The 57,671-nt window shown below is 67.1% G+C and carries 48 protein-coding genes, 1 tRNA gene and 1 rRNA gene; 42 read left to right on the top strand and 8 right to left on the bottom strand.

What is annotated here, in order from left to right; all coding sequences use genetic code 11:
- Positions 1 to 24: 24 nt before the first annotated feature.
- The 7 genes from AAFP30_RS26945 (at position 25) to AAFP30_RS26915 (ending at position 8,275) form a co-directional block, all read left to right on the top strand.
- Entirely contained in the window at positions 25 to 669 is a 645-nt protein-coding gene (locus AAFP30_RS26945) for a PadR family transcriptional regulator (RefSeq protein WP_419233132.1), read from the top strand.
- Positions 666 to 2,177 carry an MFS transporter gene (locus AAFP30_RS26940; RefSeq protein WP_419233131.1) on the top strand — a complete coding sequence of 504 codons (1,512 nt, stop codon included), beginning with the start codon at positions 666 to 668 and terminating at the stop codon, positions 2,175 to 2,177. Before AAFP30_RS26945 ends, AAFP30_RS26940 begins: the two co-directional genes overlap by 4 nt.
- Before the next feature lie 124 nt (positions 2,178 to 2,301).
- Positions 2,302 to 3,501, top strand: a complete 1,200-nt coding sequence (locus tag AAFP30_RS26935; RefSeq protein ID WP_419233130.1) for an exonuclease SbcCD subunit D — start codon at positions 2,302 to 2,304, stop codon at positions 3,499 to 3,501.
- Positions 3,498 to 6,464, top strand: a complete 2,967-nt coding sequence (locus tag AAFP30_RS26930; RefSeq protein ID WP_419233129.1) for an AAA family ATPase — start codon at positions 3,498 to 3,500, stop codon at positions 6,462 to 6,464. The genes AAFP30_RS26935 and AAFP30_RS26930 overlap by 4 nt, the downstream gene beginning before the upstream one ends.
- A gap of 56 nt (positions 6,465 to 6,520) precedes the next feature.
- Positions 6,521 to 6,593: transfer RNA gene (locus AAFP30_RS26925), tRNA-Arg, on the top strand.
- Between the two features lie 89 nt (positions 6,594 to 6,682).
- Positions 6,683 to 7,558, top strand: coding sequence for a class II glutamine amidotransferase (locus tag AAFP30_RS26920; RefSeq protein ID WP_419233128.1), 876 nt, complete (start codon positions 6,683 to 6,685; stop codon positions 7,556 to 7,558).
- 60 nt (positions 7,559 to 7,618) lie between these two features.
- Positions 7,619 to 8,275, top strand: a complete 657-nt coding sequence (locus AAFP30_RS26915; protein WP_419233127.1) for a hypothetical protein — start codon at positions 7,619 to 7,621, stop codon at positions 8,273 to 8,275.
- A gap of 16 nt (positions 8,276 to 8,291) precedes the next feature.
- Here the strand turns inward: AAFP30_RS26915 and AAFP30_RS26910 are convergent, their stop codons facing one another.
- The 3 genes from AAFP30_RS26910 to AAFP30_RS26900 form a co-directional block, all read right to left on the bottom strand.
- Positions 8,292 to 8,930: a hypothetical protein gene (locus AAFP30_RS26910; RefSeq protein ID WP_419233126.1), complete on the bottom strand. Its 639-nt coding sequence runs from the start codon at positions 8,928 to 8,930 to the stop codon at positions 8,292 to 8,294.
- Positions 8,931 to 9,049: 119 nt separating this feature from the next.
- Positions 9,050 to 9,862 carry a DUF305 domain-containing protein gene (locus AAFP30_RS26905; protein WP_419233125.1) on the bottom strand — a complete coding sequence of 271 codons (813 nt, stop codon included), beginning with the start codon at positions 9,860 to 9,862 and terminating at the stop codon, positions 9,050 to 9,052.
- 24 nt (positions 9,863 to 9,886) lie between these two features.
- Positions 9,887 to 10,741, bottom strand: coding sequence for a DUF3105 domain-containing protein (locus tag AAFP30_RS26900; RefSeq protein ID WP_419233124.1), 855 nt, complete (start codon positions 10,739 to 10,741; stop codon positions 9,887 to 9,889).
- Between the two features lie 149 nt (positions 10,742 to 10,890).
- Between AAFP30_RS26900 and argS the strand changes: the two genes are divergently transcribed.
- From argS to rho, 6 genes are all read left to right on the top strand, one after another.
- Entirely contained in the window at positions 10,891 to 12,543 is a 1,653-nt protein-coding gene (argS, locus tag AAFP30_RS26895; RefSeq protein ID WP_419233123.1) for an arginine--tRNA ligase, read from the top strand.
- Positions 12,540 to 13,961 carry a diaminopimelate decarboxylase gene (lysA, locus tag AAFP30_RS26890; RefSeq protein WP_419233122.1) on the top strand — a complete coding sequence of 474 codons (1,422 nt, stop codon included), beginning with the start codon at positions 12,540 to 12,542 and terminating at the stop codon, positions 13,959 to 13,961. Before argS ends, lysA begins: the two co-directional genes overlap by 4 nt.
- Positions 13,958 to 15,274 (top strand): homoserine dehydrogenase, encoded by a 1,317-nt coding sequence (locus AAFP30_RS26885; protein ID WP_419233121.1) that lies wholly within the window; start codon positions 13,958 to 13,960, stop codon positions 15,272 to 15,274. The genes lysA and AAFP30_RS26885 overlap by 4 nt, the downstream gene beginning before the upstream one ends.
- The gene (thrC, locus tag AAFP30_RS26880; protein ID WP_419233120.1) at positions 15,267 to 16,346 is read left to right on the top strand and encodes a threonine synthase; all 1,080 of its coding nucleotides are present in this window, start codon (positions 15,267 to 15,269) and stop codon (positions 16,344 to 16,346) included. Before AAFP30_RS26885 ends, thrC begins: the two co-directional genes overlap by 8 nt.
- Positions 16,347 to 16,370: 24 nt before the next feature.
- Positions 16,371 to 17,333 carry a homoserine kinase gene (gene thrB / locus AAFP30_RS26875; RefSeq protein ID WP_419233119.1) on the top strand — a complete coding sequence of 321 codons (963 nt, stop codon included), beginning with the start codon at positions 16,371 to 16,373 and terminating at the stop codon, positions 17,331 to 17,333.
- Positions 17,334 to 17,746: 413 nt separating this feature from the next.
- Complete coding sequence (gene rho / locus AAFP30_RS26870) at positions 17,747 to 19,744, top strand: transcription termination factor Rho (RefSeq protein WP_419233118.1); 1,998 nt, start codon at positions 17,747 to 17,749, stop codon at positions 19,742 to 19,744.
- A 73-nt stretch (positions 19,745 to 19,817) separates the two neighbouring features.
- On the opposite strand, the gene AAFP30_RS26865 is transcribed toward rho, so the two are convergent.
- Genes AAFP30_RS26865 through AAFP30_RS26855 form a run of 3 tightly spaced genes read right to left on the bottom strand, consistent with a single transcriptional unit; the run spans position 19,818 to position 28,260 of the window.
- Positions 19,818 to 20,843, bottom strand: coding sequence for a heme transporter (locus AAFP30_RS26865; RefSeq protein ID WP_419233117.1), 1,026 nt, complete (start codon positions 20,841 to 20,843; stop codon positions 19,818 to 19,820).
- 26 nt (positions 20,844 to 20,869) lie between these two features.
- The gene (locus tag AAFP30_RS26860) at positions 20,870 to 22,654 is read right to left on the bottom strand and encodes a sulfite reductase subunit alpha (protein WP_419233116.1); all 1,785 of its coding nucleotides are present in this window, start codon (positions 22,652 to 22,654) and stop codon (positions 20,870 to 20,872) included.
- A gap of 2 nt (positions 22,655 to 22,656) precedes the next feature.
- Complete coding sequence (locus AAFP30_RS26855) at positions 22,657 to 28,260, bottom strand: glutamate synthase-related protein (RefSeq protein WP_419233115.1); 5,604 nt, start codon at positions 28,258 to 28,260, stop codon at positions 22,657 to 22,659.
- 343 nt (positions 28,261 to 28,603) lie between these two features.
- Here AAFP30_RS26855 and rpmE point away from each other — a divergent pair, with 343 nt between their 5' ends.
- From rpmE to AAFP30_RS26775, 16 genes are all read left to right on the top strand, one after another.
- Positions 28,604 to 28,831: a 50S ribosomal protein L31 gene (rpmE, locus tag AAFP30_RS26850; protein WP_419233114.1), complete on the top strand. Its 228-nt coding sequence runs from the start codon at positions 28,604 to 28,606 to the stop codon at positions 28,829 to 28,831.
- Between the two features lie 148 nt (positions 28,832 to 28,979).
- Positions 28,980 to 30,056, top strand: a complete 1,077-nt coding sequence (prfA, locus tag AAFP30_RS26845; protein ID WP_419233113.1) for a peptide chain release factor 1 — start codon at positions 28,980 to 28,982, stop codon at positions 30,054 to 30,056.
- On the top strand, positions 30,053 to 30,943 hold the full coding sequence (prmC, locus tag AAFP30_RS26840; protein ID WP_419233112.1) for a peptide chain release factor N(5)-glutamine methyltransferase: 891 nt from the start codon (positions 30,053 to 30,055) through the stop codon (positions 30,941 to 30,943). Before prfA ends, prmC begins: the two co-directional genes overlap by 4 nt.
- Before the next feature lie 21 nt (positions 30,944 to 30,964).
- Positions 30,965 to 31,624: an L-threonylcarbamoyladenylate synthase gene (locus AAFP30_RS26835; RefSeq protein WP_419233111.1), complete on the top strand. Its 660-nt coding sequence runs from the start codon at positions 30,965 to 30,967 to the stop codon at positions 31,622 to 31,624.
- Complete coding sequence (gene glyA / locus AAFP30_RS26830) at positions 31,621 to 32,871, top strand: serine hydroxymethyltransferase (RefSeq protein ID WP_419233110.1); 1,251 nt, start codon at positions 31,621 to 31,623, stop codon at positions 32,869 to 32,871. The genes AAFP30_RS26835 and glyA overlap by 4 nt, the downstream gene beginning before the upstream one ends.
- Positions 32,872 to 32,880: 9 nt before the next feature.
- Positions 32,881 to 34,101: a glycosyltransferase family 4 protein gene (locus AAFP30_RS26825; RefSeq protein ID WP_419233109.1), complete on the top strand. Its 1,221-nt coding sequence runs from the start codon at positions 32,881 to 32,883 to the stop codon at positions 34,099 to 34,101.
- Between the two features lie 342 nt (positions 34,102 to 34,443).
- A complete protein-coding gene (locus AAFP30_RS26820; RefSeq protein ID WP_419233108.1) occupies positions 34,444 to 34,860 on the top strand; it encodes a hypothetical protein in 417 nt (138 codons plus the stop codon).
- Positions 34,857 to 35,642, top strand: coding sequence for a F0F1 ATP synthase subunit A (gene atpB / locus AAFP30_RS26815; RefSeq protein ID WP_419233107.1), 786 nt, complete (start codon positions 34,857 to 34,859; stop codon positions 35,640 to 35,642). The genes AAFP30_RS26820 and atpB overlap by 4 nt, the downstream gene beginning before the upstream one ends.
- A 112-nt stretch (positions 35,643 to 35,754) precedes the next feature.
- Positions 35,755 to 36,015 carry a F0F1 ATP synthase subunit C gene (locus AAFP30_RS26810; protein ID WP_187589202.1) on the top strand — a complete coding sequence of 87 codons (261 nt, stop codon included), beginning with the start codon at positions 35,755 to 35,757 and terminating at the stop codon, positions 36,013 to 36,015.
- Positions 36,016 to 36,061: 46 nt separating this feature from the next.
- Positions 36,062 to 36,526, top strand: a complete 465-nt coding sequence (locus AAFP30_RS26805; RefSeq protein ID WP_419233106.1) for a F0F1 ATP synthase subunit B — start codon at positions 36,062 to 36,064, stop codon at positions 36,524 to 36,526.
- A gap of 22 nt (positions 36,527 to 36,548) precedes the next feature.
- A complete protein-coding gene (locus tag AAFP30_RS26800; RefSeq protein WP_419233105.1) occupies positions 36,549 to 37,901 on the top strand; it encodes a F0F1 ATP synthase subunit B/delta in 1,353 nt (450 codons plus the stop codon).
- Positions 37,902 to 37,964: 63 nt separating this feature from the next.
- The gene (atpA, locus tag AAFP30_RS26795) at positions 37,965 to 39,593 is read left to right on the top strand and encodes a F0F1 ATP synthase subunit alpha (RefSeq protein ID WP_419233104.1); all 1,629 of its coding nucleotides are present in this window, start codon (positions 37,965 to 37,967) and stop codon (positions 39,591 to 39,593) included.
- 45 nt (positions 39,594 to 39,638) lie between these two features.
- The gene (locus AAFP30_RS26790) at positions 39,639 to 40,571 is read left to right on the top strand and encodes a F0F1 ATP synthase subunit gamma (protein ID WP_419233103.1); all 933 of its coding nucleotides are present in this window, start codon (positions 39,639 to 39,641) and stop codon (positions 40,569 to 40,571) included.
- 36 nt (positions 40,572 to 40,607) lie between these two features.
- Complete coding sequence (gene atpD, locus AAFP30_RS26785; protein WP_419233102.1) at positions 40,608 to 42,059, top strand: F0F1 ATP synthase subunit beta; 1,452 nt, start codon at positions 40,608 to 40,610, stop codon at positions 42,057 to 42,059.
- A gap of 10 nt (positions 42,060 to 42,069) precedes the next feature.
- Positions 42,070 to 42,450 (top strand): F0F1 ATP synthase subunit epsilon, encoded by a 381-nt coding sequence (locus AAFP30_RS26780; protein WP_419233101.1) that lies wholly within the window; start codon positions 42,070 to 42,072, stop codon positions 42,448 to 42,450.
- A 192-nt stretch (positions 42,451 to 42,642) separates the two neighbouring features.
- The gene (locus AAFP30_RS26775; RefSeq protein ID WP_419233100.1) at positions 42,643 to 43,086 is read left to right on the top strand and encodes a DUF2550 domain-containing protein; all 444 of its coding nucleotides are present in this window, start codon (positions 42,643 to 42,645) and stop codon (positions 43,084 to 43,086) included.
- A 13-nt stretch (positions 43,087 to 43,099) separates the two neighbouring features.
- Here the strand turns inward: AAFP30_RS26775 and AAFP30_RS26770 are convergent, their stop codons facing one another.
- On the bottom strand, positions 43,100 to 43,714 hold the full coding sequence (locus AAFP30_RS26770) for a cob(I)yrinic acid a,c-diamide adenosyltransferase (RefSeq protein WP_419233099.1): 615 nt from the start codon (positions 43,712 to 43,714) through the stop codon (positions 43,100 to 43,102).
- Between the two features lie 56 nt (positions 43,715 to 43,770).
- Between AAFP30_RS26770 and murA the strand changes: the two genes are divergently transcribed.
- From murA to AAFP30_RS26710, 12 genes are all read left to right on the top strand, one after another.
- Positions 43,771 to 45,027: a UDP-N-acetylglucosamine 1-carboxyvinyltransferase gene (gene murA / locus AAFP30_RS26765; RefSeq protein WP_419233098.1), complete on the top strand. Its 1,257-nt coding sequence runs from the start codon at positions 43,771 to 43,773 to the stop codon at positions 45,025 to 45,027.
- A gap of 2 nt (positions 45,028 to 45,029) precedes the next feature.
- Entirely contained in the window at positions 45,030 to 45,362 is a 333-nt protein-coding gene (locus tag AAFP30_RS26760; protein ID WP_419233097.1) for an ArsR/SmtB family transcription factor, read from the top strand.
- Positions 45,363 to 45,461: 99 nt separating this feature from the next.
- Entirely contained in the window at positions 45,462 to 46,181 is a 720-nt protein-coding gene (locus AAFP30_RS26755) for an energy-coupling factor ABC transporter permease (RefSeq protein ID WP_419233160.1), read from the top strand.
- Positions 46,178 to 46,573, top strand: coding sequence for a PDGLE domain-containing protein (locus AAFP30_RS26750; RefSeq protein ID WP_419233096.1), 396 nt, complete (start codon positions 46,178 to 46,180; stop codon positions 46,571 to 46,573). The genes AAFP30_RS26755 and AAFP30_RS26750 overlap by 4 nt, the downstream gene beginning before the upstream one ends.
- 3 nt (positions 46,574 to 46,576) lie before the next feature.
- Positions 46,577 to 47,353 carry a cobalt ECF transporter T component CbiQ gene (cbiQ, locus tag AAFP30_RS26745; RefSeq protein ID WP_419233095.1) on the top strand — a complete coding sequence of 259 codons (777 nt, stop codon included), beginning with the start codon at positions 46,577 to 46,579 and terminating at the stop codon, positions 47,351 to 47,353.
- A complete protein-coding gene (locus tag AAFP30_RS26740) occupies positions 47,350 to 48,129 on the top strand; it encodes an energy-coupling factor ABC transporter ATP-binding protein (protein WP_419233094.1) in 780 nt (259 codons plus the stop codon). Before cbiQ ends, AAFP30_RS26740 begins: the two co-directional genes overlap by 4 nt.
- A 174-nt stretch (positions 48,130 to 48,303) precedes the next feature.
- Positions 48,304 to 49,596, top strand: coding sequence for an NDMA-dependent methanol dehydrogenase (gene mdo / locus AAFP30_RS26735; protein ID WP_419233093.1), 1,293 nt, complete (start codon positions 48,304 to 48,306; stop codon positions 49,594 to 49,596).
- 224 nt (positions 49,597 to 49,820) lie between these two features.
- Entirely contained in the window at positions 49,821 to 51,077 is a 1,257-nt protein-coding gene (locus AAFP30_RS26730; RefSeq protein WP_419233092.1) for an AAA family ATPase, read from the top strand.
- A gap of 10 nt (positions 51,078 to 51,087) precedes the next feature.
- On the top strand, positions 51,088 to 52,611 hold the full coding sequence (locus AAFP30_RS26725; RefSeq protein WP_419233091.1) for a VWA domain-containing protein: 1,524 nt from the start codon (positions 51,088 to 51,090) through the stop codon (positions 52,609 to 52,611).
- A gap of 71 nt (positions 52,612 to 52,682) precedes the next feature.
- On the top strand, positions 52,683 to 53,867 hold the full coding sequence (locus AAFP30_RS26720; protein WP_419233090.1) for an iron-containing alcohol dehydrogenase: 1,185 nt from the start codon (positions 52,683 to 52,685) through the stop codon (positions 53,865 to 53,867).
- Positions 53,868 to 53,884: 17 nt separating this feature from the next.
- Entirely contained in the window at positions 53,885 to 55,306 is a 1,422-nt protein-coding gene (locus AAFP30_RS26715) for a MadS family sensor histidine kinase (protein WP_419233159.1), read from the top strand.
- Between the two features lies 1 nt (position 55,307).
- The gene (locus AAFP30_RS26710; RefSeq protein WP_419233089.1) at positions 55,308 to 55,961 is read left to right on the top strand and encodes a MadR family response regulator transcription factor; all 654 of its coding nucleotides are present in this window, start codon (positions 55,308 to 55,310) and stop codon (positions 55,959 to 55,961) included.
- A gap of 63 nt (positions 55,962 to 56,024) precedes the next feature.
- Here the strand turns inward: AAFP30_RS26710 and mftM are convergent, their stop codons facing one another.
- Positions 56,025 to 56,843: a mycofactocin oligosaccharide methyltransferase MftM gene (mftM, locus tag AAFP30_RS26705; RefSeq protein ID WP_419233088.1), complete on the bottom strand. Its 819-nt coding sequence runs from the start codon at positions 56,841 to 56,843 to the stop codon at positions 56,025 to 56,027.
- A 749-nt stretch (positions 56,844 to 57,592) separates the two neighbouring features.
- Here mftM and AAFP30_RS26700 point away from each other — a divergent pair.
- Positions 57,593 to 57,671 (top strand): 16S ribosomal RNA (locus tag AAFP30_RS26700); the annotation flags it as partial.

Genomic DNA, 57,671 nt, shown 5'->3' with positions numbered 1-57,671 from the left:
TGGACCGGACCATTGAAGGGTGTCATGGGAGCCAAGGACTGTGGATCATTGCCGCCGCTGGCGGTGCTGGTGCTCGGCCTCGTCGCGGAGCGGCCCATGCATCCCTACGAGATGTTCCAGACCACCGTTGAACGACGGGAGGACCGCCTGGCCAAGTTCCGGCCGGGCACGATGTACCACACCGTCGATCGGCTGGCGTCGCAAGGACTGATCGAGGTGTACGACGTGCAGCGCGAGGGTAATCGGCCCGAACGCACCGTCTACGCGATCACCGACGCGGGTCGCACAGCCCTCGGCGACAGTCTCGAACAGATCCTCGCCCGGCATCCGGTCGAGTATCCCGAGCTGTACCTGGCGCTGTCGGAAGCGCATGGCCTGCCACGTATGCGGGTGATCGACCTGCTCGGCGAGCGGCTTGATGCCATGCGGACCGATCTCGCCGAGATCGTCGAGGCCACCGATGCGGCCAGGGCACAGGGGCAGGCGGAGATGTTCTATCTGGACGCCGGCTGCCGAATCGCCACCATGCGCACGCAGATCGACTGGCTCGACGACCTCGTCGACCGACTCAAGAACTCCACCATCGACTGGCTCGACGATCCGGACTTCCACGCGAAGTACGCCACGAGCAACCCCGAAACCGCACTTCAGAAAGCACACGACCGATGACCACAGGCACATCTCCCGCCCAGGTGACCAAGAATCCCTGGGCCGCATTGCTGGCGCTCTGCGTCGGCTTCTTCATGATCTTGGTCGACATGACCATCGTGGCCGTGGCCCAGCCGCAGATCCAGGCCGCACTCCACACCGACGTCAACGGCATCGTCTGGGTCACCAGCGCGTATCTGCTGACTTATGCCGTACCACTGCTGATCACCGGCCGCCTCGGCGACAAGTTCGGTCCCAAGAAGGTCTACCAACTGGGGCTGATCGTCTTCACCATCGCCAGCGTGTGGTGCGGATTCTCGACCACCATCGGGATGCTGATCGCCGCGCGTGCCCTGCAGGGTGTCGGTGCCGCGCTGATCACCCCGCAGACGATGGCGCTGATCACGCGGATCTTCCCGCCGGAGAAGCGCGGCGCCGCGATGGGCGTGTGGGGCACCGTTGCCGGTGTCGCCACCCTCGTCGGCCCGCTGCTCGGCGGCATCCTGACCGACAGCTTCGGCTGGGAGTGGATCTTCTTCGTCAACCTGCCGGTCGGCATCGTCGGCCTTGTTCTTGCGCACATGCTCGTGCCCGACGTCGAGACCCACGATCACCAATTCGACTGGCTGGGTGTGGTGCTCTCGGCAGTTGGTCTGTCCGCGTTGGTCTTCGGTATCCAGGATGGCGAGAAGTACGACTGGAACGGCTGGATCTGGGCGTTGATCGGCGTCGGCCTGATCCTGCTCGGCCTGTTCATCTTCTGGCAGTCGCGGATCAAGCGCGAACCGCTGGTGCCGTTGTCGCTGTTCCGTGACCGCAACTTCTCCCTGTCCAACATCGGCATCGCCTCGATGGGCTTCGCGATGTCCGGGATCATGATTCCCGCGATGTTCTTCCTGCAGTTGGTCGGCGGCATGTCGCCCACGCGGTCGGCGCTGGTGATGGTGCCGATGGCGGTGTTGACCGGCATCCTGGCGCCCATCGTCGGTCGCGTCCTCGACAAGGTGCACCCGCGCCTGATCCTGGCGCCGTCGTTGCTGTTGATGGCCATTTCGGTGGCGTGGTTGGGCGTGATCGCGCAGCCGGAGACCCCGGTGTGGCAGTTGATCATCCCGATGTCGCTGATGGGTGTCGCCTCGGCCGGCATCTGGGCGCCGCTGGCCGCGACGGCCACCCGTAACCTCCCGTGGCAGCAGGCCGGCGCCGGCGCCGGTGTGTACAACACCACGAGAATGATCGGTTCGGTCCTCGGATCCGCGGCTGTCGGTGCGCTGATGCAGACGCGACTCGCCGCCGAGCTGCCGGGCATGGCTAGCCAGGAGCAGGGTAGCCACGTCGAGCAGTTGCCGGAGTTCGTCCGCGACGGCTTCGCCACCGCGATGGGGCAGACCTTGTTCCTGCCCGCCGTGGCGTTGCTGTTCGGCGTCGTCGCCACGCTGTTCCTGGTGAAGCCCGCACATCAGGCCGGGCCGGCGGCACCCGTGCCTGCCGCCGATGCCACCGCGGACGGCCAGGTGCACACCGTCTGACGGATTCTCACGACGCCTCACGACGCCCCACGACGCCGGTTTCCCCAGGGAGACCGGCGTCGTGGCATGCTCGACCGGCGTCGCCTCCCACAGTCTGTCGGACCCCCCTCGTACGGTGTTGTTCATGCGAATCCTGCACACCTCCGACTGGCACCTGGGACGAACGTTCCACGGTGTCGAGTTGCTCGCGGATCAAGCCCGGGCGTTGTCGGACTTGGCCGCGATCGTCGCCGACGAATCCGTCGACGTGGTCGTGGTGGCGGGCGACATCTACGACCGATCGGTCCCGCCGGCCGACGCCGTCGCGGTCTACGACCGTGGGCTCGCCGCGATCGCGGCCGCCGGCGCGCAGATCGTGCTCACCTCGGGTAACCACGACTCGCCGACGCGGCTCGGCGCGGGATCGGGTTTCGCCGCGGCCGGCGGGCTGCACCTGCGGACCTCGATCGCGGCCATCGACGCTCCGGTGCTGCTCTCCGACGAGCACGGCGAGGTCGCCATCTACGGTCTCCCGTATCTCGAACCCGACACGGCGCGAACCGAACTCGGCGTCGACGAGGCGCGCAGCCACGCCGCGGTCCTCACTGCGGCGATGAACCGGGTGCGGGCGGACGTCACCGACCGTGGCGTGCGGTCGGTGGTGGCCGCGCACGCCTTCGTCGTCGGAGCACTGGCTTCTGGGTCGGAACGGTCGATCACCGTCGGTGGCGTGGAAACCGTTGGCGCCGAGGTCTTCTCCGGAGTCGATTACGTCGCCCTCGGGCACTTGCACTCGCCGCAACAGCTCAGTGAGTCCGTGCGGTACAGCGGGTCATTACTGCCGTACTCGTTCGGTGAGCGCTCCGATCACAAGTCGGTGTGGATCGTCGACCTCGACGCCGACGGGCTCGCCGAGGTCCGGAAGCGGGAGCTGCCGCCGGTACGGGGATTGTCGTCGCTGCGCGGCACCCTCGACGATCTGCTCACCGACGACGTCCATCTCGCCGCCGAAGACCACTACGTGGAGGCGACACTCACCGATGCCGTCCGTCCGGTCGACGCCATGCGCCGTCTGCGGCAACGATTTCCACACGCGGTGCATGTGCAATGGGAACGGCCCGCGACGATCGGCGCGGTCGACTACCGTGCGCGGGTACACGGACGCCCCGACGATGAGATCGTCTGCGCCTTCATCTCTGACGTCCGGGACCGGCCGTCGTCGAGTGAGCGGTTGCTGGTCGATGCCGCACTGCGGGCGGTGGTCGGGGAACCCGAAGCCGATGGTGGTGCCGACACCGAACTGGCCCTCTTCGATATCCAGTCGATGGTTGCGGACTCGGCATGAGACTGCACCGCCTGCGGTTGACCGCATTCGGGCCGTTCCCCGACGACATCGAGATCGACTTCGATGCGTTGGCCGCCGACGGCCTGTTCCTGCTGCACGGCCAGACGGGCGCGGGAAAATCCACCGTGCTCGACGGAGTCGCGTTCGCCCTGTTCGGCCGGGTGCCCGGCGCGCGTGACATCAATCGTCGACTGCACTCCGATCATGCTCCCGCCGAGCGGGTTCCCGAGGTCGAACTCGAGGCGACCATCAACGGACGGCGTCTGCGGATCACCCGATCGCCGGACCACCAGCGGCCCAAGAAGCGCGGCGACGGGACCACCACCGTCAAGGCCCGCGGAACCCTTGTCTGGCTTGACAATTCTGGGCCCAACCTGGCCCGACTGCAAGAGATCGGTGGCGTCGTGACCGATCTCCTCGGGATGAGCGCCGAGCAGTTCTTCCAGGTGGTGCTGCTGCCTCAAGGCGAGTTCGCGAGGTTCCTGCGGGCCACGTCCGAAGACCGGGAACGATTGCTGGAGAGGCTGTTCGACACCCAGCGGTTCGGCGGCGTCGAGGACTGGTTCCGGGAGCGGGCGCGGACGAGCGCGAATGCGCTGACCACTCAGTCCGCCGTCGTCGACAACTTGATCGCGCAGATCAATCTTCTCGGTGGGGCGGCAACGGCCGATCCGGACCTCGACTGGGCACAGGACTGCCTCGACGAGGCACGCGCGACCGAGGCCCGGACCCGCGCCGAGTCGGCCGCCGCGGCGGCCGCGTTCGACGCCGCGCGAGCCGCCCACACAGAGGGGGAGAAGCACACCGCCCTGCGCCGTCGCGGGTGTGAGGCAGCCGAACGGCTCGAGCAACTGGCCGCCGGTGCAGCGGACCTCGAACGCGCGGCCACGGCGCTCGCCGGCGCACGCCGCGCGGCACCGATCGCCCCGCTCCTCGACGATCTCGACACCGCGACCGCCGACCTGCAGAAGGCTGAAAAGGTCTGCACCCGAGCTGAATCCACGCTGTCGGCCACCGACGACGGCGCGCGACTGGTGGCCGATGCCGACGACGACGCAGTGGATGCGGCCATTGCGGCCTGGACCGCCGAAGTCGGCCGACTCGGTCCGCTCGCCGAGCGGGTCACGAAGCGCGCGTCCATCGTCGGCGACCTCGAACGCATCAGTACGGAGATGACACGAGGGCAGCAACGGGTCGCGGTCCTCGAGAGCGAACTCGCGGATCTCCCGCAACGACGGACCGCGGCGACCACCGCGCTCACCCAGGCGCAGGCGGCACGAGCATCGTTGCCGCAGTTGGCAACCGAACGTCGGCGTCTGGAGAAGGTCAGCGCCGCGCTGACCTCGCGGACCGAGGTGATCGAGCAGTTGCGGGCGGCCGAGCAAGGACTGCTCGACGCCCGGTCGGCCGACGTCGCCGCACGTGAGACGCTCGTCGACCTCCGGGAACGTCGGCTCGCAGGCATGGCCGGTGAACTGGCCGGAGAACTGGCCGACGGCGTGCCGTGCACGGTGTGCGGTGCCGTGGAGCACCCTGCGCCGGCGGTGTCCGACATCGCTCGAGTGGGGGAGGCGCAGGAGTCCGCCGCGGCGAAGGCGGCGCAGAAGGCCGGCGAGCACCACTCTCGTGCGGCGGGCACAGTGGCGACGCTGACCGAGCGTCGGACCAATCTCGACGAGATCGTCGGCGACGCCACCGCAGATCAGATCGGTAACGAGTTCGTTTGTGTCACCGACGAATTGGCGCAGGCTACGCGTTCGGCGGAACGCATTCCCGAACTCGAGCAGGCGCTGGCGTCGATCGAGGAGCAGGCCGAGGCCTGGCGCGCTGAACGCGGTCGGATCGACGCCGATCAGAGCGGTTTCCGCGAGCGGCAGCAGACCCTCACCGAGACGCTCGCCGCGTTGGACGCCGACGTTAGCGAGGCCACCGGCGGGCGTATCGGAGTTCCCGAACGACGCGCCGAGCTCACCGAACTCTGTGCCCGGGCCGCGCGGATGCGCGAGGCGCGCACCGAGTTGGTGCGTGCTCGACGGCGACGCGACGATGCGACCGAGCGGCTGGCCGGCAGCTGCACCGACGCGGGATTCGACGACGTCGCTGCGGTCCGCGCGGCGATCGCGACGTCGAAGCGAATCGCCGAGTGGGAGAAGTTGATCGAGCAGGCCGCCACGGCCCGGGCGGCTGCCGAGTCGACCTTGGCCGCCGACGACGTGGCCGCCGTGATGCGTCTCGAACCGGTGAATATGACCGAACTGTCGGCCCACCTCGATGCCACCCGACGCGCCGGCGACCATGCCACCAAGGCGTATGCGGTCGCGGCAGATCACGCACGTGGCCTCGAGGAATGCGTGACCGGATTCTCGGCGGCCCTCGACGCGCTCGCACCGGTACAGGCCCGGCACGCCGAGATCAACGGATTGGCCGATCTGATGGCCGGTCGTGGGCAGAACTCACGTCGGATGTCGCTGCACTCCTACGTGCTGGCGGCCCGACTCGAAGAGGTTCTCGTCGCCGCGTCGGATCGGCTGCGCCAGATGTCCTCGGGGCGCTACGAGTTCGTCCATTCCGATGCCTCCGGACCCCGCGGGCGTCGCGGCGGATTGGAGATCGAGGTCCGCGACGAATACACCGGCGCCGTCCGCTCGACGACCACGCTCTCCGGCGGCGAAACCTTCTTCGCCTCTCTCGCTCTAGCGCTGGGTCTCTCGGACGTGGTGGCTGCCGAATCGGGCGGGCGTGTGCTCGACACCATGTTCATCGACGAGGGATTCGGCACCCTCGACCCCGAGGCGCTCGATCTGGTGATGGGCGTGCTCGACGAACTGCGCACGGGCGGACGGGTCGTCGGCGTGGTCAGCCACGTCGACGAACTCCGCGCCCGAATTCCGGCCCAACTGCAGGTTCAACGAGGCGAAAACGGATCGACGATTCGACTGTCGGTGCCGGTCGGCGCGCCGTGAGGTGCCCGATTGGGTTCGGGCGGCACCCGTACGCTACGCTGACTCTCGCCCGTTGAGCCCCCGTAGCTCAGGGGATAGAGCGTCTGCCTCCGGAGCAGAAGGCCGCAGGTTCGAATCCTGCCGGGGGCACTGTGACATTTGTTGCCGCACTCCGGGCGGTGTGCGGCTTTTCGCCGGATGCCGGGTGCGGACGGGAAATCTTCCAGTACGGTGATCCCATGTGCCGCTGGCTGGCCTACACCGGATCGCCAATCCTGCTCGAGGACTTGCTCACTCGACCGTCGCACTCCCTGGTCGATCAAAGCTTCGAAGCCCGACAGCTGTATCTGCCCGGCTCACCGCTGACGACGATGTTCCGTGACCATGCGTGGCCTACCAACGGCGACGGTTTCGGCATCGGCTGGTACGGCGAACGTGAGATCCCGGGCCAGTATCGAGAGGAACGTCCGGCCTGGAGCGACCACAACCTGCATCGCCTTGCAGAACAGATCCGCGCGCGGACATTCCTGGCGCATGTCCGCGCGGCCGCCATCGGCGGGACCGTCGATCGCGTGAACTGTCACCCGTTCGCGCACGGCCGCTGGTTGTTCCAGTACAACGGTGAGATCGGTGGGTTCACCACGCTGAAAAGAGATCTGACGTTTGACGTCGATCCCGAGCTCTATCCACACATCGCCGGTAACGCCGACACCGAACTGTTCTTCTTCCTGGCGCTGACCTACGGTCTCGACGCCGACCCGTTACCCGCGCTGGCGCGGACGGTCGCTCGTATCGAACGAGCGCGCGTCGAATACCAGGTGGAGGCGCCGTTTGTCGCGACGATGTGCGCCTCGGACGGCGATGCGATCTACGCCGTGCGGTACTCGAGCAATCGAGAATCGCGAACGCTCTACCACTCGCAAGGTCCGGCCGAGTTACACGCAGCGGACGGCGGGCGGATCACTCTGCCCGACGATGCACGACTCCTTGTTTCCGAGCCGCTGGAACTCGAGTACCGCCGGGAGCGGTGGGTTGAGGTGCCCGACTGGTCGAGTGTGACGATGCGGGCGGGCGAGGATCCTGTGGTCGCGGATTTCACGCCTGCTCCGGCGTGAATCAAGGACACGCACCCTCGATGCCGCGCGGACGCGGCGCCGACGTATGAGGATGAGGGCGTGAACGCAGACGCGGCAACCCTCGGCCGACCCCACCCGATCCTCTCGGCGACGCTGGAGAAGCAGTGCTGGGGCTTCATGATCGGTTCGGCACTCTTCGCCTTGGGCGCCGCACCCGGATTCGTCGACTGGGCCGGGGTCTCGGCCGCCAACGTCTGCTTCTTCATCGGAGCCTGGTTTTTCACCGCCGCAGGCACGATCCAGCTCGCCCTGAGTGGCAACGCCACCGTGGAGGTCGACGGCCGCCGACATTTCCGTACCGAATGGCTTTCGGCCGCAACCCAATCCGTCGGCACCCTGCTCTTCAACGTGAGTACGTCGGCGGCGCTGCACGCCGACACCATCACCGACGAACGGCGTCGCGTCTGGACTCCGGACGCAGCCGGGTCGGTGGCGTTCCTGGTGAGCGGCGTGCTCGCGGTAATGGTCCTCGCGACCGCGACACGATGGTGGTGGGCGCCGCGCCGTCGCGATTGGTGGGCCACCCAGATCAATCTGCTCGGCTGCATCGCCTTCGGGTTCTCGGCCGTCGGCGCGTTCGTGACCATCTCCGGCCAGACGGTGAACGAGGTCGTGGCGACCATCGGCACCTTCGTGGGTGCCATCTGTTTCTTGGTTGCCTCGGCGATCTCGCTGCCGCGGTGGGACCGCACCTGACGACAAACGGTCGGGGTCAGCCGAGGACCTCGTTCCGCTCCCGCGAGAGCAGGAAACCCGGCAGGTCGCCCGGCCAGCAGGCGACGCCGTCGGTCGACGACACGCACGTGGTGCCCCGGATCGTCACGGATTCGCCATACGCCAGGATCTGCGGATCCTGCGGGATGTAGACGCCCTGCGATGTGCAGCGGTGCACGATGCGGCCCCACTGCACGGTCACCAGGTACGTGTTGTTGGCGGTGTTGCGGCACACCGGGCCGTCCACCGGGGCAACGCTTTTCATCGTCTGACACCCGAAGGCGAGCATGTCGCCAGGGCCGTTGGCCGGCCGGAATCCGCAGTAGACGTTGCGCGATGGAGAGGCGAAGTAGTACTCGCCGGGCGCCTTCGTGAAGCGGGCCGGTGACACTGCGCTCGCCGAATCGGGTGCGGGCCGTTGGAGAGTCGTGGCGGGGGAGGTGCTGGGCAGTGGGGCTGGGGAGGTCTCCGTGTGCGACGACGGGACCGACGCCGTCGACTCGTCGGTCACGATCACCCGCTCGGTGACGGTGGCGGGCGCGGCGTGACGCGCCGGCGAATCGGTGCCACACGCGGAGAGCAACATGGCGGCGGCCGCGCCGAAGCATCCGGCAAGCGCAGGGGTACGACTGGTCACGATAAGTCTCCTCACGGATCGACCCCGACACCAGTGCTGTCGTCGTGAACGAGCCCGGGGTTAGCCGACACGGGCATCCGTCACCCAGCTGAATGACCCGCCCGGCGGAGCCAAACCCGTCAGTTCATCGGTAGTGGCTGCGCGCCGCGTGCCGCGAGCATCTGCGTGATGATCGCGATCTCCTTGTCCTGGGTCTGCTTCATCCCGGTCGCGAGATTGCGGACGTAATCCTCCGAGACGTTCGCCGGGTCCATGGCGTACTCCATCATCGGGATGCCGCCCTGGTGGTGGCGCAGCATGAGCTGCAGGAAGTACGTGTCGGCCGCTGCGCCGGACAGGCTGCGCAGTCGATTCATCTCCGAGGTCGTCGCCATCCCCGGCATCGGCGGCACCTCGCCATCGGCGGTGGCGGGGGTCGATGACGGCGCCATCGACATGCCCGGCATCGCGCTCATGTCGTGATCGGCATGGTCGTGGTCGTCGGTCGAGGCGCTGCCATGATCCGACGCATCGTGACCCATCCACTGCATCGGCGGGTTCGGGTTGATGAGCGGGTAGCCCCAGCGCGTCAGCCAGGACTGCATCTGCCCGATCTCGTTGCTCTGCGCGGTGAGGATGTCGAACGCCATGCTGCGCACCTGCGGGTCGGTGCCGCGGTCGAGTTCGATCCCGGCCATCTCCACACCCTGCTCGTGGTGGCGGATCATGTCCTGGGCGAAGCCGACGGCCACCGAATCGGCCGCCGGAACATCCTCCGCGGCGGCGGTGTCGTCGCTGTGCAGCATCGTCGCGATCAGCAACCCGAGCCCCACGCCGACCAGCAGCGCGATGATGGCACCCAACGCGGTGAGCAGCGTCCGCCGGGAGGTGTCCGGCGGTGTGGACACCTCCGTCGAGGGAGAAACGGCTGGCTCTTCCTGCGGCTCGGTCATGTCGTCCTATCCGGTCTGGGTGGGTTATCCGGTCGGGGCGGCCGGCATGGTCTCGTCGGTCGCGTCCTTGGCGCCCGACCCGTCCATCTTCACCGCGTCGGGTCCGGGTGGACCGACGTCCGCCTTGGGCGGGTTGTTCGGATCGAAGGCGCCCGGGATGGCAGCACATGCGGCCTGGGTCTCGGGGTAGGCGGCCTCGGACGGATTCTCCTTGTACACACCGGGAGTCGTGTTGCGGCGCAGTGCGGTGATGAACTGGTCGATCCGCGGGTCGTCGGCGGAGTCGAGCTTGAGTTGGTGACCCCAGCTCTGCAGGGAGATCGGATGATCGAGACCGGGGTACGGCGACAGGAACATGAATTGTTCGCCGGTCACCTTCTTCTTCAGCTTGTCCAGGTCGTCGTCGCTGATGGTGTCCGGGTTGTAGGTGATCCACACCGCGCCGTGTTCGAGCGCGTGCACCGCGTTCTCCGACCGCAGCGGATTCGGGTAGACGATCCCGGTGCAGGTCGCCCACACCTCGTCGTGCGGGCCGCCGAACGGCGGCGACTGGTCGTAGGCAACCCGTTGGTCGGCGCCGACGTGCTGCGCCGCCTTGTAATAGATCTTGGTGACCCCGGGGATCGTCGTCGACGGGTCCGGGTTCTGCGCGGACGGGACGAACTCGGAGACCGTCTGCGGCTTCAGACCCTCCGCTTCCCGCTGGTCGAGGAACCGTGGCAGCAGGTACCAGACAAGTGCGCCGATCAGCACCAGCACCAGGACAACAGCCCCGACGACGGTCCAGTCGATGTGCCGACCGGAAGCACTCGGCACCGACCCCGACCGGGTGGGACGCTTACCCGACTTGGGCACGTTGGCCCCGCCTTTGCCTGCCATGGCTCACTTTCGCTCGATTTCGTCCCCGGTCGATTCCCGCGGCGAAGCACAGTTTACTGATCGGTCATGACGTCTGAGACCGCGCTCGGCGGCGTCGAGGACGGAGGCGATTGTCCCCGGACCGGCTTCGGCCAATAGGATGGTGACCCGTGACTCCCGCCGACCTCGCCGCGCTGCTTGCTGCCGCGACGCTGACCGTTGTCCGCGAGCACGGGCTCGACGAATCCCTGGTGCCCGAGACCGTCGTCGTCGAGCGTCCGCGCCACGCCGACCACGGTGACTACGCCACCAACATCGCACTTCAACTGGGCAAAAAGCTCGGTGTCAACCCCCGCGAACTCGCCGGGTGGCTGGCGGAGGCCTTCGCCGCGCGCGACGGCATCGCCAAGGCCGAGATCGCCGGTCCCGGATTCGTGAACATCTGGCTGGCCGCCGCCGCGCAGAACTCGGTGGTGTCGACGGTGCTCGACGCCGCCACCGACTACGGTCGCGGCGACGACTTCGCCGGACGCAAGATCAACCTCGAGTTCGTCTCGGCCAACCCGACCGGACCGATCCATCTCGGCGGCACCCGCTGGGCCGCGGTCGGCGACGCGCTCGGCCGGGTGCTGGGCGCCCGGGGCGCCGCGGTCACCCGCGAGTACTACTTCAACGACCACGGCACCCAGATCGACCGGTTCGCCCGCTCGCTGGATGCCGCCGCGAACGGGCAGCCGACACCCGAAGACGGCTACGCCGGCGCCTACATCGATGACATCGCCGCCGCGGTGGTGGCCAAGGCCCCCGACGTGCTCGGCCAGCCCGACGCAGAGCGTCTGGAGACCTTCCGGTCGGTCGGCGTGGAGTTGATGTTCGACCACATCAAGACGAGCCTGCACGACTTCGGCACCGACTTCGACGTCTTCACCCACGAGAACTCCATGTTCACCTCGGGACTGGTCGACGAGTGCATCGCCGAACTCAAGGCCAACGGCAACCTGTACGAGAAGGACGGCGCCTGGTGGCTGCGGGCGACGAACTTCGGTGACGACAAGGACCGCGTCGTCATCAAGAGCGACGGCAACGCCGCCTACGTCGCCGGTGACATCGCCTACTACCGCGACAAGCGCAACCGCGGCTTCGACCTCTGCATCTACATGCTCGGTGCCGATCACCACGGCTACATCAAGCGGCTCAAGGCCTGTGCCGCCGCCCTCGGTGACGACCCGGAGACCGTGGAGGTCCTCATCGGGCAGATGGTGAATCTGGTGCGCGACGGCGTCCCGGTCCGGATGAGCAAGCGTGCCGGCACCGTGATCACCCTCGACGATCTCGTCGACGCGGTCGGCACCGATGCCGCCCGCTACGCGCTGATCCGGTCGTCGGTCGACGTCAACATGGACATCGATCTCGACCTGCTGCGTAAGCAGTCCAACGACAACCCGGTCTACTACGTCCAGTATGCGCACGCCCGGTTGTCGGCGTTGTCCCGCAACGCCGCCGACCTCGGGCTCGAGGCCTCCACCGACCACCTCGATCTGCTCGACGACCCCGCCGAGGGCGAATTGATCCGCACCATCGGTGATTTCGACGAGGTCGTGGAGACCGCGGCGGAACTGCGTGAGCCGCACCGGGTCTGCCGGTATCTGGAATCGCTGGCGGGGTCGTACCACCGCTTCTACGCGCGGTGCCGGGTGCTGCCGCAGGGCGACGAGGAGCCCGGCGACATCCACCGCGCCCGACTGGCGCTGTGCGCCGCGAGCCGCCAGGTCCTGGCCAACGGACTCGAACTGGTCGGCGTGTCGGCCCCGGAGCGGATGTGAACGCGCACCCCGCCGGGCCCCGGCACGCCGAGCAACTGGCCGCGCCGCACCTCGCGGAGCGACCCAATGACCCGGCAATCCTGGCGACCCTCCCGCAGAATGTCTGGCCGCGCAACGCTTCTCGTGACGAGACCGGCGAGGTGCGGCTGGCCGGCGCCCGTGTCACCGAACTCGCCGAGACCTACGGGACACCGCTGTTCGTGGTCGACGAGGCCGACTTCCGGTCCCGGTGCGCCGACATGCTGGCCGCGTTCGGTCCCTTCGGGCGGGTGCACTATGCGTCGAAGGCCTTCCTGTCCACCGAGATCGCCCGCTGGGTGGCGGCCGAGGGGCTCTCGCTGGACGTCTGCACCGGCGGCGAACTCGCGGTGGCGCTGCGCGCGGGCTTCCCGGCGGAACGAATCGCGTTACACGGCAACAACAAGAGCGTCGACGAGCTCGCCATGGCGCTGGACTCCGGTGTCGGCCACATCGTGCTCGACTCGATGATCGAGATCGACCGCCTCGATGCACTCGCCGGCGAGCGTGGCCTCGTCGCCGACGTGCTCGTCCGCGTCACCGTCGGCGTGGAGGCCCACACCCACGAGTTCATCGCCACCGCGCACGAGGACCAGAAGTTCGGTTTCGCGCTGTCCGGGGGCGTCGCGATGGATGCCGTCCGGCGGGTATTCGCCACCGACAACCTGCGACTCGTCGGACTGCACAGCCACATCGGCTCGCAGATCTTCGACATGGACGGCTTCGAACTCGCCGCCCACCGGGTGCTCGGACTGCTCAAGGACATCGTCGCCGAGTTCGGCGTGGACAAGACCTCCCAGCTGCACATCGTGGATCTCGGTGGGGGACTGGGTATCTCCTACATCCCCGACGACGATCCACTGCCCATCGACGATGTCGCGAAGACACTGGCCGGCATTCTGGAACGGGAATCGGCCGCGGTCGGGCTCCCGATGCCCGAACTCGCCGTCGAACCCGGACGCGCGATCGCCGGTCCGGGGACCGTCACCCTCTACCGGGTCGGGACCGTCAAGGACGTCACCATCGGCAAGAACCTGACCCGCCGCTATGTCTCCGTCGACGGCGGCATGAGCGACAACATCCGCACCGTGCTGTACCAGGCGGAATACGACGTCCGGCTCGTCTCGCGGGTCTCGGACGCACCCGCGGTGGTCAGCCGCGTCGTCGGAAAGCATTGCGAGAGCGGCGACATCGTCATCAAAGACTGCTGGTTGCCGTCGGATCTGGCGCCCGGCGACCTGATCGGGGTGGCCGCGACCGGCGCTTATTGCTACTCGATGTCCTCGCGCTACAACCTCGCGCAACGTCCCGCCGTGGTGGCCGTGGCGGATTCGACCCCGCGACTACTTCTTCGCCGCGAAACCGTCGACGACTTCCTCAGCTTGGAGGTAACCGAATGAACCAGAACCCCGACAACGGGCGCACCATAGGCGTGGCGGTGCTCGGCATGGGCAACGTGGGTACCGAAGTGGTGCGCATACTCGGCGAGAACGCCGACGACCTGCGCTCTCGGGTCGGCGCCCCCGTCGAGTTGCGCGGCGTCGCCGTACGCGATCTGTCCAAGGCGCGCAAGGTCTCTGAGGATCTGCTGACCGACGACCCGGCCGCACTGGTGGCCCGCGATGACGTCGACATCGTCGTCGAACTGATGGGTGGCATCGACCCGGCCCGCGAACTCATCCGCGCAGCGCTGCAGAGCGGCAAGTCCGTGGTGACCGCGAACAAGGCGCTGCTCGCCGAGTACACGGGTGAATTGGCCACCGCCGCAGCACAAGCCAAGGTCGACCTGTACTTCGAGGCGGCCGTTGCGGGCGCCATTCCGGTGGTGCGGCCGCTGATGCAGTCGCTGGCCGGTGACACCGTCGAGCGGGTCGCCGGCATCGTCAACGGCACCACCAACTTCATCCTCTCCGCGATGGACGAGACCGGCGCCGGATACGACGAAACCCTCGCCGAGGCAGGACGTCTCGGATACGCCGAAGCGGATCCGACCGCCGACGTCGAAGGCTATGACGCCGCCGCCAAGGCCGCGATCCTCGCGTCGATCGCCTTCCACACCCGCGTCACGGCGGCCGATGTGTACCGCGAGGGCATCTCGTCGGTGACCGCCGCCGACCTGGTCGCCGCGAAGAAATTCGACTGCACCATCAAACTGCTCTCCATCTGCGAGCGCATCCGCGACAGCGAAGGGCAGGAACGGGTTTCGGCCCGCGTCTATCCGGCGCTGGTGCCGCTGAATCATCCGCTGGCCACCGTCAACGGCGCCTTCAACGCCGTGGTCGTCGAGGCGGAAAACGCCGGCCGACTGATGTTCTACGGTCAGGGTGCCGGTGGCTCGCCCACGGCCTCGGCAGTATTGGGAGACATGGTGATGGCGGCCCGCAACAAGGTGCACGGTGGCCGCGGCCCGCTGGAATCGACGTATGCCGCGCTGCCGATCGCGACGATCGACGACGTGCCCACGCGGTATTACATCTCGATGAAGGTGGCCGACAAGCCCGGCGTGCTGGCGCAGGTTGCCGGTGAGTTCGCCAAGCGGTCGGTGAGCCTGGCCGCGGTCCGGCAGGAGGGGGCCGGGGACGAGGCGCGCCTGATCGTCGTGACCCACCGGGCCCCCGATCGTGCGCAATCGGAATGCGTTGCGGCACTCGAAGACATGGACGCCGTGATCAAGGTGTCGAGCGTTCTGCGATTGGAAGGGACCAATGACTGACTCCACTGCAATCCACCGGCGGTGGCCGGGCCTGATCGAGGCCTACCGCGACCGACTGCCGGTTGGCGACGACTGGAAGGTCGTGACCCTGCTCGAGGGCGGCACCCCGCTGATCTCGGCGCCGCATCTGTCCGAGATCACCGACTGCGAGGTCTATCTCAAGGTCGAGGGCCTCAACCCCACCGGCTCCTTCAAGGACCGGGGCATGACCATGGCTGTGTCCACCGCGGTCAACAACGGCAAGACTGCGGTGCTGTGTGCATCGACCGGTAACACCTCGGCGTCGGCTGCGGCGTACGCCACTCGCGCCGGGATCACCTGCGCCGTCCTCATCCCGGAGGGCAAGATCGCGATGGGCAAGCTGGCCCAGGCGGTTATGCACGGCGCCAAGATCATTCAGGTCCAGGGCAACTTCGACGACTGCCTCGAACTGGCCCGCAAGGCGACCGCCGAGTTCACCGAGATCGAACTCGTCAACTCGGTGAATCCGTCGCGCATCGAAGGGCAGAAGACCGCTGCCTTCGAGATCGTGGACGTGCTCGGTCGCGCACCCGACGTGCACGCACTGCCCGTCGGCAACGCCGGCAACATCACCGCGTACTGGAAGGGCTACACCGAGTACCACGCCGACGGGATCGCGTCGTCGCTCCCGCGGATGCTCGGCGTGCAGGCCGCAGGCGCTGCGCCGCTGGTCAACGGTGCTCCGGTAAAGGACCCGGAGACCATCGCCACCGCGATCCGGATCGGATCGCCCGCCAGCTGGAACCAGGCAGTCGCCGCCAAGGACGAATCCGGCGGCCAGTTCCGCGCGGCCACCGACGAGAAGCTGCTCGAGGCCTACCGCCTGGTGGCCGGCAAAGAGGGTGTCTTTGTCGAGCCGGCCTCGGCCGCCAGCGTCGCGGGCCTGCTCGCGGCCCGCGCCGACAACTGGATCACGCCCGGCTCCACCGTGGTCTGCACCGTCACCGGCAACGGTCTCAAGGATCCCGACACCGCCCTGGCCGGCATGCCCGAGGTCAAGGCCATCCCGGTGGACCCGGTGGCGGTGGCCGACGCCCTCGGCGTCCGCTGACCCGGCTCCGACGTGACCACCACGATGAGTGAGGACGCCACCGCCGACGACACGAATGCCGTGCTGCCCGTTGGGCTTTACGCACGCGTGCGGGTGCCGGCGTCGAGTGCCAACCTGGGGCCCGGCTTCGACTGCCTGGGCATCGCCCTGGGCCTCTACGACGAACTGATCGTCGAGACCACCGCCGCCGGAATCGAGGTCGAGGTCGAGGGTGAGGCCGCCGACGAGGTGCCCAAGGACGGCACCCATCTGGTGGCGCGCGCGGTCGCTCGTGGTCTGCACTACGCGGGGGTGCGCGCCGGAGGTCTGAAACTGCGCTGCGTCAATACCATCCCGCACTCGCGCGGTCTCGGGTCGTCGGCCGCGGCGGCGGTGTCGGGACTCGCCGCGGCGTCGGGTCTGCTCGCCGAGGCGGGGGTACGTGCCCGGTTCGACGACGCCGAGCTCGTGCAACTCTCCGCCGAGTTCGAGGGTCACCCGGACAACGCCGCGGCCAGCGTCCTGGGGTCCGCGGTCGTCACCTGGACCGAGTTCGATCCGGCGGGTGATCGATATCACGCGCGGCGCCTCGTCGCGCATCCCGACATCACCGCGACGGTGTTCGTCCCGGACACCGAATCGTCGACGTCGCACACCCGGGGTCTGCTCCCGGATTCGGTGCCACGCGCCGACGCCGTGTTCAACGTGAGCCGGGCCGCGCTCGCGGTCGTGGCACTCACCGCCGACCCGACCGCGCTGAACGCCGCGACCGCTGATCGGCTGCATCAGGACTACCGCGCCGAGGCGATGCCGGAGACCGCCGAGTTGGTTGCGGCACTACGTAAGCGCGGCCTCGCCGCAACCGTGTCCGGGGCCGGTCCGACGGTGCTCGTCCTGGGGGCGGGTCCGGTACCGGCCGAGGCCCGCGACGTCGCGGTGGGACTCGGCTTCGTGCCGTCGACGGTGGCCGTCGCCGGCGGTGTCGAGGTCGGTCACGGTCGGGTCTGAGATTCATCCCGACCGACTCGCTCCGGACGTCCGGAGCGCACATGGAGGGTGCCCGCGAGGGGTGCGGCCGCGGACGATCACGACACCGGACGCGCGAGTTCGGTGTGTTGCCCCTATCATGCGAACGGGATAGCATATACTGGTCTTGCCGCGCAGGTTTGTTCTGCCGTGCTCCTCACCGATTACCGATCTCGTCGTCCGGTGCTCCGGTCGCCTGATCTGCTGTCACCAGTCCGACGGCGACAGGGTGTTGAGTACAGACCAGCGGACACGCCACAGCGGTCCCCATTCTTCAGACCGTCCCCAGAGGATCGACAACCCTCAGACGGGGACGAAGTCCCGCCTCCCGTGAGGCGGGGTGGCAATGACCCCCGATGCAGTTCTGCGATCTGCCGGGGAACGAAAGGAAATCCGTGACGGATACGGACCTCATCACCGCTCCCGATGACGCAGCAGTGAGTTCGACGGCCGGCGCTTCCACCCGTGGTGGCCGTACCGGTCTGGCGGCGATGGTGCTGCCCGAGCTCCGTGCGCTCGCCACTGAGCTGGGCATCAAGGGCATCTCCGGGATGCGCAAGGGTGACCTGATCGCCGCGATCAAGGAGCGCCAGGGGGGAGGCGGCAGTGCCGCTCCCACCACCTCGAATGCGCCCAAGACCTCGAGCGAAGGTCAGCTGACCATCGGCGACACCGACGAACGACCCGCCGACACCGCCAAGAACAATGGCGAGTCCGGTCGTGGACGTCGGCGCACCCGCGCCGAGGCGGCCGACGACGCCGGCAGCGCACCCGCGACCGGTTCCACCGCGACCGAAGCGCCGGGCAAGGACGATCGCCAGGCCGATGACTCGACCGACGGCGACCAGCGCACCCGCAACCGCGGCCGCAACCAGAACCGCGGTGACAGCAACCAAACCCGCGGTGACAGCAACCAAACCCGCGGCGAGAGCAACCAAAACCGCGGCGAGGGCAACCAGACCCGCGGTGACGGCAACCAGACCCGCGGTGACGGCAACCAAACCCGCGGCGAGGGCAACCAGAACCGCGGTGACGGCAACCAGAACCGCGACAACCGCGACCGCCCGCAGCGCGGAAACCAGAACAGTCAGAACAATCAGGGTCAGCGCGGCAACCAGAACAACACCCACGACGACGACGATGAGGACGGCCGCGGTCGCCGGGGTCGTCGCTTCCGTGAGCGTCGTCGCGGGCGTGACCGCGAGACGCCGGGTGGCCAGAACGAGCCGCAAGTCGCCGACGACGACGTGTTGCAGCCGGTGGCCGGCATCCTCGACGTCCTCGACAACTACGCGTTCGTCCGGACCTCCGGTTACCTCGCCGGTCCGAACGACGTCTACGTGTCGATGAACATGGTCCGCAAGAACGGGCTGCGCCGCGGCGACGCGATCACCGGTGCGGTCAAGGTGCCGCGCGAGGGTGAACAGCCCAACCAGCGACAGAAGTTCAATCCGCTGGTGCGCCTGGACACCGTCAACGGGACCGACATCGAGACCGCCCGCAAGCGCCCCGAGTTCAACAAGCTCACGCCGCTCTACCCGAATCAGCGGCTGCGGCTGGAGACCACCCCGGAGCGCCTGACCACCCGCGTGATCGACCTGATCATGCCGATCGGCAAGGGCCAGCGTGCCCTGATCGTCTCCCCGCCCAAGGCCGGTAAGACGACGATCATGCAGGACATCGCGAACGCGATCACCACCAACAATCCGGAATGCCACCTCATGGTGGTGCTCGTCGACGAGCGTCCGGAAGAGGTGACCGACATGCAGCGGTCGGTGAAGGGCGAGGTCATCGCCTCGACTTTCGACCGTCCGCCGTCAGATCACACCTCGGTCGCCGAGCTGGCCATCGAGCGTGCGAAGCGACTGGTGGAGAACGGAAAGGACGTCGTCGTCCTGCTGGACTCGATCACCCGCCTCGGCCGCGCGTACAACAACGCGTCGCCCGCCTCGGGCCGCATCCTGTCCGGTGGTGTCGACTCCACCGCGCTCTATCCGCCCAAGCGGTTCCTCGGAGCGGCCCGCAACATCGAGAACGGTGGGTCGCTGACCATCATCGCGTCGGCACTGGTCGAGACCGGATCCACCGGTGACACGGTGATCTTCGAGGAGTTCAAGGGCACCGGCAACGCCGAGCTCAAGCTCGATCGCAAGATCGCCGAGCGACGCGTGTTCCCGGCGGTCGACGTCAACCCGTCGAACACCCGCAAGGACGAACTGCTGATGTCGCCGGAGGAGTTCTCGATCGTGCACAAGCTGCGCCGGGTCCTCTCGGGTCTCGATTCGCAGCAGGCCATCGACCTCTTGGTGAGCCAGCTGAAGAAGACGCCCAACAACGTCCAGTTCCTCATGCAGGTGCAGAAGAACGCACCGGGAGTCATGAACGACGACTAGTCGTCATCCCGGAACACCGAACAGCGCCAGAGATCCTGTCTCTGGCGCTGTTTGCGTTTTCGACGAGCGGGAGTCAGGCGGCGACGTCGGACATCAGCTGGTTCCACGCCTCGAAGGTCTCCGCGCTCACCGAACCGGTCTGCGTCGCAACCAGACTGCACCGACCGTGACGATCGTAGAGCTCGATGGACCCGGTGCGGCCCCAGGCCCCGTCCGACCACGTCACCCAGCACTGGTCGACGAGGTTGAAGTTGATCATGGTGCGGCAGCTCCCGGACGCGATCACCATCGAACCGCGGTGCTCGCGGGCGCCGTCGAGCTGATCGTGCCGCATCTGCAGGCAGCCGGGTGCGGCGGTGGTCGTGGTCATCGACATGCCGAGTAGCGCGGCGTGCTCGAAGGCGGCGATGACCCGCCGCGACTCCACCCGGGTGACGCCGTCGTCGGCGAGCGCCGCGAAACCGCTGCGGCGGCCGACGCCTCCATCGTCGAGAATCGAATCGAACTGCGCGATCTGGTCATTGGCCGGTTCGTCCGGGTCGTGGCGCAACCCGGGGAATCTGCCGAATTCCGGGTCCGGCAGCGGTGGACGCTCCATGGTCTCGGTCGACGCCCGCAGTGTGAGTGATTCGAATGCCAGCCGATCGGAGTGCTCGGTCAGGTACGTGGCGTGCGCGGTGTTGCCGTCGGCGTCGAACAACCGCAGCGTCGGCGGGACATGTGCCGCGGGCTCGGTGACCAGGGCGGCGCCGAGGCGAACCGGGTTGATCCGCAACGTGATCCGCGACGGCCGGCAGCGGATCGGGCCACCGATCTCGGCGGGCGTCTCGTGGGTGCCGACGTCGTTCATCAGCACCGGCCCGGCGACGGTGACGCCCACGACCTGCTCGAGCGACGGCATCCTGCCGGCGACCTCAGTGATGTCGGAGCTGATCAACGATCCGTGGAAACCCGGTGTGGCCAAGAGGGTGTCGAGGTCACTGGCGCTGCGCTGCGCACGCGAACAGCGGCACTGGTCGCCGCACGCGGGTCGCACAACGCCTGGGCCGCCGTGGTGGGGGCCGCCGTGAGGGTTGTCGGGTCGGGGTGTCTCGGGCATCGTTGCCGCTCCTTTGTGGTGGTGGTTCAGTACACGTCGCGCAGATATCGCTTGTCGCGCTTGAGGTTGTCGATGAAGTCCTGTGCCGCGTCGGTGCTCAGGCCGCCGTGCTCGGCGACGATCGCGTGCAACGCGGCGTCCACGTCCCGCGCCATCCGCGTGGCGTCGCCGCACACATAGAGGTGGGCACCCTCGGACAGCCAGGCGAACAGGTCGGCGCCGTGCTCGACCATCCGGTCCTGCACGTAGATCTTGTGCTCCTGGTCGCGGGAGAACGCCAGATCGAGCCGGTTGAGGACACCGTCGGCGACGAAGGACTCGATCTCGTCGGCGTAGATGAAGTCGTGCTCCCGGTGCTGATCGCCGAAGAACAACCAGTTCTCGCCCCGCGCACCGCGAGCCGAGCGCTCGTGCAGGAACGCGCGGAACGGCGCGATGCCGGTACCCGGACCGATCATGATGACCTTGGTGTCGTCAGCGGGCAGGCGGAAGGAGTTGTTGGTGGAGATGAACACCTCGACGCTGGTGCCCTCCGGGCGGCGATCCGCGAGATAGGTCGAGCACACCCCGCCACGCTGTCGGTCATCCGAGCGGTACCGGACGGTCGCCATGGTGATGTGCACGGTGCCGGCGTGGGCGAGCGGACTCGACGAGATCGAATAGACCCGTGGCGCCAGCGGCCGCAGCTCGGCGAGCAACTCTTCCGGACTGACTCGCAGCGTCGGGTCGACGTCGAGCAGGTCGAGCACATCCTTGCCCCACAACCACGCATCGAGCGCTTCCCGGTCGCCGGTTGACGCAAGGTGGGTGAGTTCCGGATCCTGGCTGCGCTGCGCGATGTAATCGACGAGATACTTGGACGGCACTGCGATCTCGTAGTGGTGGGTGAGTGCCTCGGTCAGCGTCCGTTGGGCCTTGCGGTCGGTGATCAGGGTGTCGCCGGGCACCCCCAGTCGCTCGATGATCGCGTCGACCAGCGTCGCGTCGTTGACCGGCGCGACGCTGATGCCGTCGCCCGGCTGATAGGCGATCCCGCTGTCGCCCAACGAGATCACCAGATGTCGAACCTCCTTGTCGGAATCCGGTCCGGACAGCAGGGTGTTCCCGACGATGGTCGCGGGATAGGGATTCTTGCGGCCCCACTTGCTCTTTGCCGGTCCCGGCGCGGTCGGTGGGGCGGGGACGGGTGCGGTGGTCACCGGCGTATCAGGGGTATCGACCGCCGCCAGTGCGGGTATCGCCCGGGCCAACCAGTCCGACGCCGCGTCCTCGTAGTCGACGTCGCAGTCGACCCGGTCGGTCACCCGGGTGGCACCGAGTTCGGCCAGGCGCGCGTCGATGTTCTTCCCGGCCTGACAGAAACCGTCGTAGATCGAATCGCCCAGGGCGAGAACGGTATAGAACAGGCCGTCGAGACGGGGCGCGTCCGGCGCGGCGAGCGCCTGCCAGAACAGGCCGGCGTTGTCGGGCATCTCGCCTTCGCCGTAGGTCGAGGTGATCACCAACAGTCGTCGGACAGCGGTCAGCGCGCCGATGTCCAGTGCGTCCAGATCACTGCGGGCAGTATCGAATCCCTGCGTGCGGGCGATGCTTTCGGCCTGCTCGGCGAGCTCTTCGGCGGTACCGGTCTGGCTGCCGAAGACGATCTGCAGGGCGACGCCGGTCGCGGGCGTCGCAGCGATCTCGGCGGTGTTCCCGGTCGCGGTGGCGGGCATCGCGATCCGCGTGTTGAGCCCAGCGAGAAAGCCTGCCAGCCAGGTCTTCTGGTCGCCGGTGAACGGGACGTCGGCGGGAATATAGGGCAGTTGCATGATCATCCGGCCTTTGCGGTCTGGCGGAGCGCGTCTGCCACCTCGGGCACGGCTCGCGCGGCGAAGAGTTCGTCGTAGCTCGGGAGGCTGCCGAGCCGGGTGCGGTTCTTGTGGTCCTGCAGCAGGATCCAGCCATAGGTGGCCGGGGCATCCATCGACCACACGTTGCGCAGGCGCAGCGCCTGCTTGTAGTCGTCGACCCGTTTCGCCGCGATCAGCGCGGCGAGATCGCCGGTGTCGTAGTCGCCGAGGATGTCGCGGGCGTAGCGGGCGACTCGCGACACCAGCTGATGGTCCTCGGTGAGGATCAGGTTCCGGGCGCCGGCGGCGACCGCCTGCTCGGTCCACGCCGGTTCGCCGGATGGCCGGGTGGCCGACCGCGTCAAACGGGCGCTCGCCACCTCCCGGGCGAGTTCGAATACGGTGAAGGCGCCGAGCAGACGGTACATGTCGGTGTTGTCGGTGGCGCCGTAGTCGGGTACGACTCCGCCGGCGACCGGGTCACCGCTGCGGATGCTGACCTTGAGGGTACTTACCTGGTGTAGCGCCAACGACATCGACAGCTCGTCGAGGAGTTCCCGGTGGCCCAGGGTGGCCGCCAGCGCATCGCTGTCCTGATAGGCGGCCAGCGCCCGCGGCATCGCGTACGCGATGTAGTGCCGCTCGGTTTCCCAGTTCTCCAGCAGTCGGGTACCCAACGCGGAACCGGTTGCGGCCACATGCATCTCGAGCATCTGCCGGACGGCGTGATGGTGGATCGGTGCGAGCGGATCGTCGACACCCGTGATGGCGCCGACGACGACGGAATCGGCGCTGATCCGGGAATCCAACTCGCACAACGGATCGTACTGGTAGAGGAATCCGCCACTCATCCCGTTGCCCAGACCCTTGCCGTAACCGCCGAGATTGAGTACCGCGCCGTTGGTCATGTATTCGCAGCCGAAGTCGCAGAGTCCCTCGACCACCGCGGTGGCACCGGAGTTGCGCACCGCGAACCGGTCACCGGCCTCGCCGTCGACGAACAACCGCCCGCCCGTGGCGCCGAACAGCGCGAAGTTGCCGATCAGCACGTTGCCGCCGACCGCCGGTGAGCCACCGCCGGGGGAGCGCACGATCACGGTGCCCGCCGACATGGACTTGCCGACTCCGTCGTTGCAGGTCCCGGTGTGCTCCAAGCGCATACCGTCGTTGCAGAACGCGGCGTAGGAGAGCCCGGCCGAACCACTGGTGGCCACCCGCACCGAATCCGGCGCGAAGAAGCGCCGCCCGCGATCGTCGGTGTACACACTCGGCACATCGGCCGTATCGGCCGCGGAGAGTTCGTGATTGAGCAGTCGCTCGAGGTCGACGGCCAGCTGCGCACCGACACTCTTGTTGCGGTTGCCCAGCATCGGTGCGACGAGGTCGACGCGCTCACTCGCGCCGTCGATCAACCCCGCCCGCACCTGTTCGACGAGCACATCGTCGATGGCGTAGTCGCGTTCGGCGTACACCGGGTCGATGATCTCGACCGGATCGATCCGCGCGAGCAGTGCCGCCGGGCGCAGCGACGACACCAACGCCGGATGATCAAGCAGACCGAGCAGGTCGGTGCGGCCGCGGGCGGCCCGCAGGCTCGGCAGACCAAGGCCGGCCAGCGTCTCCCGCACCTCATGCGCGACGTTGAGCAGATACTGCGCCATCGACCGCGGATCGCCGTCGAACACCTCGGGATTGGTGGTCAGGCCGGCCGGACACTTGATGTTGCAGTTCTTGGCCATCACGCAGCCGATCATCATCAGCGCGGCGGTACCGAACTCGAAGCTGTCGGCACCGAGCAACGCCGAAGTGACCACGTCGCGGCCGGTCTGATGGGCGCCGGAGGTCCGCACGACAACTTTCTGCCGTAACCCATTGGCGCACAGTGCCTGATGCACCTCGGCCAGACCGATCTCGGCGGCGCGGCCGGCATATCGCAGGCTCGCGACCGAGGCTGCGCCGGTACCGCCGGTGTTGCCTGCGACGTTGATGACATCAGCGCCGGCCTTGGCCACGCCGACCGCGATGGTGCCGATGCCCTCCGAGGACACGAGTTTCACGATGACCCGCACCCGCGCGGCCTTGCAGTCGTGGATCAACTGCGCGAGATCCTCGATGGAGTAGGTGTCGTGATGCGGCGGCGGGGAGACGAGTTCCACGCCGGGCGTACCACCGCGGGCCGCGGCGATCTCGACGGTCACCTTGGGCGCCGGGAGTTGGCCGCCCTCACCGGGTTTGGCCCCCTGACCGATCTTGATCTCCAACTCGCGAAGCATCGGATCGGCGAGGTAACCCGCCCAGATGCCGAACCGACCGGACGCGAACTGCTTGATCGCCGACGCCCGGATGGTGCCATAGCGCGACATGTGCTCGCCGCCCTCGCCGCTGTTGGACAGGCCACCGACCATATTGGTGCCGTGCGCGACCGCCTCGTGGGCAGGCGCGACGAGTGCACCATGGCTCATCGCGCCCGACGCGAACGTCGAGGTGACCTCATGCGCGGGTTGAACATCGGTGAGCGCGATGGGGGCCGGTGCGGACCGCAGCCGACGCAGCTGGGCGGCCGCGCGATCTGCGGCGACGACGATGATGCCGTCGGATCCGCAATCGAGGACCTCGACCCCGGACCCGAGCACGTCGGCCACCGCCTCGGCGAGCGCCTGCACGCGGTCCTCGCCACCCGGGCCGATCGGGTCACCGTCGAGGGAGAGATGGAATCCGCCTGGTGTGCCGGCATTCTCCAGCGAGGTGACGGTCAGGCCGCGGACCGTGACCTCGTTGTCGGTCGACACGATCGGTGCGAGCGCACAGGCGAAGTCACCGGCGGTCACCGCGACGCCCAGGTCGGCGGACAGCGACAACACATCGCGCAGGGCGCTCGGCCGCGTCATCCGGGCTGCGGTGATCTCCCCGCTGAACGACCGGTACGCGTCGGTGACGATGAATGCGTCGATGTCGGTGTCGGACAGACGGTCATAGCTGCTGTCGGCGTAGGCCCCCGCATCCAGGCCGTAGGCGTCGGCGAGTTTGCCCAGTGTCAGCAACCGCAGGCCGCCGTCGCGGTCGGTGTCGGCGGCCGACGGCGATTCCCGCACCGCCGTGGCAAACGAGATCTTCTCGCGGGTCAGGTCGCCGTAGGTCCGGACGGCGATGGCGCCGAACGAATGTCCCGCGCCGTCGGTGCGTTCCTTGAACAGCCCCAGCAGCGGCAGATCCCTGTCGGTCGCGGATGCGGGCAGGGCGATGGCGGCCCGGTGCGCGCGGATCAGGGCGTCGACGATCGGTGCCAGGCCGACCCCGCCGACCGGTGCGCGCAGGTCTGGGAACCAACGCCGTAGATCCTCGTCGTCGGTGTCGAGGAAGTTCGGCTCGAAGAACTCCCCACCGATGTAACTTTCGGCGGTACACAATCCCACCCGGCCCATGGTCTTCATCAGCGACTTCTCGGCCGCCTTCACCCAACGGCCGAATATGGCTGTGGCGCCACTGCTCTCGGAGCTCAGTTGGGCGGCCCGACGCGCCACTGTGTGCGGATGCACCGCAGCCGCACCGAAGCCCAACACGGCAGCCAGGTGATGCGACGACTCGACCTGGCCCGTGTCGACGACCAGCGACACCCGTAATCGCAAACCGGCGGCGATCAGCCGCTGGTTGACTGCGGAGACGGCGAAGATGATCGGCAGCGCCGCGCGGTCGGTGCCGATCGCGCGGTCGTCGAGGATCGCGATGCCGCCGTCGGTGCGGGCGAACGCGACCACGTCGTCACCGAGTCGATCGATCGCGGCCACCAGAGCGGCGCGGTCGGTGGCTGGGCGGTCGCTCTCCGGGGAAACGGCGAAGCAAGCGTCGAAGCGGCGGATCGGGCAGGCCGTCTGCTGATCGAGGCGGGCGAGTTGTGCGGCGGTGAGAATTGGTGTGCGCAAGACGATCTGGCGTGGTCGCGCCGCCGCGTCGGTGCCCGCGTCGCGCAGGTCCGGTCGTGCGCCGAGCGCGACCCGCAGCGACATGCCGTCGGCCTCGCGGATGCTGTCCAGTGGCGGGTTGGTGACCTGGGCGAAACGCTGCGAAAAGAACCGCGCCACCGAGGGTTCGAGATCGGTCAGCGCATTGATGGCGTTACCGAAACCCATCGCCGACACCCGTTCGGCACTGTCGGCCAGCATCGGGTCCAGGAAATAGCGGAAGCTCTCCTGGTCCAGGTAGTACGCGCGGAAACGTTGCACATCAGAGAGTGTCGACTCGGCCGACTCAGCGGTGTCCACCACCGGCGTCGGCAGATCGGCCAGATCCACCTTTGCGGCGCGCAGCAGGGCGCGATAATCCCGTGCCGCCGCGAGCTTTTCGTAGGCGTCGGCGGTGGTGTAGGTGCGATGCTCGCGGTGGTCGTAGTAGATCATCCCACCCGCCGACACACGGCCGCGCGCGATGACGGAGTCCGGCGGCACCGAGATCTGTCCGGCCTCGGAGAATGCGCACAGGTACTCGGCCGTTTCCAGGGTTCGCAACGGGCGCAGGCCGAGTCGGTCCAGGCGTGCACCGATCACCATGCCGTCGCCGAACACGACCGCCGCCGGGCCGTCGTTCTTCTCTTCGTAGAGGGAGAAGTACTCGAACATCGCGCGTACCGACTCCGACAGCGACAGGTCATTCTCCCAGGCCGGCGGCATCATCGACACGATGGCGGTGACGAGATCGAGGCGATCGGAGATGACGCGGGCGGCCACCGTCTGATCGAGACGGGAACTGTCGGACTGTCCCGGTGGGCGCACGACGGCGCGATGTGCGGCGGTCGCCGCCGTCACCTGCGCAATCCGATTCTTCTTGTCGGTGTTGAGTTCTCCGTTGTGTGCCAGGAACCGGAATGGCTGGGCCATCGTCGGATGCGGGTCGGTGTTGGTGGAGAACCGGGTGTGGAAATAGAGCGTGTGGACGGCGTGGTCCGGGTCGCGCAGGTCGCTGAAGTAGTCGATCACCTCGGGCGAGGAGAGCCGGCCCTTGAGCACCTGCGTGCGCGCCGACAGCGACAGCGGATAGAGGCCCGGCAGCCCGGGGGTACCGAACGCGATCGCCTCGATGTGCAGCAGCGCCTGCTGGACCTGATGGTCGAGGTCGGCGGGGTCCGGACACGGGTCGGGTGCGGCGAACACCCATTGGCGGATCGGTAACTGGAATGCGACGGCGGCCGGCGGCAGCACCGAATTGTCGATCGGCACGTCACGCACGGTGAGGACGGTGAAGCCGCGCTCGGTCATGGTCCGTTCGATGAGCCGTCCCGCGCGATCCGCGTCGTGTTCGTCGGTCGGGAGGAAGAAGTTGCCGACACAGAAGCGGCCGAGACGCAGGTCGGTCCGACCGGTGACCTTGCGGAAGAATCGCACCGACAGATCCATCGAGACCCCGCCGCCGTCGCCGACGCCGAGCGACGAGATGCCGCCGCGATGCGGTACCGAGCACAGCGCCTCGCGGGCCTTCTCGATCACCTCGTGCCGGGGCACACCGTCTTTGCGTGTGATGAAGCCCACGCCACAACTGCTCTTCTCGTCGCTGGGGTCCCATAGGAGTTCCCGTGTGCGTTGTTCAGGCCGCATGCGGTCCTCACGTCTCTTCGCCGGCCCCGGACGGGGCGACGGCGCACCGTCGGATGAACGTCGACCGCGCTGCGACGATGAAGCGCGCCGATACAGATCCCTGCCGACGCCCGAACCGGGCGGGCAAGTTAGCCAAGCCTAACCATAGTCTGGCCGGGAATGAAACATCGGCCGCCGAGGTTGGGGGAGGTGGATCGTTCAGCAGGCCCGGCACCGGGCGCCCGTTCACCGATGGATTTCGGCGTGAGTGGCACCCCGTGGCATACTGATCGGTCGAGTCCGGTTCCGGTTCACACCATCGACCTCCGACGGTGACCCGGCGACCTCTGAGAAAGGGACAACCATGAAGCAGGGCATCCACCCCGAATACGCCGTGACCACTGTGGTCTGCGGTTGCGGGAACACTTTCGAGACGCGTAGCACCGCTGACAACGGACGGATCAACGTCGAAGTCTGCTCGCAGTGCCACCCGTTCTACACCGGTAAGCAGAAGATCCTCGACACCGGCGGCCGCGTCGCCAAGTTCGAGAAGCGCTACGGCAAGCGGACCAAGAGCACCGACGCCAAGTAGCTGTATCGACGACGCCCGATCGGCGCGCCCTGTGCGCGCCCATCGGGCGTCGTTTTCTTTCTCGCAGCGTCCCCGCTCCCTGAGGAGCCCGCGAGGAACGAGCGAGCGTCTCGAAGGGTCACAGGGAGTAACAGAGAGTGGGTAACAGGTGAGTACACAGACCCCGTCGGCGATCGACGACATCCTCGCCGAACACGCCGGCCTCGAGTCGCAGCTCGCCGACCCATCGCTGCACGATGATCCGGCCGCTGCGCGACGAGTCGGCAAGCGGTTCGCCGAACTCGCGCCGATCATGGCGACCTATCGACGGCTGGAGTCCGCGCGCGACGACCTCGCCGCCGCCCGGGAACTCGCCGCCGACGACCCGGCGTTCGCCGAGGAGATCCCGGCGCTCGAGGAGACCGTCGCCGAACTCGACGCGACCCTCACCGATCTGCTCGCGCCGCGCGACCCGCACGATGCCGACGACGTGGTGCTCGAGATCAAATCCGGTGCGGGCGGCGAGGAATCGGCGTTGTTCGCCGCCGACCTCGCCCGCATGTACCTCAAATACTGTGAGCGCCACGGCTTCAAGGCGCAGATCCTCGGCGTCACCGAATCCGACCTGGGCGGCTACAAGGATGCGACGCTGTCCATCAAGTCGAAAGAGGCGGTGCGCGACGGCGTGTGGTCGCGGCTGAAGTTCGAGGGCGGCGTGCACCGCGTGCAGCGGGTGCCGGTCACCGAATCGCAGGGCCGCATCCACACCTCGGCTGCCGGCGTGCTCGTCTACCCCGAACCCGAAGAGGTGGAGCAGGTCGAGATCGACGAAACCGACCTGCGGATCGACGTTTACCGGTCGTCGGGCAAGGGCGGTCAGGGCGTCAACACCACCGATTCCGCGGTCCGAATCACGCACCTGCCCACCGGTATCGTGGTGACCTGCCAGAACGAGCGGTCCCAGTTGCAGAACAAGGCGCGTGCCATGCAGGTCCTCGCCGCGCGGTTGCAGTCGGCGGCCGAGGAGGAAGCCGAAACCGTTGCCGCCGAGGGCCGCGCCGCGCAGATCCGCACGGTGGACCGCTCCGAACGCATCCGCACCTACAACTTCCCGGAGAACCGGATCACCGATCACCGCATCGGTTTCAAGGCCAACAACCTCGACGCGGTGCTGAATGGCGAGATGGATGCGCTGCTCGACGCCCTCGTCGCCGCCGACCGGCAGGCCCGGTTGTCGGCCGAGTGAACGCCGCCGACCCGACGCCCGGTGCGGTCCGGATCGATGGTGAATTGCTCTGGGCTCGAACGGTATTGACCGATGCGGGGATCGATTCCGCACGGGCCGACGCCGAATGGCTGATGGCCGCCACCCTGGGCGTCGACCGCGGGCGCCTGCTGATCCTCGACGACATCGACCCCGCGGCGGCACGACGTTTCCGGGCTGCGGTGTCCCGGCGTGCCGCGCGAATCCCATTGCAGCACATTGTCGGAACGGCATCGTTCGGGCCGGCCGAATTGTCCGTCGGACCCGGTGTCTTCACGCCCCGCCCGGAAACCGAGTTCCTCGTCGAATGGGCGATGCGTCACGTGCCCCGCGACACCGACGTGCGGATCGTCGACCTGTGCAGCGGCAGCGGTGCCCTGGCCATCGCCATCGCGACGCTCGCGCCGAATGCCCGGATGTGGGCCGTCGAACGCTCGCCCGAGGCGCTGGAATGGTTGCGCCGCAACGTCGACGACGCTCCCGGCGACGTGTCCGAACGGGTCGTCGTCGTGGCCGCTGACGTCACCGACGCCTCGGCGGTCGGTGCGGCGATCGACCCCGGCAGCATCGACATCGTCGTGACCAACCCGCCGTATGTACCCACGACCACCGAGGTGTCCCCGGAGGTTGCGCACGACCCCGCCGAGGCGGTGTTCGGCGGCGCCGACGGCATGTCGGTGATCGTGCCGATGCTGCCCGTCATCGCCGACCTGCTGCGACCCGGCGGTGTCTTCGGTCTCGAACACGACGAATCGACCTCGGTGGCAGTCGTGTCCGCGGCCGCGGGGATCGCCGAGATCACCGACGTCGCCGCCCACGACGACCTGACCGGCCGACCGCGCTTCATGACCGGACGGCGTCGGGACTAGCCAGCGTGGAAGGATGGCGGCGTGAGCACGGTATTCGATTGCAGTGATCCGCAGAGTCGTTCCGCGGGTATCCGCACGGCCGTCGGCGCGGCGAAAGCCGGTCGGCTGGTGGTGCTCCCGACCGACACGGTGTACGGCATCGGTGCCGACGCCTTCGATTCCGAGGCAGTCGCCGACCTGCTGGCCGCCAAGGGCCGCGGCCGCGACATGCCGGTGCCGGTGCTGGTCGGCTCCTGGCACACCGTCGACGGACTGGTCCGTTCGGTTTCGACCGCTGCGCGGGATCTCGTCGAGGCGTTCTGGCCCGGCGGGCTGAGCCTGGTCGTCGAGCAGGCGCCGTCGCTGGCCTGGGATCTCGGCGACACCGACGGCACGGTGATGCTGCGCATGCCGCTGCATCCGGTGGCCATCGAGGTGCTGCGCGAGGTGGGCCCGATGGCGGTTTCGAGCGCCAACGTGTCCGGCCAGCCGCCGGCCACCACCGTCGACGAAGCCCGCGACCAGCTGGCGGAGAAGGTCACCGTCTACCTCGACGGCGGGCCCGCCACGCTCGGTGAACCGTCGACCATCGTCGACGTCACCACGCCGACGCCGCGCATCCTGCGGGTCGGCGCGGTATCCGTCGAGTCGATCGCCGAGGTCCTCGATGTCGACTCCGCAAGCCTGACCGTCAACTCGTGAGCCCCGTGAACCCCGGCCCCGTGACACCTCAACCGCCCGTCCTCACCGATCCGGAGGTCGCCGACCTCGTCGCGCAGGAGAGTCGTCGACGCGCGACGACACTGCAGCTCATCGCCAGTGAGACCCCGGCCAGTCCCGCGGTCCGGGCGGCGCTGGCCACCGAACTCGGCACCAAGTACGCCGAGGGCTACCCCGGTGCGCGGTACCACGGCGGGTGCGAGGTCGTCGACGAGATCGAACGACTCGCGATCGCGCGGACCGCCGCCACCTTCGGCGCCGACTACGTCAACGTGCAACCGTTGTCGGGGTCGATCGCCAACCTCGCCGTGTACGCGGCCTTCGCGCAGCAGGGCGACCCGATCCTCGCGCTGCGCCTCGACCAGGGTGGGCACCAGACCCACGGGTCCCGGGCCAACTTCTCCGGTCGCTGGTTCCTGCCGATCCACTACGGCGTGCGCGAGACCACCGAACGCATCGACTACGACGCTCTGCGCGAACTCGCGCTGGTGCATCGACCGCGCATCCTGGTCGCCGGCTCCACCTCCTATTCGCGACACATCGACATCGCCGCCCTGCGCTCCATCGCCGACGACGCCGAGGCCGTCCTCTGGGTCGACGCCGCGCACACCGCGGGACTTGCCGCCGCGGGTGTCGCACCGTCGCCGGTGCCGCACGCCGACGTGGTGACCCTGGCCACCCACAAGGTGTTGCGCGGACCCCGCGGCGGCATCATCCTCGCGCGCGCCGACCACCACGACGTTCTGCAGAAGGCGGTGCATCCCTTCATCCAGGGCGGTCCGTCGATGAATTCCATTGCGGCCAAGGCGGTCTGCATGCGGGAGGCGGGAACGCCCGAGTTCGCGGATTACGCGACGACGATGGTCGCCGCAGCTGCGCGACTCGCGGCCGAACTCGCCGAGCGCGGGCTGCGGATCGTCACCGGCGGCACCGACATCCATCTCGCCGTCGTCGACGTCTCGGGTCTCGGGCTCACCGGTGTGCAGGCATCCGAACGCCTGGCGGCAGCCGGCATCGTCGTCGACAAGGCGGTCCTGCCGTTCGACACGCAACCCCCGGCCCAGGGTTCCGCGGTGCGGGTCGGCACCAGCGCGGCAGTCCTCGCCGGACTCGGCGTCGACGACATGCCTGCGGTCGCCGAGTGCATCGTCGCAGCGCTGCGGGCGGCACCCGACGGGGATCAACACGCCGGGATCCGCGGCCAAATCGCGGAGATGCTCGCCGGGTAGCCTTGTCCGGTGTTCGATTCCCGGGCGCTCGACCCCGCCACTCACCTCGCCGCGCTGTCCGCGGTCGGTGATGGGGGAGCGGGTGTTCCGCTGCGCGAGCTGTCGCTGGTCGCCCTGACCGCCGCAGCGGTCACCTTCATGCTCACCTCCGCGGTCCGGGTCTTCGCCATCCGCGTCGGCGCGGTCGCCGTGCCTCGTGTCCGCGACGTCCACGTCATCCCGACCCCACGCCTCGGCGGTCTGGGCATGTTCGCGGGAATGGTCGCGGCCATCGCACTGGCCGCCAACCTGCCTGCCCTGACCCGCGGCTTCGCCTACACCAACGACATGAGTGCAGTGATCGTCAGCGGCACGGTGATCGTGCTGGTCGGGGTCATCGACGACCGATGGGGTCTGGATGCGCTGACCAAATTCGTCGGGCAACTCACCGCCGCAGGCGTGCTGGTCATCATGGGAGTGAGCTGGTATCTCCTCTATGTCCCGTTCGCCGACATCGGCACCGTCGTGCTCGACCCGCTGCAGGCCGGTCTGCTGACCGTCGCCATCACCGTGGCCACCATCAACGCCGTCAACTTCGTCGACGGCCTCGACGGACTCGCCGCCGGTCTCGGGCTGATCTCCGCACTGGCGATCTGCATGTTCTCGCTGGGCCTGCTGCATGACCAGGGCGGTGACGTCAGCTACTACCCGCCGGCCCTCATCTCCGCCGCGCTCGCCGGTGCGTGTCTCGGCTTCCTGCCGCACAACTTCTCACCCGCGCGCATCTTCATGGGTGATTCCGGCGCCATGCTGATCGGGTTGATGCTGTCCGCGGCGTCCACGAGCGCCTCGGGTCGCATCGCGATCAACGCCTACGGCCCGGCCGACGTGTTCACACTGCTCTCGCCGCTGATCCTGGTCGCGGCGGTGGTGTTCGTCCCCATGCTCGACATGCTGATGGCGGTGGTGCGGCGCACCCGCGCCGGTGTCGGCTTCTACACCCCGGACAAGATGCACCTGCATCACCGACTGCTCGAGCTGGGCCATTCGCAGCGTCGCGTCGCGCTGATCATCTATCTGTGGGTCGGGGTGCTCGCGTTCTCCGCAGCGGCCAGTACGCTGTTCCCGATCAGTGTCGTCGCGCCGATGTTCGGGGCGGGACTGATCGTCGCGTTATTGGTCACGATGGCGCCGCGACTGCAGCGACGGATCGCCGAGATCCGCACCAGCGGTCATGCCGAACGGACCTGACCGCGCCGGGCCGTCCGGAATGGCAGTCGATCGCCTGTCCGGTCGGAGGGTTGCTGACCCCTGGGTAAGGCAACAGTAAAAACCCGTGTACTATCTGCTGTAGTAGGTCGGCGCGAAGGACCTCGCACCACCGTTCGGTCATTCGAACGACGCGAGTCGGTACGCACCGGCATCAATCTGCCGCCATGAGGCACGCACCCCCTGGGTGAGTGCTGCACGGCGATTGGTAGGGTCACAGAAAACTGCGAGCTTACGCTCGGTGACATCGTCGCCGATCGCACGCCCGCTGCACTGTGCCGGGAGAAGGACAATCCCGGCCAGCGATGAATTGAGGAGAGGCACATGACGGCATCTGCCCCTGAGTCCGCTCCCGTTTACTATCCGGTCGCTCCCACCGGGCTCCGGCGCCCAGGGATCATGGCCGGCGTCCTCACCGTGATCGTCGGGGCAATCGCCATCGCGCTCGGTCATCCGTGGTTCGCGGTGTTCTTCCTCGCCGGTGTGGTGCTGGTCTTCGTCAACGCCAAACTGGTCATCCGCTCGGTGGAAAACGTCGCCAACGCGGACAACCCACGCAAGAAACTGCTCGCCATCAACTCTGCCTACCGCCTCGGGACCATCACGGTTCTCGCCCTGGCGGCGGCCTTCCTGGTCCGGCCCGACGGGCTGGGCGCGATGTTCGGACTCGCCCTCGGCCAGGTTGTCCTGGTGTTGAACACGGTGATTCCGGTGATGAAAGGACTTCGTAAGCAGCTATGACCGTATTCACCGACGGCGCGGACACGATGAATCTCGCCGAGACGTCGATCGAGGTCGGCCATCACACCACGGCCAACTGGTTCGGGTTCACCGTCAACACCGACACGATCATGGCGGCGTCGATCGCCGCGGTCATCGTGATCCTGCTGGCCTTCCTGCTGCGCTGGAAGCTCACGTCCAAGAAACCCAATACAGTGCAGCTGTACTGGGAGGCGATCACCGTTCAGATGCGCCAGCAGATCGAGGCCGGTATCGGCATGAAGATCGCCGGATTCGTTCTCCCGCTCGCGGTTACGCTGTTCACCTACATTCTGATCGCCAACTGGATCGGCACTCTTCCGACCCAGTACGGTACGACCAGCGAACACGGCGATGTCATCACCAGCGAGATCATCAAGACGCCGTCGAGCGACGTCAACTTCGTCTACGCGCTCGCGCTCTTCGTCTTCGTCTGGTACCACGCGGCCGGTGTGAAGCGCCGAGGCATCCTCGGTCACCCGTGGCGCCTCATCAAGGGCCACGCCATCGGCCTGGCGCCGATCAACGTGATCGAGGAGATCGCCAAGCCGGTCTCGCTCTCCCTCCGACTCTTTGGCAACATGTTCGCCGGTGGAACGATGCTCGCGGTCATCGCGCTGTTCCCCGCCTACATCCTCTGGGCACCCAACGCCCTGTGGAAGTCGTTCGACCTCTTCGTCGGTCTGATCCAGGCGTTCATCTTCGCCCTGCTGACCATCCTCTACTTCAGTCAGTCGATGGAGATGGACGATGACCATCACTGATGACCACTAACGACCCGTACTGACCCGGCTCGACCCTGGTCGGCACCGCGCCGGCCGGGACCTGAAGACCTGGCAATCCGATTGCCAGTATCACCCGAAAGGAAAGTTCTCAATGGATCCCAATCTGATTGGTCTGGGCGCGTTGATCGGTGGCGGCCTCATCATGGGTGGCGGCGCAATCGGTGCCGGTATCGGTGACGGTCTCGCCGGTGCCCAGTTGATCGCCGGCATCGCACGTCAGCCGGAGGCCCAGGGACGCCTGTTCACCCCGTTCTTCATCACCGTCGGCCTGGTCGAGGCCGCGTACTTCATCAACCTGGCCTTCATGGCGCTGTTCGTCTTCGCCACCCCGATCTCCGGCCAGACCTCCTGATCCGGACTGCTGAGCAAGGACCACGGACCAAGGGAACACCCGAATCATGAATCTCGCCGCAGAGAACTTCCTCATCCCCAACGCCACATTCTTCGTGTGTCTGTTGATCTTCGTGATCGTCTTCCTCGTCATCCGCACGATGGTCGTGCCACCGATTGTCAAGGTGCTCGACGAACGTGATGCGCGAGTCGCGAAGACCCTTGAGGACAACAAGGCTGCTGCGGCGAGCTATGAGGACGCCGAGACCGACTACCGGGCCGCGATGAAGGAAGCGCGCGGAGATGCCACCGGTATCCGGGACGAGGCGCGGGCCAAGGGTAACGAGGAACTGGCCGAGGCGAAGCGGCGCGCGACCGAAGAGTCGGACGCCGCTCTCGCCGACACCACGGCCGAGCTCAAGGTTGAGGCCGACAACGCCTCGACAACCGCACGTCAGGACGTCGGCCGCCTCGCGGAGACGTTGGCCGGACGGGTGCTCGGAACGAAAGTCTCGGCCGGTAAGGCCGAGTAGACGGAGACGGTGAACTAACACAGTGGACATTTTTCTTGCACAGCTGGTCGGCTTTGCCGTCGTTCTCTTCATCCTCTGGAAGTGGGCACTGCCCCCGCTGAAGAGGATGGTGGCCAACCAGCAGGACACGATCAACCAGCAGGTCGTCGACAGCGACGACGCCGCGGCCAAGGTCGTCGACGCCAAGGCTGCACACGAGCGGGCGGTGGAGAAGGCCAAGACCGAGTCCGCGGAACTGCACGCGGGTGCACTCGAGGATGCCGAGAGCATCCAGTCGGATCTGCGCGTGCAGGCCGATTCCGAGCGCAAGCGCATTGCCGAACACGGCAAGGCGCAGACCGAACTGGTGCGCGCCAACCTCGTTCGGCAGCTACGGACCGAACTCGGCACCGACGCCATCGGCGAGGCCGACCGGTTGGTCCGCGCGCACCTGTCCGATCCGTCGGCCCAGTCGGCGAGCATCGACAAGGCCATCGACGAACTCGAGGCCATGGCTGCCGGTGGCCCGGCCGCGGATGTGGTCGCCCATCGCGCCGACCTCATCGGACTGCATTCCATGCGGGCGACGAGCCGCGACGCCGCTCGCGCGGTGGCCAAGGACTTCGACGACGCGAACACCGATAGCGACAGCACCGCACTCACCACGGCGAGTCATGAACTCACCGAGGTGCTTCATGTGCTCAACGCGAACCCGGTGCTGCGCAAGAAGCTCACCGAGGACGACGACAACGCCGCAGGCAAAGAGATGGTTGTCCGAAACCTGTTCGGCAACAAGGTCTCACCGATCGTCGTCGAGGTGCTCGTGTCTGCGGTCAAGCAGCGGTGGTCGACCACCGCCGACTTCGTGACCGCGCTGCGGCGCCAGAACGCGCTGATCGTGCTCACCGCGGCCGAGCGCGACAACACCATCGAGCAAACCGAGGACGATCTGTTCGCGGTGGCCCGACTGCTGGAGCAGAATCCGCGGCTTGCGTCACTGCTGGCCGACCACACGCATCCGGCAGCCAAGCGGACCGAGCTGCTGAAGCAGATCGTTGGTGACAACGTCGGCGAGCACGCCTGGTACCTGCTCTCGCACAGTGTCGCACTGCTGCACGGGCAGCCGGCCGATGTCGCCGTCGATCAGCTGGCCGAACTGGCTGCCGCCCGACGTGGAGAGTCGGTGGCCCATGTGGTCTCGGCCGCCGAGTTGTCCGATGCGCAGGCTGCGCGCCTCGCGTCGGTTCTCGGCACCATCTACGGCCGCACGATGTCGGTGCAGACCGAGATCGATCCGGAACTCGTCGGCGGCCTGCGCGTCGCCGTCGGGGACGAGATCATCGAAGCCGATGTCGCCACCCGACTGGCGAAGGCGTCAGCGAGCCTGCCGCGCTGACGCGCACCACCCACCCCGAACCACCCGAAACCACTCGTAGACGAGCAAGAAAGACGAAAACCCATGGCGGAGTTGACGATCTCACCAGACGAAATCAAGGGAGCGATCGAGCAGTATGTCTCGTCGTTCGAAGCCGATGCCTCCCGTGACGAGGTGGGCATCGTCACCGACACGTCGGACGGTATCGCGCACGTCAGCGGTCTGCCCGGCGCGATGGCCAACGAACTGCTGAAGTTCTCCGGCGGCGTGCTCGGCGTGGCCCTGAACCTCGACGAAGACGAGATCGGCGCCGTCATCCTCGGTGACTACGAGGAACTCGAAGAAGGCCAGGAAGTCGCCCGCACCGGTGAGGTGCTGTCGGTGCCGGTCGGCGACAAGTTCCTCGGTCGCGTCGTCGACCCGCTGGGTGCCCCGATCGACGGCCTCGGCGACATCGAGTCCGAAGAGCTGCGTGTCCTCGAACTGCAGGCTGCTTCGGTGCTCGAGCGTCAGCCGGTCGAGGAGTCCCTGGCCACCGGCATCAAGGCCATCGACGCCATGACCGCCATCGGCCGCGGCCAGCGTCAGCTCGTCATCGGCGACCGCAAGACCGGCAAGACCGCCGTCTGCATCGACGCCATCCTGAACCAGAAGGCCAACTGGGACAGCGGCGATCCGGACAAGCAGGTGCGCTGCATCTACGTCGCGATCGGGCAGAAGGGCTCGACCATCGCCGGCGTCAAGACCGCCCTCGAAGAGGCCGGCGCGATGGAGTACACCACCATCGTCGCCGCTCCCGCGTCCGACTCGGCCGGCTTCAAGTGGCTCGCCCCCTACACCGGCTCGGCCATCGGCCAGCACTGGATGTACCAGGGCAAGCACGTCCTGATCGTGTTCGACGACCTGACCAAGCAGGCCGAGGCCTACCGTGCCATCTCGCTGCTGCTGCGTCGTCCGCCGGGCCGCGAGGCCTACCCCGGTGACGTCTTCTACTTGCACTCCCGTCTGCTGGAGCGTTGCGCGAAGCTGTCCGACGAGATGGGCGGCGGCTCGATGACCGGTCTGCCGATCATCGAGACCCAGGCCAACGACGTCTCGGCGTTCATCCCGACCAACGTCATCTCCATCACCGACGGCCAGGTGTTCCTCGAGTCGGACCTCTTCAACAAGGGTGTCCGTCCGGCCATCAACGTCGGTACCTCGGTGTCGCGCGTGGGTGGTGCCGCACAGACCAAGGGCCTCAAGAAGGTGTCCGGTTCGCTGCGTCTGGAGCTCGCACAGTTCCGTGAGCTCGAAGCGTTCTCGGCGTTCGCCTCCGACCTCGACGATGCGTCGAAGGCGCAGCTCGAGCGCGGTGCCCGCTGGGTCGAGATGCTCAAGCAGAACCAGTACAGCCCGTACTCCGTCGAGGACGAGATCGTCTCGATCTACCTCTGCGGTGAGGGTCACTACGACTCGGTGCCGGTCGAGGACGTGCGTAACTTCGAGACCCAGCTGCTGAGCCACCTGCACCACGAGGCCAAGGGCGTCTACGACTCGATCGAGGGTGGCAAGGTGCTCGCCGACGATGAGGCCGAAGCCCTCGTCGCCGAGGTCAACAAGTTCAAGAACAGCTACCTGACCCACGACGGCAAGCGCGTGGTCAATGAGGCCGATACCGCGGCCATGGACGCCGAGGACGTTGCGCACGAAGAGATCACGGTTCGCAAGTGATTTCCTCCTGCCACCGTCGACGTCGTAAGGAAGGGGTGAGAGCTCATGGCCAGTATTCGTGAACTGCGTTCACGCATCCGGTCGGTCAACTCCACCAAGAAGATCACCAAAGCGCAGGAGATGATCGCGACTTCGCGCATCACCCGCGCGCAGGCGCGGGTGGCCGCGGCCAAGCCGTATGCGCACGAGATGACCGAGGTGCTCTCCGAGCTGGCGAGCAACTCCGGTTCGCTCGATCATCCGCTGCTCAACGAGCGGGAGAACCCGAAGCGCGCCGGCATCCTCGTGGTCACCAGTGACCGCGGTATGTGCGGCGGTTACAACTCGAACGTCCTGCGGGCCACGCGTGAGCTCATCTCGCTGGTCAAGGAAGAGGGCAAGGAACCCGTCCTGTTCGTGATGGGGTCCAAGGGAGTCGGGTACTTCAACTTCCGCAGTACCGCGTTCGCCGACTCGTGGATCGGTTTCTCGCAGGCCCCGGAGTACTCGGATGCCGCCGAGGCGACCAACTTCCTGGTCAAGTTGTTCGAGGCGGGCTCCGGCGAAGAGGTCGAGCGACCCGACGAATCGGGCACCCTCGAAGGCATCGACGAACTGCACCTCGTGTACACGAAGTTCGTCAGCATGCTGACCCAGGTGCCCGAGGTGCGTCGGATCGCGCCGCTCGTGGTGACCGAAGCCGACGATCCGGAAGAGGCCGAGATCCACAAGGCCTCGCGCAATTACTCGTTCGAGCCCAGCGCGGAAACGCTGCTCGAAGCGCTGTTGCCGAAATATCTTGCGACACGGGTGTATTCGGCTCTGCTTGATTCGTCGGCCTCGGAGTCGGCGGCACGGCGCACCGCGATGAAAGCCGCTACCGACAACGCCGAGGAACTGGCGACGAACCTGTCCCGCGAGGCCAACAAGCTTCGCCAGGCACAGATCACCCAGGAAATCAGCGAGATCGTCGGCGGCTCGAGCGCGCTGGCCAACTAGACTCATCGATCCCAAAGAGGAAGTGACCCAACCACAATGACCGCAGCGATCACCAAGCACGACGAGAAGGGCTCGGCGGGTTCGGCCGAGGGGCGCGTTGTGCGCATCATCGGCCCCGTCGTCGACGTCGAGTTCCCGCGCGGCTCGATCCCAGACCTGTTCAACGCCCTGCACGCCGAGGTCACCCTCGACGTGGTGGCCAAGACGCTGACCCTCGAGGTCGCGCAGCACCTCGGTGACAACCTGGTGCGCACGATCTCCATGCAGCCCACCGACGGCCTGGTCCGCGGCGCCACCGTCTCCGACACCGGGTACTCCATCCGCGTGCCGGTCGGCGACGTGGTCAAGGGTCACGTGTTCAACGCCCTCGGCGACTGCCTCGACACCCCCGGCCTCGGCCGTGACGGCGAGCAGTGGAGCATCCACCGCAAGCCGCCGGCCTTCGACGAACTCGAGGGCAAGACCGAGATCCTCGAGACCGGCATCAAGGTCATCGACCTGCTGACCCCGTACGTGAAGGGCGGCAAGATCGGCCTGTTCGGCGGTGCCGGCGTCGGCAAGACCGTGCTCATCCAGGAGATGATCACCCGTATCGCGCGTGAGTTCTCCGGTACGTCGGTGTTCGCCGGCGTCGGTGAGCGCACCCGTGAGGGCACCGACCTCCACCTCGAAATGGAGGAGATGGGCGTTCTCCAGGACACCGCGCTGGTGTTCGGTCAGATGGACGAGCCGCCGGGCACGCGTATGCGCGTGGCCCTGTCCGCGCTGACCATGGCGGAGTACTTCCGCGATGTGAAGCACCAGGACGTGCTGCTGTTCATCGACAACATCTTCCGGTTCACCCAGGCCGGTTCGGAGGTCTCCACCCTGCTCGGCCGTATGCCGTCCGCGGTGGGTTACCAGCCGACCCTGGCCGACGAGATGGGCGAGCTGCAGGAGCGGATCACCTCGACCAAGGGTCGTTCGATCACGTCGCTGCAGGCCATCTACGTGCCCGCCGACGACTACACCGACCCGGCGCCGGCGACCACCTTCGCCCACCTCGATGCGACCACCGAGCTCTCGCGTCCGATCTCGCAGCTGGGTATCTACCCCGCTGTGGACCCGCTGACGTCGACCTCGCGCATCCTGGAGGCCTCGATCGTCGGTGACGAGCACTTCCGCGTCGCCAACGAGGTCAAGCGCATCCTGCAGAAGTACAAGGAGCTGCAGGACATCATCGCCATCCTCGGTATGGACGAGCTCTCCGAAGAGGACAAGGTCACCGTCCAGCGCGCCCGTCGTATCCAGAAGTTCCTGGGTCAGAACTTCCTCGTCGCCGAGAAGTTCACCGGCCAGCCGGGTTCGGTCGTGCCGCTCAACGACACCATCGAGGCCTTCGACCGCGTGTGCAAGGGCGAGTTCGATCACCTGCCCGAGCAGGCGTTCAACAGCTGCGGTGGACTCGACGACGTGGAGGCCGCCGCCGCCAAGATCGCCGGAAAGTAGGCGAATCGCGATGGCTGACAAGTCCTTCCACGTCGAGATCGTCGCGGCCGACGAAGAGCTCTACTCGGGTGAGGCCACCTTCGTGATCGCCCACACGACCTCGGGCGAACTCGGCATCCTCGCGCACCACGAGCCGTTGCTCGGCCAGTTGGTGCCGGGTGGTTTCGTGGTGATCGTCGAGGAGAGCGGCAACCGTCTCTCCGCGGCCGTCCAGGGCGGATTCCTGTCGGTCACCGGCGAGGCCGTCACGGTCCTCGCCGAGTCCGCCCAGTGGTCCGACGGTATCGACGCCGCCGCCGAGAAGGCGGCACTCGAGGCCGCCGAACCGGGCAGCGACGATTACAACCGCGCGCAGTCGCGGCTGTCCGCGGTCGAGCACGCGACGAAGTAGCTTCCCCGCACGGCCCTCAACGGCCGATCACCGCACTCCGCGGTGACCTACCGTTCTGCTCGGTCATCCCGGTCTGGCATCCTGGAACCAGGAACCGACCGCGCACCCCCCGAGTCATGTCGACTCTCGATCGCGTACAGCCCGACGCATCGACCACAGCCCCGCACGGCCGCTTCCCGGGAGGTACCCGAGGTGTCACTGGTCGCAGTATCGCTAGGCGCCCTGCTGGTCGTCGCACTGATCGTGTGCGTCCTGTTGGCCTATCGGCTCAGTCAGCTGCGCCGGATGGGAACGCCGGTACTGCTGCGCGGCCTCCCGGCCGCCGACGACCAGGGGTGGCGCCACGGCACCGTCCACTACAGCGAGGACGCGTTGCGGTACTTCCGATTGACCTCACTGCGGCGCGGACCCACCCGGACCCTGTCCCGATCATCCATCGAGATCGTCCGGCGTCGCCGTCCGTTCGGTACCGAGGGCGACATCCTCGAGGGCATGATCGTGCTGGAACTGGCCCCGGGCGCCGACGAGGCGGGACGCGCCTACGAGCTGGCGATGGCACCGGGCGCGGTCACCGCATTCCAGTCCTGGCTGGAATCGCGGCAGTCCGACCGGTCGCAGCGTCGTCGAAGCGCTTGAGCATCAACCAGATTCAGTGAGTCTTGCGGGTTTCGGGACGGGTACGACCGCCGCCGGGTACCCATTTGACGTCACCGCCCGGACCGTCGGCACCGCGATTGGCCACCCGCGACAGGATGAACAACAGGTCCGAGAGTCGGTTGAGGTACTTCGCCGGTAGCACCGACGTGTCGTCGGGGTGTGCCTGCACCGCCGCCCACGCCGACCGCTCCGCCCGTCGGGTGACCGTCCGCGCGTGATGCAGATGCGCGCTGAGTGGACTGCCGCCGGGGAGGATGAACGAGTCCAGGGTGGGGAGCGGTTCACCGAACTCGTCGCACCACGCCTCCAGCGCGTCGATGTAGCCCTGTTCGATGCGCAGCGGGGGATATTTCGGGTCCTCGACCACTGGGGTGGCGAGGTCGGCGCCGGCGTCGAACAGGTCGTTCTGGACCGTGCCGAGCACGGCGGCGATGTCGTCCGGGACGTCGGCGAGGGCGAGTGCCATGCCGATCGCGGCGTTGGCTTCGTCACAGTCGGCGTAGGCCACCACCCGCGGATCCGTCTTGGTAACGCGGGAAAAATCGCTCAGTCCGGTGGTTCCGTCGTCGCCGGTGCGGGTGTAGATCCGAGTCAGGTGCACAGCCATGGGGTCGAATCTAATCGCCGGGCGGGGAAACCTCGCGCATGCCCTAAAGTGGCAGCGTGAGTGATCGCTTTCTGGTGTCCGGCGGAGCCCGACTGGTCGGCGAGGTGTCGGTGGGCGGCGCCAAGAACAGCGTCCTGAAGCTGATGGCGGCGGCCCTGCTCGCCGAGGGCACCACCACGCTGACGAATTCGCCGGAGATCGCCGACGTCCCGCTGATGGCCGACGTGCTGCGCGGACTCGGCGCGGTGGTCACCATCGACGAGGACACCGTGGTGATCGAGGCGCCCGCCGAACCCAAGTTCCATGCCGACTTCGACGCGGTCAAGCAGTTCCGCGCCTCGGTCTGCGTGCTCGGGCCGCTGATGGCCCGATGCCTGCGGGCCGTGGTCGCCCTGCCCGGCGGCGACGCGATCGGCTCGCGGCCGCTGGACATGCATCAGGCAGGACTGCGGGCACTCGGTGCCCGCAGCGCCATCGAACACGGCTGTGTGGTCGCCGAGGCCGACGCGCTGATCGGTGCCCCAGTGGCACTCGAGTTCCCGTCGGTCGGTGCCACCGAGAACATCCTGATGGCCGCCGTGCTGGCCGAGGGGGTCACGACGATCGACAACGCGGCCCGGGAGCCCGAGATCGTCGACCTCTGCGAGATGCTGATGCAGATGGGGGCACAGATCGACGGCGCCGGCACCTCGACCCTGACCGTCACCGGCGTCGACCGGCTACATCCGACCACCCACCGGGTCGTCGGCGACCGCATCGTCGGCGCCACCTGGGGCATCGCTGCGGCGATGACCCGCGGCGACGTCCGGGTCCGCGGGGTGCGTCCCGAGCACCTGCAGCTGGTGCTCAACAAGCTGCGCGACACCGGTGCCGACGTCGAGCAGTTCGACGACGGCTTCCGCGTGCGGCAGGAGAGCCGTCCGGTCGCGGTGAACGTGTCCACGCTGCCGTTCCCCGGTTTTCCCACCGACCTGCAGCCGATGGCCATCGGCATGGCGGCGATCGCCGAGGGGATGTCGGTGATCACCGAGAACGTCTTCGAGGCCCGCTTCCGGTTCGTCGAGGAGATGGTTCGCCTCGGCGCCGACGCACGGACCGACGGCCATCACGCGGTCATCCGTGGCATCGATCGGCTCTCCAGTGCGCCCGTGTGGTGTTCGGACATCCGCGCCGGCGCCGGCCTGGTGCTCGCCGGGCTCGTCGCCGACGGCGTCACCGAGGTGCACGACGTCGAGCACATCGACCGCGGCTATCCGCGGTTCGTGGAGAACCTGCGCAGTCTCGGCGGCGGCATCGAGCGGGTGAGTGACTGATCATGGCCGACCAGCACACCCACGGCCACGGCACCCACGCCCACGCGCCGGCCGGCGACATCGACATCGCCGAATGGGCGATGCGCTTCGACCTGCTGTCCGATCCGCATCGACTCGAGATCCTCACGGTGCTGCACCGCAATCCAGGTATCATCGTCGGCGATCTAGCGGTGGCCGTAGGTCGCACGGAAACCGCTGTGTCCCAAGCTCTTCGGGTTCTCAGGCACCAGGGGTGGGTCACCTCCACCCGGGTCGGCCGGTCGGTGAGCTACCGACTCGACGACGACACCGTGCACGATCTCCTGCATTGGATAGGCGCCGGTCACCAGGAGTAGTGCCGTCGACCTGACCTTACGGACAGTCTGACTACTCAACCATCTGAATATGTGGACAGATGAGTGTGACAGTCCTAACGTTGCGGCATGCCCACCACGATGACGACCACTCCGGTCGCGATGCATATGAGCGACGGCATCATCAATGCGCCGACCTCGCTGATCTTCGGTCTGGTCGCCTTCGCCGGACTGGCGTTCTGTGTGTGGCGGGCGCGGACCGACCTCGACGAGAAGACCGTCCCGATGGCGGGCCTGGTCGCCGCCTTCATCTTTGCCGTGCAGATGATCAACTTCCCGATCCTGCCCGGCGTCAGCGGGCATCTGCTCGGCGGTGCGTTGGCTGCGATCCTGGTGGGGCCGTACACCGGAGCGCTGTGTATCGCGATCGTCCTCGTGGTGCAGTCGCTGCTGTTCGCTGACGGCGGGGTCACCGCCCTCGGCGCCAACATCACCAACATGGCGCTGATCTCCACCTTCGTCGGCTACCTCGTCGCCGTTCTCGGTTACCGCCTGATCGTGCGCGACTCGAGTTCGGTCCGCAGGCTCGGCGTCGTTGGCTTCCTGGCCGCGCTCTGCGGCACCGTCGCGGCATCCACCGGCTTCGTCATCGAGTACGCCATCGGTGGGGCGGCGACCGAATCACTGGGCACAGTGGCTGCCTATATGTGGGGGACCCACGCGCTCATCGGCATCGGCGAGGGCGTGATCACCGCGATCACCGTGATGGCCGTCGCCCGCAACCGGCCCGACCTCGTCTATCTGCTGCGAACCCAACGTGCACAGGCCACCCAGTCGGCATCGAACGGAGCCTTCGCATGAGCACCGCGACCACCGGATCGGGCCGAATCTCGCGCAAGACCTTCTTCATCCTCTTCGGCGTCGCCGCCCTGCTCATCGCCGGCATCGTGTCGTACGCGGCCAGTTCCTCGCCGGACGGGCTGGATTCGGCCACTCTGCGCGGCTGCGAGCAGGTCATGGTCAACGGGACCGAGGAGCTGCAGGGCGACTGCATCGCCCAGCACGCCACCGATCATGCGATGGCCTCCTCGCCGCTGGCCGACTACTCGATACGTGGCGTCGGCTACACCAACGGAATCGCCGGCGTCATCGGGGTGCTGGTCACCCTGGCGGTGGCCGGTGGCCTGTTCTGGTTGATCGCGTCGCGACGACGCGACCCCGGTGACCGCTCAGCGTCCGACGCCGGTCACTGAGCGATGGGAGCCGGACACGCTCACCCGCTGTACCGGATCGGTGATTCGGTGGTGCACCGCGCGCCGGCCGAGGTGAAGCTGGTCTGCCTGGTGGTGTTCGTCTTCGCGGTCGTCGCCACACCCCGGGAGATGTTCTGGCCGTACGCGCTCTACGCAGTCATTCTTCTGGGGGTCTGGCGCCTCGGTGACCTGCCCCTGCGGTGGATTCTGCCGCGGATGCTGATCGAGGCGCCGTTCGTGGTGCTCGCGGTCTTGCTGCCGTTTGCCGAAGGTGGTGCGCGGGTGGAGGTTGCGGGCCTGTCGCTCTCGGTGAGTGGGCTCTACGCGGCCTGGGGCATCATCATCAAGGGCACCCTGGGCGTTGCGGCCTCGCTGACCTTCGCCGCGACCACTCCGGCGCGCGAGCTGCCACTCGCCCTGACCCGGCTTGGCGTCCCGGCAACGGTGACCCCGATCATCGTGATGATGCTGCGCTACACGGATCTCCTGTCCGCGGAGATCCGTCGTATGCACATCGCCCGACTCGCCCGCGGTGACTCCCCGCGCATGATGCATCAGGCGGGGGCGATCGCCAAGGGTGTCGGCGCACTCTTCCTCCGGTCCTACGAACGCGGGGAGCGGGTACACCTGGCGATGGCCTCGCGCGGATTCACCGGTGCGATCCCGGAGATGCCGGGAGTGGCGACCGCGGCCCGCGCGACGACCGCCCAATGGGTGACCGTCGCAACGCCGGCGATGCTGGCGGTCACCGTCGCGATCATTGCCTGGGGAACACGATGACCAACGACTCGGTCCACCCTGCGGTCCCGGCTGTCGAGGTCGCCGACGTGCGCTATACCTATCCGGACGGGCACGTGGCGCTCGACGGGGTCGACCTGACCGTGCATCCGGGGGAGCGGGTGGCCCTGCTCGGGCCGAACGGGGCCGGCAAGACAACGCTCATGCTGCACCTCAACGGGGTGCTGCTGCCCACGTCGGGGGAGGTCCGCATCCACGGCAGGCCCGTGGACAAACGCTCTCTGCGCGACATTCGACGCCAGGTCGGCCTGGTGTTCCAGGACCCCGACGACCAACTCTTCATGCCCACCCTGGCCGAGGACGTCGCCTTCGGGCCGGCCAACTTCGGCGTCACCGGAGATGAGCTGGTGCAACGGGTCGACGACGCGTTGTCGACCGTCGGCATGTCCGATCAGGCTCAGCGCAGTCCGCATCACCTGTCCGGCGGTCAGCGCCGACGAGGTGCCTTGGCCAGCGTATTGGCTTGTCGCCCCGACGTTCTCGTGCTCGACGAGCCGTCGGCCAACCTCGATCCGGTGGCCCGGCGGGAACTCGCCGAGACCTTGCTCGGACTGCGGACGACCATGCTCGTCGTGACGCACGATCTGCCCTATGCGGCGCAACTGTGCGACCGCGCGGTGATCATCGACGCCGGACGGGTGGTGGCCGACGGGCCCATCCTCGACGTCCTCGCCGACGCCGACACCCTGGCCCGGCACCGCCTCGAGTTGCCCTGGGGTTTCGACGTCGCCGCGATGGCTCGCCGATCCGGCCATTAGACCGGGGAACCTGTCCGATCGGACAGGTGTCAACCTATCCTCCGGCTAGATGTTGGGCCACCAACGGACGGTTAGCCTCCCGAGATCTGTTGCCGCCGAGTGTGACGCGCGTAACGTCCGAACTGCCCACCACCGACGTAGAGGTGCGCAGCCGCGCACAGGAGGACAGTCATCATGCAGGTTGACGAGCTACTGAAGCCGTTCCCCATCAAGGAGTTTCACCCGTTCCCGCGGGCGATGATGGGGCCCGGCGCACATGAGATGATCGGCCCGGAGGCGCTCAAGCTCGGGTTCAAGAAGACCCTGGTGATGACCACCGGTCTGCGCGGCAGCGACACCGTCCACAAGATCGTGGAGTCCTGCAAGTACCACGGCCTCGAGGTCGTGCTGTTCGATCAGGTCGAGTCCAATCCCAAGGACTACAACGTGATGGACGCCGTCTCGTTGTACCAGTCCGAACAGTGCGACTCGTTCATCTCCATCGGTGGCGGCTCGGCGCACGACGCCTGCAAGGGTGCCCGCATCTCGGTCGCCCACGACGGCCGCAACGTCAACGAGTTCGAGGGCTTCAACAAGAGCGAGAACCCCAAGAATCCGCCGCACATCGCGGTGTCCACCACCGCAGGCACCGGGTCGGAGACCTCCTGGGCCTACGTCATCACCGACACCACCACCGACCCCGACAAGCCGCACAAGTACGTCGCGTTCGATGACGCCGCGGTGACCACCCTGGCGATCGACGACCCGGTCCTCTACTACGATTGCCCGGTCGCCTACACCGCGCAGTGCGGCTTCGACGTCCTCGCGCACGCCTCCGAGCCCTACGTCTCGCGCCTGAACTTCCCGCCGTCGATGGGTAACGCCCTCTACGCGGTGAAGATGACCGCCGAGAACCTGCGTGAAGCCACCTGGAACCCGACCGACCTGAAGGGTCGCGAGGGCATGATGTACGCGCAATACATTGCGGCACAGGCATTCAACTCGGGCGGCCTAGGCATCATCCACTCGATCAGCCACGCGGTGTCGGCGTTCTTCGACACCCACCACGGCCTGAACAACGCGATCGCCCTGCCGCGCGTGTGGGCGTTCAACATGCCCACGATGTACGAGCGCTTCGCCGACATGGCGCAGGCGATGGGTGTCGACACCCACGGCATGACCAAGGTGCAGGCCGCCGACGCCGCGCTCGAAGCCGCCATCCGGCTGCTGCGTGACGTGGGCATCGTCGAGCGCTTCGCGGACGTCAAGCAGGACACCTACCCGAAGAACCGCCTCGGCGAGGGACCGACCAAGTTCTACGAGAACCGCAAGGAGATCACCACCGACGCGGCGACCATCGACGCGCTCACCAACCACGTCCTGGGCGACGCGTGCACCCCCGGCAACCCCAAGGAGTGCACCTTCGAAACCGTCCGCCCCGTCGTCGAACACTGCGTGAACGGCGACCTGGACGAGCTGATCTCGTAGCAACGAAAGTTGCTACGCGAGACGGCGGATGGCGGACCCACTGCCCCCAATCGGGTCCGCCATCCGCTTCACCCGCTTCCTCCGCTGATCGAGTAAGGAGCCGAGCTTGCGAGGCACCGCATCCTTTCCCGCTGATCGAGTAAGGAGCCGAGCTTGCGAGGCACCGCATCGAGATCACCAGTAGACGATATGAATCAGCACCGCAACGAACCGGAGACCTCGAAATGTCCGTGCACCTCGTCGATGATGACGACATGACCGAGACCGCACCGAACGACGAACCGCAATTCGACGACGTCGCCGACGTCATCGACAAGTTCGCTGACGCAGGCTATCTGGCCGACCAGCGGCTCGCGACCACCGTGTTCCTGCAGAGTCGACTCGGTAAACCGATCCTGCTCGAGGGTCCCGCCGGCGTCGGTAAGACCCAGCTGGCCAAAACCCTCGCGGAGGTCACCGGTCGAGAACTGTTGCGGCTGCAGTGCTACGAAGGACAAGACGAGACCACCGCACTCTATGAATGGGACTACGGCAAGCAGCTGCTCTACACGCAGGTGTTGCGGGAGAAGATCAGTCAGGTCGTCGCCGACGCTGCGACCCTGTCCGAGGCCGTTGACCGCATCGGCAACGAGGAGAGCGTCTTCTTCTCCGAACGCTTCCTCGCGCCGCGGCCGCTGCTGGAAGCCGTGCGATCCGAGCGCCCGGTGGTGCTGCTCGTCGACGAGGTCGACCGCGCCGACGAGGCGCTCGAGGCGGTGCTGCTCGAGCTGCTGGCCGAATATCAGGTCTCGGTGCCCGAGATCGGCACGTTCGTCGCCACCCACCAGCCGATGATCGTGTTGACCTCCAACAACACCCGCGACCTGTCGGCCGCGCTCAAACGCCGCTGCCTGCACCTGTCCCTGGATTACCCGGACGCGGCCCGCGAACTCGAGATCATCAAGTCGAAGAACACCGGACTGTCGGAGACGCTGGCAGCCAAGCTCGTCGAGATCGTTCGCGGACTGCGGGAACTCGATCTGCGCAAGGCGCCGTCGATTTCCGAAGCCATCGACTGGGCACGCACCCTCGCGGTGCTCGGCGCAGCCGACCTCGACGCCGAGATCCTGTCGCAGACCGCGAATGTCGTCGTCAAGTACGATCGTGACCTCACCCGCGCCATCGATGCCATCCCGCGCCTGGTCGACCCGAATGCCGAAGTCCCGCAACACCTTCATTCCCACGGACATGACCACGGGCACTCGCACTCGCACGGGCCGCACAGCCACACCCACGACGATCACGATCACGATCATGACCACGATCACGACCACTCGGGGAAGGCCAAGCGGGCCGCCAAGGACGAGCCCGGCCGACATGCCGACGAGTACTACGGCTCGCCGGGGGCCAAGAGCGACGCGGGTACCCGGTCGGTGAGCGCCACCCAGGGCAGCCGATCGTTCAATCGCGGCGGTCGCGGCGCCAAAAAGCGTCCGTTCTGAGCGGGTCGGCATGGAAGGGGCTGTGCACCGGTTCGTCCGGCTACTGCGCTTACACGGAATCCGCATCGGCGTCTCCGAGGCGATGGATGCGATGCGGGCCGCGGCGACCGCCGAGATCCTCGGCGACCGTGACCTGCTGCGTTCGGCACTCGAGGTGTGTCTGATCAAGGACCGGCGCGACGAGGACACCTTCAACGAGGTCTTCGACAAGTTCTTCGGGTTGCGTGCGGTGGTGGAAACCGAAGATGGACACGGACATTCACACACCCACGACGACCTTTCGGACATGGGTGAACTCGACGAGTACACGCTGTCCGACGAGGTCAGCGAGACGCCGCAGCAAGGCCATAGCCACGGCCCGCCGTCGAACATCCGGCAGTACTTCGACCCGGAGGATCTCGCCGAGCAATACAACCTGCACCAGGAGGCCAACAAGCTCGACATGGCGTCGCTGACCGACGAGATCGTGCTCAGTGCGGACGAGGTGCCGAACTCGGAGGCCGCCGCCCGCGTCCAGCTGACCGTGTCGCGGCTGCACAACCCGGGTCGTCCCGGAGATCTGGTGAGCGCCAATGCGACCCAGCTCGACGCCGAACTATCGGTGGCGCAGGAGATGATGCTGCTCGATTGGCTCGATGACGCCGAGGGCACCGGGCCGCAGCCCGACGCCGATGAACTCGCGGCGTTGCGCAGCGCGTTGGCCGGCCTGCTCGACGGACTGCCGGAGAAGCTGCGCGATCATCTCGAGCAGCTGATGGCCACCGACCACGAACTCGAGGGCCGGGAGATCAAGGCGTCGGTGCGCGACGTGATCCACGAGCACGAGCGGGCCAGCCTGGAGGACTCGATCCGACGACTGATCCGCAGCCTGCACGGCGCTCCCCGCGCCCGCCGCAAGCTCGCAGCGCGCGGCACGGTCGACGCCGCGCGGACCATGCGGGCCAACCTGCGCTACGACGGAGTTCCGTTCCGGCCCATCACCGTTGCCAAGGTCACCGACCGTCCGAGTCTGCTGCTGCTCACCGATGTCTCGCTGTCGGTGCGCCCGGCGGCGCGGTTCACCCTGCAACTCGTGCACGGTCTGCAGAGCATGGTCGCCCACGTCCGGTCGTTCGCCTTCGTATCCGATCTCGTCGAGATCACCGACCTGTTCGCCGAGCATCAGCCGGAAGAGGCGCTCTCGCTGGTGGTGTCGGGGCTACCGGCCGGGGGCGTGCTCGACACCGACGCCGACTCGGACTACGGCAACGCGCTCGGTACGTTCCTGGAGGAGTTCGGCGGGGCGGTCAATCGGCGGACCACCGTCATCATCCTGGGCGACGGTCGCAACAACGGCCGCGACCCCAACCTCGCCGCGTTCGAGGAGATCACCCGGCGCGCCCGGGAGACCATCTGGATCACCCCCGAACCCCGTTATTCGTGGGGTTTGGGCTCGTGCGATCTGCCGGCCTACGCGACGCTGTGCGACCGGGTGCATGTCGTGCATGACCTCAGCGCACTCGAGCAGGTCTCGGTCGATTCGATCACCGCGTGACGGAGACGTTTCCGCGTAGGATCGCGGCAGAAACCCGCCCGGGGCAGGGCGTGGAAGGCAGGTGAGGTGACGTGCGGACGGATGCGGTGGGCACGAGCGCCCGCACCGGGGTGCGGATCGCGAAGTTCCACACGCCCGAGGTCATCATCGGTTCCGGATCGCTCGCCGAGGTGCCGCGGGCGGCAGCGGGATTGGGCGTCGACCGACTGCTGATCGTCTCCGATCGCCGCATCATGGCCACCCCGTGGTTCGGTGAACTCGCCGATCGGCTCCGCGCGGCCGATCTGCACGTCTACTCGTTCACCGGGGTGTCGGCCAACCCGCGCGCCCCGGAGGTCGCCGCGGGGCTCGAGCACTACGAGATGTCCCGCTGCGACGGCATCGTGGCGCTCGGCGGCGGCTCGGTCATCGACGCCGCCAAGGGGGTGGCGATCCTGGCCGCCAACGGTGGGCACATCCTCGAGTACGAGGGCATCGACCGCGCTCGCCGTCCGTTGCCCCCGCTGATCGCGGCACCCACCACGGCCGGCAGCGGGTCCGACGTTTCCCAGTTCTGCATCATCAACGACATCGATCGGCAGACCAAGGTCACCATCATCGGCCGCGGTCTGGTGCCCAACGTGTCGGTGATCGATCCGCGGCTACTGGCGACCCAGACCCCCGAGGTCGTCGCGCAATCCGGCATGGACGCGATCACCCACTGCATCGAGGCGTACGCATCGGTGGCGCACAGCCGGCTCACCGATCGTGCTGCGCTGTCGGCGATCGGCACCGCCTGGCGCAGCATCGAACGGCTCGTCGACAATCCCGGCGACGCCGACGCCGGGCTCGACATGGCACACGCCGCGCTGGAGGCCGGGATGGCCTTCACCAACGCGATTCTCGGTGCGACACACGCGATGAGCCACCCGGTGGGAGGTCTGGTCGACGCCCCGCACGGTGCGATCAACGCGGTCTTGCTGCCACACGTCATCCGCTTCAATGCCGAACTGGACCCGCGCCCCTACGTCGAACTCGCGACCGCCGTCGGAGTCGCCGACGCCGGTTCCGGTCGGGCCACCGCCGACCGGTTCGCCGACCACGTCGCTGACCTGTCGCGGCGGGTGGGTCTCCCGGGTTCGCTTGCGCCGCTGGGAGTTCGGACCGACGACCTGGATACGCTCACCGCCCACGCGCTGGCCGACGCGTGCATGACGACCAATCCGCGGCAGCCGACCGCCGCCGACGTGGCGCGCATCTACCGTGAGGCCCTGTGACCATGAGCCACGCCGAGATGAACCCGAATCCGGCTCCATCCGTCGAACTCGCCGACGACTCGGGGCAACTGGACTCGTTGCTGGGGCTGCATTCGGTCAAGGGCTCGCACTACGCCCAGTATCGGGGCGTCGAACAACGACTGACCCGTGTCGTCGACGCCTTGGACCGGATCTCTCGGGCGCTCGTGCAGACCGCGGAGGGTCCCGAGACCCTGGTGCTGTCGGTGGTGCGGGCAGTACAGGAACATCTCGACGCCGAATGGGTCGTCTTCGCGTTGTGCGACGGCGAACTGGAGCGCACCGGACCACGGCATCTCATGATGGACCGCGACGGCACCATCTACGCGTTCGAGGGGGCACAGCGGGCACGTACGCCCAGCCATCTGCCCGACCAGGTTCTCAACCGGCTCAACGACATTTTGCGCAACCAGATGAGTCGGCTCGTCCGTCCGGTCGTCGACGATCACCACCTGTACGTTCCGCTGCACCTCGACGGACGAGTCGTGGGCGGGGTGTCGGCCTGGACGCCGGAGCACAAGAAGGTCGACTCCGCCGATCTCGTGGTGATGCGCATCCTGGCGCGGCAGGCCGCGGTGGCCCTGCTGAACGCAGCGCTCCTCGAGGAGAGTCGGGTCCAGCTCGCGCGCGCGGAGGACGCCTACGCGAAGGCCTCCGACCAGGCCACCGACCTGGCCGCCCGCAACGTGGAACTCGAACAGACTCAGCGCGAATTGTCGGCGGCCATGCGTCAGCGGCTGGTCACCGACGAACGGGAACGGATCGCCCGCGAACTCCACGACTCGGTCACCCAGTCGGTGCTGTCGGCCGGCATGCAGATCGAGGTGTGCCGGATGGAATCCGATCCGGCCACCGCCGAACGGCTCGAGGTCGCCGGCCGCCTCACCCGCGATGCCGTCGAACAGCTCCGGTCGGTGATCTATGCACTGAATCAGTCGCCGTCGGTCAGCGAACTCTCCCTCGGCGAGGTGCTCGACGGACTGTGTTCCATGCACATGCCTGCCGACCTCGCGACCGAGGTGCGCATCGTCGGCCGACCGCGCGACCTGCCCGACGACGTGCAGCACGCGGTGCTGCGGATCGCGGGCGAGGCGCTGTTCAATGCCGCGGTGCACGCCGAGGCGTCGTCGGCCCGCATCACCCTGGCCTACGGCGACGACGAGGTCTCGCTCTCGGTCGACGACAACGGATCCGGCGATCCCGCCCACATGCGACGGGTCATGCGGGCGGCGATGCTCGGTGATCTCGCCGGTCGGCACCGCGGGCTGGCGAACATGAACACCCGTACCGAGGAACTCGGCGGGACGCTACGGATACGACGATCGCGGCTCGGCGGTGTGCGTATCGCCGTGGAGATCCCGGTCGATGGCGATGCGACCACGAACCGACTGGTTGCCGCGAGCAAGAAGGGGGACCAGTGACATGAGCGCTCCGGACACCACGGCGGTACGGACCATGCTGGTCGACGACCATGCTCTACTGCGGGAGGGCATCCGCTCGCTGCTCGACAGAGAATCGACAATTTCTGTTGTGGGCGAAGCGGATTCATACGACGCTGCGCTCGCCGAGGTCATGCGCTGCCGACCCGACGTGGTGGTCGTCGACCTGAAACTCACCGCAGGCACCGAGTACGAGGGACTCCGGCTGATCAGTGAGATCGCCGCCCGCCACCCGAGTGTCTCCTCGCTGGTGCTCACCACCTTTCTCGACGATGACCTCGTCGTTCGTGCCGTGAAGGCCGGGGCCCGTGGGTACGTGGTCAAGGACGTCGACACCACCGAGCTCGTCCGGGCCATCCAGTCGGTGTCCGGCGGCGGCAGCGCCTTCGATCCACGCAGTGCGGCCATCGTGCTCCGTACGGTCTCGGGTGACAGCGACGGACCGGAGGCATTGACCGACCGCGAGCGTGAGGTGCTGCGTCTACTCGCAGATGGCATGTCCAACAAGCGAATCGGACAGACGCTCTACATCTCCGAGTCCACCGTGAAGTTCCACATCCGCAACATCATCCGCAAGCTCGGTGTCTCGAAACGCACCGACGCGGTGTACATCGCGAGCAAGCGCGGGTTGATCTAGACCCCCGATGTCGATCGAGTAGTCCGAGCGAGCTCGCGAGCCCGGACGTATCGCGATTACCTGTCATGCAGGCGTGAGCACCAGCCATCCGCCGTGATCGGTGAAGACCTCCGCGCCGTCGTGCTCGACCCGGCTCGCCCATCGGTGCAGGTCGGACTCGGTCAAGCGGAGCAGATGCCCGTAGTGCTCACTGGGCTGGTCCTCGAACGGAACCGCTACGACCACCAGTTCACGCGCGACCCGGAGGGCTTCGCCGATCGCCTGGATCGCGGCATCCTCCTCCAAGTGCTCCAGTAGGTGAATGAGGGTCACCGTGTCCACCGAGTTGTCGAGAAACGGCAGGTCGGTGGCATCGCCGACGACGGCGTTCACCGGAGTACCGCGACGCAGCGCATGCCTGGTCAGATGTTCGATCGCGCCCGGTGTGATGTCGCAGGCGCTGACCGGATGCCCGTCCTCGGTGAACTGCAGAGCGAGGAAACCGAAGCAGCATCCCACCTCCAGGATGGTGCCCCGGACCAGGGAACGCGCCCGTCGATGAATTGGACTGAAGGGCGATCCGCCGGCGCGCAGTTCGCCGACGGAGTTGTCGTAGAACGCCGCCCAGCCCTGCTCGGCGGTATCGCCAGACGAGGCGATGACCTGTACAGCGGCTGTCTCGAATGCGTTCTGACCGGCCAAGACCCCGGAGAGCACCAGGGGAGTGATGGCGTCGATCATCGTCGAATCGCTGATAGACGACGTATCCAGCGTGTGGGAGATCTCGAGGACGTCGTCCTCTCGCGACCAGGTGACGGCGCGCTCCGGCGGTGGACAGCCGGCCGACGACGATCGACGGACCACTATCTGGCGCGGCGGTCGCGCTGACTCGATCGTGCTCACCCTCTGACGGTAGGACGCAGGGACGGTGGCCGTAACTGATCGATCAGATCGGATGGGCTGTCCAAACGGATGGGATAGGACATGGCGCAGATCACAGTTGGGTACGACCGTCCCATTCCGACGCTTTTCCGGCTTTCGGTGGGCGCCGAAAGCCCGGTGACCTGGGAGTTCTGCGCGAGGGTCTGACGCTGACCTGGCGATTTGCGTTCGTGTGGCGGTGTGCGTAGTTTTCTTCGAGTCAGCGCGCCACGGCGCCGCCCCGGACGCACCGCATCGAGCTTGATCTGCGGGAATGTGGGGAAGGGAAACCGGGTTGACGTTGACCGCCCCTGATGGATCGACCGGGTAGCTTCGTGCGCCGGGACAGAGTAGTTGTGGGTGTTGGCTCTACGGAGTGGTTCGAAACGTGAAGTTGCGAACCGCGAACAGGGCCTGGTAGGCTGGAAGAGTTGCGCCGGGGACGGCCAACTATTCCAATCAGAACGTAAAGTCTGCTGGTGAACGCCTCTTTGTGGGGACGTATCGGTGGGTGTGTGTTCGTTGAGAACTCGATAGTGTGTGACATATTGTCTGATGCCATTAGTTTTGGCATCGTGTGTCCATGTTTTGTGGATATGGATGATTTTTGTTTTTGTGGCATCTGCCCTTTGTGGGGTGGGTGTTGCTAGTTTTTGTTTGGTCAGGTTTTTGTCTCTCTGGCTGAGATTGTGTTGAAAATGCTGGCTGTTGCCGGCTGTTTTCAGTGTTTTTTCATGGAGAGTTTGATCCTGGCTCAGGACGAACGCTGGCGGCGTGCTTAACACATGCAAGTCGAACGGAAAGGCCCGC

The organism is Gordonia sp. CPCC 205515 (assembly GCF_048537925.1).
Taxonomy (GTDB): Bacteria; Actinomycetota; Actinomycetes; order Mycobacteriales; family Mycobacteriaceae; genus Gordonia.
Note: the sequence above shows the minus strand (reverse complement) of the source record. Positions and strands in the feature narration are given on the sequence as shown.

Coding starts and splice junctions, on each gene's coding strand:
- AAFP30_RS26940 (WP_419233131.1), top strand. CDS start 666: ATGACCACAGGCACATCTCCCGCCCAGGTGACCAAGAATCCCTGGGCC.
- AAFP30_RS26865 (WP_419233117.1), bottom strand. CDS start 20,843: ATGCCCGAGACACCCCGACCCGACAACCCTCACGGCGGCCCCCACCAC.
- rpmE (WP_419233114.1), top strand. CDS start 28,604: ATGAAGCAGGGCATCCACCCCGAATACGCCGTGACCACTGTGGTCTGC.
- AAFP30_RS26810 (WP_187589202.1), top strand. CDS start 35,755: ATGGATCCCAATCTGATTGGTCTGGGCGCGTTGATCGGTGGCGGCCTC.
- AAFP30_RS26725 (WP_419233091.1), top strand. CDS start 51,088: ATGGAAGGGGCTGTGCACCGGTTCGTCCGGCTACTGCGCTTACACGGA.
- AAFP30_RS26730 (WP_419233092.1), top strand. CDS start 49,821: ATGTCCGTGCACCTCGTCGATGATGACGACATGACCGAGACCGCACCG.
- AAFP30_RS26905 (WP_419233125.1), bottom strand. CDS start 9,862: ATGACCGAGCCGCAGGAAGAGCCAGCCGTTTCTCCCTCGACGGAGGTG.
- atpD (WP_419233102.1), top strand. CDS start 40,608: ATGACCGCAGCGATCACCAAGCACGACGAGAAGGGCTCGGCGGGTTCG.
- AAFP30_RS26860 (WP_419233116.1), bottom strand. CDS start 22,654: ATGCAACTGCCCTATATTCCCGCCGACGTCCCGTTCACCGGCGACCAG.
- cbiQ (WP_419233095.1), top strand. CDS start 46,577: ATGGGAGCCGGACACGCTCACCCGCTGTACCGGATCGGTGATTCGGTG.
- AAFP30_RS26945 (WP_419233132.1), top strand. CDS start 25: ATGGGAGCCAAGGACTGTGGATCATTGCCGCCGCTGGCGGTGCTGGTG.
- AAFP30_RS26740 (WP_419233094.1), top strand. CDS start 47,350: ATGACCAACGACTCGGTCCACCCTGCGGTCCCGGCTGTCGAGGTCGCC.
- AAFP30_RS26820 (WP_419233108.1), top strand. CDS start 34,444: ATGACGGCATCTGCCCCTGAGTCCGCTCCCGTTTACTATCCGGTCGCT.
- AAFP30_RS26715 (WP_419233159.1), top strand. CDS start 53,885: ATGAACCCGAATCCGGCTCCATCCGTCGAACTCGCCGACGACTCGGGG.
- AAFP30_RS26750 (WP_419233096.1), top strand. CDS start 46,178: ATGAGCACCGCGACCACCGGATCGGGCCGAATCTCGCGCAAGACCTTC.
- AAFP30_RS26760 (WP_419233097.1), top strand. CDS start 45,030: ATGGCCGACCAGCACACCCACGGCCACGGCACCCACGCCCACGCGCCG.
- AAFP30_RS26805 (WP_419233106.1), top strand. CDS start 36,062: ATGAATCTCGCCGCAGAGAACTTCCTCATCCCCAACGCCACATTCTTC.
- AAFP30_RS26900 (WP_419233124.1), bottom strand. CDS start 10,741: ATGGCAGGCAAAGGCGGGGCCAACGTGCCCAAGTCGGGTAAGCGTCCC.
- AAFP30_RS26710 (WP_419233089.1), top strand. CDS start 55,308: ATGAGCGCTCCGGACACCACGGCGGTACGGACCATGCTGGTCGACGAC.
- AAFP30_RS26770 (WP_419233099.1), bottom strand. CDS start 43,714: ATGGCTGTGCACCTGACTCGGATCTACACCCGCACCGGCGACGACGGA.
- thrC (WP_419233120.1), top strand. CDS start 15,267: ATGACTGACTCCACTGCAATCCACCGGCGGTGGCCGGGCCTGATCGAG.
- atpB (WP_419233107.1), top strand. CDS start 34,857: ATGACCGTATTCACCGACGGCGCGGACACGATGAATCTCGCCGAGACG.
- AAFP30_RS26780 (WP_419233101.1), top strand. CDS start 42,070: ATGGCTGACAAGTCCTTCCACGTCGAGATCGTCGCGGCCGACGAAGAG.
- AAFP30_RS26855 (WP_419233115.1), bottom strand. CDS start 28,260: ATGCGGCCTGAACAACGCACACGGGAACTCCTATGGGACCCCAGCGAC.
- thrB (WP_419233119.1), top strand. CDS start 16,371: ATGAGTGAGGACGCCACCGCCGACGACACGAATGCCGTGCTGCCCGTT.
- AAFP30_RS26885 (WP_419233121.1), top strand. CDS start 13,958: ATGAACCAGAACCCCGACAACGGGCGCACCATAGGCGTGGCGGTGCTC.
- AAFP30_RS26935 (WP_419233130.1), top strand. CDS start 2,302: ATGCGAATCCTGCACACCTCCGACTGGCACCTGGGACGAACGTTCCAC.
- AAFP30_RS26920 (WP_419233128.1), top strand. CDS start 6,683: ATGTGCCGCTGGCTGGCCTACACCGGATCGCCAATCCTGCTCGAGGAC.
- mdo (WP_419233093.1), top strand. CDS start 48,304: ATGCAGGTTGACGAGCTACTGAAGCCGTTCCCCATCAAGGAGTTTCAC.
- AAFP30_RS26755 (WP_419233160.1), top strand. CDS start 45,462: ATGACGACCACTCCGGTCGCGATGCATATGAGCGACGGCATCATCAAT.
- AAFP30_RS26930 (WP_419233129.1), top strand. CDS start 3,498: ATGAGACTGCACCGCCTGCGGTTGACCGCATTCGGGCCGTTCCCCGAC.
- AAFP30_RS26790 (WP_419233103.1), top strand. CDS start 39,639: ATGGCCAGTATTCGTGAACTGCGTTCACGCATCCGGTCGGTCAACTCC.
- atpA (WP_419233104.1), top strand. CDS start 37,965: ATGGCGGAGTTGACGATCTCACCAGACGAAATCAAGGGAGCGATCGAG.